This is a genomic window from Buchnera aphidicola (Periphyllus lyropictus) (assembly GCF_024029895.1).
GTDB lineage: Bacteria > Pseudomonadota > Gammaproteobacteria > Enterobacterales > Enterobacteriaceae > Buchnera_J > Buchnera_J aphidicola_BA.
In genome coordinates, this window is sequence record NZ_CP097457.1 from 346,028 (window position 1) to 403,698 (window position 57,671).

Below are 57,671 nucleotides of genomic sequence, written 5' to 3' on the forward strand. Positions count from 1 at the left end.
AAAATTTCTGAAAAAAAAATTTTATCTTCAAAATTATTTTTTTTAAAATATTCTAGATATAAAAAATCTTCTATATCTCTTTCTGAAAGTCTATGTTTTCTTTTTTGATTAGATATATTTTGTATAATATCTTTTTTTAAGATAAATGGTTTAGTATTAAGAATAATAGATTTTAAAAATCTATGATTAATTATATCTCCATATTTTCTGATTGGAGAAGTCCATGTAGCATATTGTTTTAATCCTAAAGCATAATGAGGTTTAGGAATTAAACTAATTTCACTAAAAGATTGAAATTTTCTAATTCTATTTACTAAGTATTTATATTTTTTTTTTTTTAAAATTTTATAAAGATTACAAAAACCTTTTAAAGTTAACAATTTTTTTGAACTAATAATAATATTTTTTTTTTTTAAAAATGAAGATACATAATTTATATTTGATGCATCAAATCCAGCATGATTATTATATAATCCAAAACCCTTTTTTTTAGATAAAATTTTAGCTGCAGTTAAATTAGCTGCTATCATACATTCTTCTATAATTTTATGAGCAATTCTTCTTTTTTCAATAGAAATATTTAATACTTCATTTAATTTAGATAAATGAAATTTATATTCTAATCTTTCTGGAAAAATAAAAGAATTTTTTTCTCTCCAATTAATTCGTAATAAACAAAAATCATATAATAATTTCAATTGATTTTTTATATCTTTATATAAAGGTTTCCAAGAACCTTTTTTTTCTATCCAATTAGAAACATTTCTATATGACAATTTTGCTTTGGATTTAATCCAAGCTAAAAAAAAAGAACTAGAATTTTTAATAGATCCATTTTTTTTAATAATCATTTTACAAGCTAAAACAGGTCTTTTTTTATTTGGTTTTAAAGAACATAAATCTTCAGATAAAAATCTTGGTAACATAGGAACATTTAATCCAGGTAAATAATTTGTAAAACTCCTCTTAGAAGCAATTACATCTAATTTACTATTATATGAAATAAAAGCTGTTGTATCAGATATAGCTACTATTAAAAAAAAACTTCCATCTTTTTTTTTTTTTATAAAAACAGCATCATCTATATCTTTAGTATGATTATTATCTATAGTAATAAAAGAAAAATTAGTTAAATCTTTTCTTGGTATATTTTTATCAAAAACAATATTATTTAAATCTATTTTTGGTTCATTTTTTTTTAAATTATATTTAGATAAAACTATCCACCATGGAGTAAATGGGTCTTTTTTTTTAGAAATAAATTTAATTAATTCAGCATGAAAAACATTTTGATTTAATTTATGTTTAGTTAATTTTGCTAAAAACCAATCTCCAGATTCAAACTTTGAAATATCTTTTTTTAAATAATTGCATGGTATATATTCTTTTAATAATTGATTATCCGGAATAATAAAATATTGTTGATTTATTTTTTGTAAATATCCAATAAATGTATTTAAATAAGGTTCTATTAACTTTTCTGGAATAACAATTTCTCTATTTTTAGAAAATCCTTTTTTTGCAATAATTCTATCTCCATTCATAACTTTTTTAATTTTTTTTGGAGGGATAAAATAACTAACTTTAGAATCTATTTCTAAAAATCCATAACCTTTTTCAGATTTTTTTACTATTCCTTCCACTCTTTCAGTATTTATTTTTAATTTTTTTTTAAGTTGCATTAAAACAATATTATTATAAAACATGATAATTTGACCTAAAATATTATATTAAAATATAATAATTTTTATAAATTTTTAAAAAATTTAAGTTATTAAACTAAAATACTTTAAATTCGAGATATATAAAATTAATATACTATGATTTTAATAAAAGACCAAACTAAATTAAATTTTAAAAAATAATGTTTTTTTTTTAAAATTTTATTTATTAAAAAATAAAAAACTTAATATAATCCTACTATATTAAAACCTCCATCTACATATATAATTTGACCAGTAATTCCAGATGATAAATTACTAGATAAAAAAGAAGCTACATTACCAATTTCAATAATAGAAATATTTCTTTTCATTGGAGAAAATTTTTTATATATATATAAAATTTTTTCTAACCCTTTAATATTATATGAAGAAACAGTTTTAACTGGACCTGGAGAAATAGCATTAATTCGAATTTTTGGACCTAAAGAAGCAGCCATATAACGAACATTGGATTCCAATGAAGCTTTAGCTAATCCCATTAAATTATAATTTGGAATAAATTTTTGAGATCCTAAAAATGATACTGTTATTAAAGAAGAATTTTTATTTAAAATACTTTTAAATTGTTTAGCTAATTTAACAAAACTATATGAACTAATTAGATGTGATGAAATAAAAGATTTTTTTGTAAAAGAATTTATATAATTATTTTTTAAAAATTTTTTTTTAAGAAAAGCTAAAGAATGAACAATACCATCAAAATTACTCCATATTTTTTTTAAATTTAAAAATAAATTTTTAATATCAATTGTATATTTAATATTGCAATATAAAACAATATTAGAGTTAAATTCTTTAGCTATCATTTTAATTCTTTTTTTATATTTTTTTTTTTTATATATAAAAGCTAAATCTGCTCCCTGATAATACATAGATTTAGCTATTCCATAAGCAATAGAATATTTATTATGTAATCCAAAAATTAAAATTTTTTTACCAGATAAAAATCCCATTTATTTTATACCTTTTTTAAAAAAATATTATTTTAATAATTTTAATATTTATATAGTTTAATATTTTCTGAAAGAAAAATAGATTTTCCTATATAGTTAAAAGGAGTTAAATTATATAATTCTTTTTTTTTTATATCTGAAATATTTAAAGTATTAATAAAATTGTTAATTTTTTTTTTATTAATTTTTTTTCCTCGAAATAATAACTTTACTTTTTCATAAGAATTATAAATTCCAATTTTTCTCATAAAAATTTGAATTGGTTCCAATAAAATTTCTAAATTATTATTTAAGTCTTTCTTTAAAACATTTTTATTAATTTTAATTTTTTTTATTCCAATATTTATAAAATGATAACTAATAATAGAATAAGATAATATACTTCCTAAATTTCTTAAAACAGTTGAATCACTTAAATCTCTTTGCCACCTTGAAATAGGTAATTTAAATGAAATATGTTGTATTAAAGCATTAGAAATACCTAAATTTCCTTCAGAATTTTCAAAATCTATTGGATTTATTTTATGAGGCATAGTAGATGAACCAATTTCATTATTTTTGAATTTATATTTAAAATAATTTAAAGAAATATATCCCCAAATATCTCTATTAAAATTTATCAAAATAGTATTAAATCTAAATATACAAGAAAAAAATTCAGATATGTAATCATGAGGTTCAATTTGAGTAGTATATGGATTCCAATTAATATTTAAAGATTTTACAAAATTTTTATTAATATTAATCCAATCTAAATTAGGATATGAAAAAACATGAGCATTATAATTTCCTACAGTTCCATTAAATTTTCCTAATATTTTTATTTTTTTAAATTGATTATATTGTCGTTTTAATCGATAAGAAAAATTTGCAATTTCTTTTCCCATAGTAGATGGAGTAGCTGGTTGCCCATGTGTTCTAGATAAAAGTACAATATTTTTATATTTTAATGAAATATAATCCATTTTTTTAATAATTTTTTTCCAATGTTTTAAAATATGATACCTTCTAGCATCTTTTAACATTAATGCATATGCAATATTATTTATATCTTCAGAAGTACAACCAAAATGAATAAATTCTATTATTTTTTTTGAATTATTTATATTACTTAATTTTTTTTTCAAAAAAAATACAATAGATTTTACATCATGATTAGTAATTTTTTCTATTTTTTTTATTTTGTATGCGTGTTTCAAATTAAAATTATTTATAATTTTATTTAAAATTATATTTGTATTATTATCAAATTTTTTTAATTCTTTAATTTCTTTAATATTAGATAAATATTTTAACCAAAAAATTTCAATCATTAACTTATATTTAATAAATCCATATTCACTAAAAATTTTACTTAATTTTTGTGTTATTTTTTTATAACGACCATCTAAAGGAGAAACAGAACATAAATTTGAAAATTTCATAATTTTTCCTTAATTAATTTAAATTACTTTTATAAAAAAATATTTTATTTATAATAATTACTATTATATAATGAAATATTTTTTATAATTTTTCCCCCTCCTAAACATATATTTTTTGAATAAAAAACTGAAAATTGACCTGGAGTAACTGAAGAAACTGGATTTTTAAAAATAACTTTTATTTTTTTTATATTAATTTTATTTACTATACAAGAATGTTCTATTTCAGAATATCTAGTTTTTACTTTACAAATTAAAGGAAATTTTATTAAATTTATATTAATCCAATGCACATCAATAGCAAAAAAACCTTTAGATAATAAATAAAAATTATTAAATCCTTGAGAAACAAACAAAATATTTTTAGAAATATTTTTTTTTATTACATACCATGGTTTATGAGAATAATTTTTAAGACCTCCTATTTTTAAACCTTTTCTTTGACCGATCGTATAATTAAATAATCCGTCATGAAAACCTATAATTTTTTTTTTAATAGTCATAATAGGACCAGGATTAGAAGAAAAATATCTTTTTAAAAATTTTTTATAAAATTTTGGTTGAATAAAACATATTCCAGTAGAATCTTTTTTTTTATATACTTTTAAATTTAACTTTTTTGCTATTTTTCTTACTTTTTTTTTTTTTAATTTTCCTAATGGAAAAATAATTTTTTTTAACTGATTTTGATTTAATGTATATAAAAAATAACTTTGATCTTTTTTAAGATCTTTTCCTTTTAAAAGAAAAAAATTATTTTTTTTAAAACAGTTTATAGCATAATGACCTGTAGAGATATAATCTGCTTTTAAATTTTCTAAAGAAAATTTTAAAAAAAGTTTAAATTTAATTTCTTTATTACATAATATATCTGGATTTGGAGTTCTTCCTTTTTTATGTTCATTTAAAAAATTTTCAAAAACATATTTCCAATATTCTAAAGAAAAATTTACAGTATGAAGAAAAATATTTAAAGATTTACAAACTTTTTTAGCATCTTTTAAATCTTTTTCAGAATTACAATGTTCAGAATTATCTTCTTCTTCCCAATTTTTCATAAATAAACCTTCTACATAATATTTTTTTTTTAATATCCAAGCAGAAACAGAAGAATCTACACCTCCAGACATAGCTAAAATAACTTTTTTTTTTTTACACATGATAAAAATTTCCTATATTTATAATAAAATATAAAATCATAGTTTTTTTTATAACAATTATTTATGATATAATTATTATAAAAAATTATATAATAAAATATTATAAGTTAATATATATCTTTAATAAAAATTATTAGTAATTTATATTTTAAATATTTATATAAAAAAACTATTTGTAAAAAAAATATTTATTTTATTTAAAATTATTATTAATAATAATTTATCTAAACTTTTTAATATGGTTTTTTTAATTTAATGAAAAAAATAAGAAATTTTTCTATAATTGCACATATAGATCACGGAAAATCAACTCTTGCTGATAGATTAATTCAAATTTGTGGAAATTTAACATCAAGAGAAATATCTAATTGTATGTTAGATACTATGGATATAGAAAAAGAAAGAGGAATTACAATAAAAGCACAAACTGTAACTACAACATATAAGTCTAAAAATAATAAAAAATATTTTTTAAACTTTATTGATACTCCAGGACATGTTAATTTTTCTTATGAAGTAAAAAGATCTTTATCAGCATGTGAAGGTGCTTTATTAGTAATTGATTCTACTCAAGGAATAGAAGCACAAACATTAGAAAATTGTTATACTGCTTTAGAAATGAATATAAAAATTATTCCAGTTATTAACAAAATTGATTTACCTCATTCTAATCCTGAAAGAATTTCTTATGACATTGAAGATATTATTGGAATTTCTTCTAAAAATGCTATATGTTGTTCTGCAAAAACTGGTTTTGGAATTAAATCTTTATTAGAAAAAATTGTTCATAAAATTCCAGCTCCTAAAGGAGATAAAAAAAAACCATTACAAGCTATAATAATAGATTCTTGGTTTGATAATTATTTAGGAGTAGTATCTTTAATTAGAATTAAAAATGGATATGTAAAAAAAAGATCAATGATACAATTTATGAGTTCAAAAAAAATTTATAAAATAGAAAAATTAGGTATATTTACACCTAAACAAATATCATTAAAAATGTTAAAATGTGGAGAGGTAGGATGGATTATATGTGGAATAAAAAATATTTTAGCTGCTCCAGTAGGAGATACATTAACATTAGCTAAAAATCCTTGTAAAAAACCTTTACTAGGATTTAAAAAAATAAAACCACAAATATATGCTGGATTATATACAATAGATTCTAATCAATATAAAAATTTTAGAGACGCTTTAGGTAAATTAAGTTTAAATGATGCATCACTATTTTATGAACCTGAAAATTCTAAAGCTCTTGGATTTGGTTTTAAATGTGGATTTTTAGGAACTTTACATATGGAAATAATTCAAGAAAGATTAGAAAGAGAATATAATCTTAATTTAATTTCTACTCCTCCAACAGTAATTTATGAAATTAAAACAAATAACAAAAAAAAAAAATACATAAATTCTCCTATAAATTTTCCAGTAAAAGGAAAATTTAAAGAAATAAGAGAACCAATAGCAGAATGTATCATTTTTTTACCTCCTAAATACATTGGAAATATAATATCTTTATGTATTCAAAAAAGAGGTATACAAAAAAAAATGATTTATTATTCTCATCAAGTTTCTTTAACTTATTATATACCTATGTCAGAAGTAATTTTAAATTTTTTTGATCAAGTAAAATCTATTACTAGTGGTTATGCATCATTAGAATATAAGTTTAAAAAATTTAAAAAATCTGATTTAATATGTTTAAATATTTTAATTAATTCTGAAAAAATTGATGCTTTATCTGTAATAATACATAAAAATGAATCACAAAGAAAAGGAAGAGAAATTGTTGAAAAAATGAAAAAAATAATACCAAGACAACAATTTAATATTTCTATTCAAGCATCTGTTCAAAATAAAATAATAGCACGTGCTACAATAAAACAATTAAGAAAAAATGTTTTATCAAAATGTTATGGAGGAGATATTTCTAGAAAGAAAAAATTACTAAAAAAACAAAAAATTGGAAAAAAAAGAATGAAAAAAATAGGAAATATTAATTTGCCAAAAGAAGCATTTTTTTCTATTTTAAATATTAAAAACACTTAATAAAAACTAACAAAATTAAAAATTAGGATAAATATGTACAATTTTTTTTATATATTTTTATTATCATTAATAGCAATTAGTGGATTATTTTGGTTAACAGAAAAAATTAAAATTTTTTATTATAAATTAAAATATAGTAAACAACAAGAGAAATACACAAATAACAATCCTAATTCTATTGCAGAATTATTTCCTACATTATTTTTTATATTTATATTTAGATTTTTCATATTTGAACCATTTCAAATACCTTCAAGTTCTATGATGCCTACTCTTCTTTCAGGAGATTTTATATTAGTACAAAAATTTTTTTATAATTTAAAAAATCCACTAAATAATAAAATTCTATTTACGTTATCACATCCTCATAGAGGAGATGTTGTTGTTTTTCAACTTCCAGAAGATAAAAATAAGAATTATGTAAAAAGAGTTATTGGAATAGAAGGAGATGTTATTACTTATGATTCATCTACAAAAACAATATCTTTAATTCATAAATATAGTAATTTTAAAAAATCTATACAATTAATAAAATATAAAGATTTTAAAAATTTAAAGAAAAACTTAAAAAAATATTCTAATAATCAAGGTTATTATTTAGATGAAAGAAATAGTTCAAAAACTTATAAAGTTCTTTTAGTAAAAGGTAAAAAAGATGATAAAAAAAATTATTTTAAACAAAAAAATGAAAAAATAGGAAAATGGGTTGTACCAAAAGGATGCTTTTTTGTAATGGGAGATAATAGAGATAACAGTTTTGATAGTAGATATTGGGGATTTATTCCAGAAAGTAATTTAATAGGAAAAGTTAATATAATTTGGTTTAGTTTTAGAAAAAAAGAAAATAAATGGCCTATAGGTATTAGATTTAATAGAATTGGAAAAATCGTTTATTAAATAAATAAAAAAATAATAATTTTTTATAAAAAATTGGCAAATCATGGATTATACTGAAACAAAAAAAATACAAAAAATATTAGGATACGTATATAATGAAAAAAAACTTTTAAAACTAGCACTAACACATAGAAGCTCTAGTATGAAACATAATGAAAGATTAGAATTTTTAGGAGATTCTATCTTAAATTTTGTAATTGCTACAGCTTTATATAAATTTTTTCCTAAAATCAATGAAGGAGATATGAGTAGAATGAGAGCAACATTAGTAAGAGAACATACTCTAGCAAAAATAGCTCATGAATTTGATTTAGGAGAATATTTAAAATTAGGAAAAGGAGAATTAAAAAGTGGTGGATTTCAAAGAGAATCAATATTAGCAAACGCTATTGAAGCAATAATTGGAAGTATATTTTTAGACAGTAATATAAAAACAGTAGAAAAATTGATTCTAAAATGGTACAAAAAAAGATTAGAAAAAATTAGTCCTGGAGATACTCAAAAAGATTCTAAAACAAGATTACAAGAATATCTTCAATTTAAACATTTACCACTTCCTACATATACTGTAGTAAAAATATATGGAGAAGCACACAGTCAATTATTTACTATTCAATGTAAAATATTAAATATTTCTGAAAATATAATTGGAATTGGTTTAAGTAGAAGAAAAGCAGAACAAAATGCTGCTCAATATGCATTAATAAAATTAGGAATTGAGTGAAAACTAAAAAAGAACATTGTGGAAAAATTGCTATTATTGGAGATCAAAATTCAGGAAAATCAACTTTAATGAATATATTGATCAAAAAAAAAATATCAATTACATCAAAAAAAAAAAATACCACACAACAAAACATAACAGGAATTAAAACAAAAAAAAAATATCAATTTATTTATATTGATACTCCTGGATTTAAAAAAAGAGAAAAAAATAAAAAATATTCTATAAAAAAAATTATTAATTTTCAAAATTATATATTTAAAGATTTAACAATAGTTTTATTAGTTATTGAAAAAACATTTTTTAATAATAATCATATTAATATTATTAATTTATTAAAAAAAAAAAAAATTCCTATAATAATAATTATTAATAAATCTGATAAAATAAAAAAAAAAAATATATTATTACCTTTTATAAAATATTTAAATAAACAATTAAATATTAAAAAAATTATACCATGTTCTGCTAAAACAGGAGAAAATATAAAAATTTTAAAAAAAATTATTAAAAAATATATACCAATAAAAAAACATATTTATAAAAATAATGTAAATGATAATTTATCTTTAAAATTTAAAATTCATGAAATTATAAGAGAAAAAATAATGAGATATTTTGGAGATGAATTACCATATACAATTAATATAAAAATTTTTTCTATTAAAGAAAACATAAAAAAAGAAATGATTATAAAAACTTTTATATATTTAAAACATGAAAGACAAAAAAAAATCTTTATTGGAAAAAATGGAGAAAAAATTAAATTACTTAGTTTATTAACAAAAAAAAGTTTAGAAAAAATACTACTTAAAAAAATTCATTTATATATTTGGATTAAATATAAAAAAAATTATCAAAAATGTTTATAATATAATTTTTTATAATCTATAACAAAAGAAAATAATAAAAAATGAAAATTATAGGAATTGGTATTGATATTTTAAAAATAAAAAGATTAAAAAGAATCATAAAAATATATAAAGATAAATTTATAAAAAAAATTTTATCAAAAAAAGAAATTAAAAAATATAAAAAAAAAAAAAGAAAAATTAATTTTTTAGCTAAAAGTTTTGTAATAAAAGAAGCTACATGTAAAGCTTTAGGAACAGGAATGAAAAAAGGAATATCATTTAAAAGTATTGAAATATACAAAAATAAATTAAATAAACCTAAAATAAATTATTTATCAAAAGCTTTAAAAAAAAAAAGAAAATTAGGAGTTAAAAAATCTCATATCAGTTTTACTGATGAAAAAAAATATGCTCAAGCAATTGTTATTTTAGAATAATTTTATGACCTTTTTTTATAAAAAAATTGTTTTAATAAAATAGAACATTCTTTTTTCAAAACATTTTTTATAATTTTAATTTTTTTATTTTTAAAATTTAAAATATCATTAATATCATAAAATATTTTATTATAATTTTTATAATTTTTTGCTCCTATTACTAATTTATTAATTCTACTATGTAAAATAGCTCCTAAACACATTAAACAAGGCTCTAAAGTTACATATAAAGTAGATTTTAATAATCTATAATTTTTTAAAAATTTTCCTCCTTTACTTAATGCAATAATTTCTGCATGACTTGTTGGATTATTATTATTTATGGAACTATTCCATCCTATTCCAATTATTTTTTTGGAATTTATTAATAATGAACCAACAGGTACCTCTCCTTGATTATATGCAATATTAGCTAAAAGTAAAGAAATTCTCATCCAATTTTCATGTTTTTTTTTACTATTCATAATTTTATATATTTTAATTTAATTATTAAATTTTAAATTTTTTAGAAATTCTAGATAATTCTCTTTTTAAAACTTTATTTTTTTTTTCTTTTCTTTTATCGTATAATTTTTTTCCTATAGCTAAACCTATTTTTAATTTACAAAAAGATTTTTTCCAAAAAATAGAAATAGGAATAACAGTATATCTAAATTTTTTCATTTCACTAGAAATAAAATCAATTTCTTTTCTTAAAAGTAACAATTTTCTATTTCTATTAAAATTATTAATAAAAGAAAATGAAACATTAGTTGTTTTTAAAGGTTGTATTTCACAATTAAATAAAAATAATTCGCAAGAACGTAATAAAACATAACTATTACTAATATTAATTTTTCCTTTTCGAATAGATTTAACTTCCCATCCTTTTAAAGAAATTCCAGCAGTAAAAATTTTTTTAATAAAAAAATTATGTTTAGCTTTTTTATTTACAGAAATAATTTTTTTTTGATAGTATTTTTTTTTTATTAACATACACAAATTTTTTTTAATAAATTATAATTTTTTAAAATTATTTTATAAAAGATTTTAAAATTTTTTAATATTTTTAAAAATAAATAAAAAATTATAAAAAGTTTTATAATTTTTTATATAATTAATTTTTAATTAAATTTTTTGAAACTGAAACCATAGCAGCTCTTAATAAACGATTGTTTAATAAATATCCTTTTTGTAAAACTTCTATAACATTATTTTTTTTTATTTTTTTAGAATTTTTTAAAAAAATAGCTTGATGTATAGTTGGATCAAAAGGAACATTTATTTTGTCAATAATAGAAACATTATTTTCAGTTAAAATATTCAATAAAAAACAATTATTTTTATATAATTTTTTTGAAATTAAATCATTAGAATTTTTAATATTTTTAAAAGCCATTTCTAAACTATCTATAATAGGTAATAAATTAATAAAATATTTTTCTAAAGAAAATTTATAAATAATTTCTAAATCTTTATCTAATCTTAATTTTATTTTATTTATTTTTTCTTTTTCTATATTTTTTAAGATAATATATTTATTTATTAACTTTTCTTCTTTTTTTTTTAATGATTTTAAAATTTTGTTATTTTTTTTTACATCTTTTTTTCTAAATTTAATATTTTTAAAAATATTTTTTTCTTTTAAAGTCATATGTTCTCCTAAAAAATTTTTATATTATTGATCTTTTACTAAAGGATCTCTATAAGAAAAAAACATATCCCAAGGTTGTTCAATCCAAGTATCTTGAGGAATATCTATAATATAATCATCTACATAAGAACAACCTAATGGTTTAGCAAAAATAGTTACAAAAAATGCTTTAGGATACATTTCTCTAACAATTTTTGCAGTTCTTCCTGTATCTACTAAATCATCTATAATTAAAATATCTTTTCCTATACTTTTAACTTTTTTAATAATTTTTAATTTTTTATATAACATATTTTTATAACTTGATATACATATAGTATCAATATATCTTATTCCTAATTCACGAGATAAAATAGAACAAGGAACCAAACCACCTCTACTTACTGCAAATATTCCTTTCCATGATTTTTTATTACATAAACGTGTAGCTAAAATTTTAGTATAAATATGAAGCATATCCCAAGTAACAATATATTTTTTTTTCATAATAATTCTTAAAAAAAAACTAATAAAAAATAAAAAATTTAACAAAAAATATAATTAAATTTTTTAAATAACTAACAAATATAAAAAATAAGATTTTTATTATTTTAAAATTAATTAAATTTAAATATAATGGAATAAAAAAATGATAGGATAAATTTTATCGGTGCGGACGGGACTTGAACCCGTGACCTCCGGCGTGACAGGCCGATATTCTAACCATCTGAACTACCGCACCAAATTATTAAAATATATTTTTTATTAATTATAACTATAATTTCATAAAAAAACAACAATTTGTTAATTTGATTAAGTTAACCAAAGACATTTTCCATTTTTCTTCATTTTTTTTAGATATTTTTTATGTAAATTTATTTCTGAAACATTTGCTTTTTTAAATATAGGAGTATATTTAAATTTATTTTCTTTTGGTCTTTTTAAAATGTTATGATTAGAATTATTATTCATGAAAAAAAAAGATTTTTGAGAAGAAGTCATTAATAAATACACTTGAGCTAACAATTTAGCATCTAAAATAGCACTATGTAATTTTCTATTATAATTGATTTTATAACGTTTACATAAAGCTTCTAAACTATTTTTTTTTCCTGGAAATATTTTTCTTGATAATTTTAAAGTATCTAAGATAGTACAAAAATTTAATATATCTGGAATTTTTTTATTTAACATAGTTAATTCATAATTAATAAAACCTAAATCAAATTTAGCATTATGAATAATTAATTGAGAATTTTTTATATAATTTAAAAATTTTTTATAAATTTCAGAAAAAATAGGTTTATTTATTAAAAAATTATCAGAAATTCCATGAATTTTATATGCTTCTTTTTCTACTAAACGATTAGGTTTAATATAAGTATGAAAAATATTTTTAGTAATTTTTCTATCAATAATCTCAATTGCTCCAATTTCTATAATACGATGATTTAAATATATTGGACCTGAAGAATTAATTCCAGTTGTCTCAGTATCAAGAACTACTTTTCTAGAAAATTTTTTATTCATATTTTTGTTTTAATGAAAATATATTTAAGGAAATAAATAATGAAAAAAATAATTAACATATTTAGTGATGGATCTTGTTTAGGAAATCCAGGACCAGGAGGATATTGTACAATTATTAAATATAAAAAAAAAAAAAAAATATTTAGTTCAGGTTTTTTTTTCACAACAAATAATAGAATGGAATTAATGAGTGTAATTATTGGAATAAAAAAAATTAAAATAGCTTCAAAAATTATTATTAATACTGACAGTAAATATGTAAATTATGGAGTAACAAAATGGATGAAAATTTGGATAAAAAATAATTGGTTAAAAAAAAATAATAAAAAAGTAAAAAATATTGATCTTTGGAAGAAATTAAATAAACTTATTAAAAAACATATAAAAATTAATTGGAATTGGGTAAAAAGTCATTCAGGTCAATTAGAAAACGAATTATGTGATTTACGAGCTAAAAAAGAAGCAAAAAATCCAAAAAAAATAGATAAAGGGTATATTTTAAAAAAATTTAAAAATAAATAAAAAAAGATAAAATTTTTATAATAAATTATTTTATAATTAAAATAAAATTATTTAAAAAAATTAATTTTTAATATTTTTTTATTTTTTTTTTTTTTTTTTTGATTTATTTTATTTTTAAAAGGGATTAAAAAATTTAATTAAAAAATTAATTATAAAAAATTATAATTTATTAAAAAAAAATTTCTGGAGCTAAGCGGGATCGAACCGCTGACCTCCTGCTTGCAAAGCAGGCGCTCTCCCTGCTGAGCTATAGCCCCTAAAAATTAAATTTTATTTTTAAGATAAAGGTGTTAATAGGCCTGAGCGGATTTGAACCACCGACCTCACCCTTATCAGGGGTGCGCTCTAACCAACTGAGCTACAAGCCTTTTTAAAGCTCAAATATCAGAAAATTTGTGTGGGCACTTATATAATTTTTATAAGTGACTTTTAAGGAGGTGATCCAACCGCAGGTTCCCCTACGGTTACCTTGTTACGACTTCACCCCAGTCATGAATCACAAAGTGGTAAGCGCTTTCCTCTTCAGGTTAAGATACTTGCTTCTTTTGCAACCCACTCCCATGGTGTGACGGGCGGTGTGTACAAGGCCCGGGAACGTATTCACCGTGGCATTCTGATCCACGATTACTAGCGATTCCGACTTCATGGAGTCGAGTTGCAGACTCCAATCCGAACTACGACGTACTTTATGAGTTTTGCTTATCTTTGCAGAATTGCTTCTCTTTGTATACGCCATTGTAGCACGTGTGTAGCCCTGGTCGTAAGGGCCATGATGACTTGACGTCGTCCCCACCTTCCTCCGGTTTATAACCGGCGGTCTCCCTGAGTTCCCGGCCGAACCGATGGCAACAAAGGATAGGGGTTGCGCTCGTTGCGGGACTTAACCCAACATTTCACAACACGAGCTGACGACAGCCATGCAGCACCTGTCTCATAATTCCCGAAGGCACTCTTTTATCTCTAAAAAATTTTATGGATGTCAAGACCAGGTAAGGTTTTTCGCGTTGCATCGAATTAAACCACATGCTCCACCGCTTGTGCGGGCCCCCGTCAATTCATTTGAGTTTTAGCCTTGCGGCCGTACTCCCCAGGCGGTCGACTTAATGCGTTAGCTTCAGAAGTCATTTCTCTTGGAAACAACCTCCAAGTCGACATCGTTTACAGCATGGACTACCAGGGTATCTAATCCTGTTTGCTCCCCACGCTTTCGCACCTCAGCGTCAGTATTCGTCCAGGAGGTCGCTTTCGCCACAGGTATTCCTCCAGATATCTACGCATTTCACCGCTACACCTAGAATTCTACCTCCCTCTACGATACTCTAGTTTTATAGTTTCAAATGCAATTCCTGGGTTAAGCCCAGGTATTTCACATCTGACTTATAAAACCGCCTACGTGCTCTTTACGCCCAGTAATTCTGATTAACGCTAGCACCCTCCGTATTACCGCGGCTGCTGGCACGGAGTTAGCCGGTGCTTCTTTTTTAGGTAACGTCAAAAAATATATGTATTATATATATTTATTTCCTCCCTAACGAAAGTACTTTACAACCCTAAGGCCTTCTTCATACACGCGGCATAGCTGCATCAGGCTTTCGCCCATTGTGCAATATTCCCCACTGCTGCCTCCCGTAGGAGTCTGGACCGTGTCTCAGTTCCAGTGTGGCTGATCGTCCTCTCAGACCAGCTAGAGATCGTTGCCATGGTAAGCCTTTACCTCACCATCAAGCTAATCTCGTCTGGGCTCATCCAAAAACATAAGGCTTTTCAATAAATCAAAAGTCCCCTACTTTGGTTTTTCAACATTATGCGGTATTAGCTACCGTTTCCAGTAGTTATCCCCCTTTTTTGGGCAGATTCCCAGATATTACTCACCCGTTTGCCGCTCGCCGACAAGAAAAAAAATAAATCTTTTTCTTTCGCTGCCGCTCGACTTGCATGTGTTAAGCTTGCCGCCAGCGTTCAATCTGAGCCATGATCAAACTCTTCAATTTTTAAAACTTTGTATAAAGCAAATTTAATACATTTTTACTTAATAATTTTTGCACTTAAATTTTTCTGTGCCCACACAAATTTTCTGATATTTTTTAAAAGAGCGTAACTAATTAAAGTTTTTTAATAATATATTATATTTAAATTCTTGTCAAATATATTTTTAAATTTTATTAAAAAAATTAAATAAATAAATATAATATATAAAATTTAATTAAATTATTATTTAGTACAATAAATTATTAATATGAAATTTAAAATAAAAGGTATTTTATGAAAATTAAATCTATATTAAAAAAAAAAATAAAAAAAATGTTTTTTAAAAATAACTATAATAAAAAAATTAAAATAATTATACAAAAAAATAAAAACATAAAAAATGGACACTATCAATTAAATAATTTATTTAATATTTCTAAAATCTACAAAACAACTCCAAAAAAATTAGCAAAAAAAATATTAAAAAAAAATAAATTTGATATAATAAAAAAAATGGAATTTTCTAAACCATGTTTTATAAATATTTTTTTAAATAAAAAATGGATAGAAAAATCTTTAGAAAAAATTTTAAAAAATAAAAAATTTATTTCACCAATAAAAAAAAAAACTGTTGTAATTGATTATTCTTCTCCAAATATGGCAAAATCTATGCATGTAGGACATTTAAGATCAACTATAATAGGTGATTCTGTATCAAGAATAATGGAATATATAGGAAATAAAGTTATACGAGCTAATCATATTGGAGATTGGGGAAACCAATTTGGAATGTTAATTGCATATATAAAAAAAAAAAATTTAAAGATATCAAAAAAAATATCAATATCAAAAATAGAAGAAATATATTGTCAAGCAAAAAAATTATATGATAAAAATAAAAAATTCTTAAAAAAAACAAATAAATATACAAAAAAATTACAAAAAAAAGAAAAATTTTGTTATAAAATATGGAAAAAAATTGTTAAATTAAACATTAAAGAAAATGAAAAAATATATAAATTACTAAATATAAAATTAACTAAAAAAGACATTTTTGGAGAAAGTTTTTACAAAAAAATGTTAAAAAAAATTGTTCAAGATCTATTAAAAAGAAAAATTGCTACCATAAAAAATGGAAATATTATTGTATTTTTAAAAAATTTTAAAAATAGAAAAGGAAAAAAAATGGGAGTAATTCTTAAAAAAAAAGATGGTTCTTTTTTATATTCAATTATTGATATTGCATGTATAAAATATAGATATGAACAACTAAAAGCAGAAATTATATTATATTATGTCGATTCTCGTCAAAAACAACATTTATTACAAATTTATGAAATTTCAAAAATAGCTGGATATATACCTAACAATATTAAAGTAAAGCATCATATTTTTGGAATGATGCTTTCTGAAAATAATCAACCTTTTCAAACAAGATCTGGAAATACAATTAAATTAATAGAATTAATTAAAAAATCTATAAAAAAATCTAAAAAAATTTTAAAAGAAAAAAATAAATTAATATCTAAAAAAAAATTAATATCTCTTTCTAAAATAATAGGAATTGGTGCAATTAAATATGCAGATTTATCAAAAAATAGAAAAACTAATTACATTTTTAATTGGAACCAAATGTTATCTTTTGAAGGAAATACTTCACTTTATATACAATATACTTATACAAGAATTTTATCTATTTTAAGAAAATATAAAAAAAATCTTTTAAATATAAAAAATTCTTTTAAAATTTCAAATAACTATGAAACAATTTTATCCATATCTATTTTACAATTTGAAGAAATAATAATAAAATCTTCTAAAAAAGGGAAACCACATTTATTATGCTCTTATATATATCAATTAGCATCCAAATATTCCAATTTTTATGAAAAATATAATATTTTAAAAGAAAAAAATAAAAAGATACGTGATAGCAGATTAAAAATATCTTTTTTAGTTTCTAAAATATTAAAAAAAGGATTAAATTTACTTGGAATAAAAGTTTCAAAATCTATTTAGAAATAATTTTATAAAATCTCTAATAAACTAATAAAGATTACTCTTTTATTATTAGGGATTTCTAAATTCGATAAAACATTAATATTAAAAAAAATAGGTTTTAATAAATTAAAAAAAAAATATCTTAATTTAATATTTACAACAAAAACTAATGGATTTTTTGAAGAATGATTTTTTTTTATTATATTTTTTACATTATTAACAAGTTTTTTAAATAAGTATGGATTAAGAAAATTTTTATCATTTAAACATTTAAATAAAAAGTTTTCCATTTTTAAAGATAAACCAAAAACATAAATTTTTTTAGAATTAGAAAATAATTTTTGGAAAATATGTTTACCTAAAGAAATTCTAACCATATTTGTCAATTCTTCAATATTTTTTCTTAAAAAAGAATATTCAATTAAAGTTTCTATAATAGTTCTCATATCTTTTATAGAAATATTTTCAAATAAAAGATTTCTTAATACTTTATTTAAAATTGTCAAACTAAATGTTTCTGGAATTAATCCTTCAATTAATTGAGGGTATTCTATATTTACTCGATTTAATAATTTTTGAGTTTCTTGAAGTCCAAATAATTCACTTAAATTATTAGAAATTAAATTATCTAAATGAGTAGCAATAATTGTACTAGAATCTACAACTGTATATCCTTTTTTTTTAGCATAATCTGACATTTCTTTTTTAATCCAAAAAGCTTGTAAACCAAAAACTGGTTCTTTTACTTCTAATTTAGATAACTTTTTTTTAGAAAATTTAGAATTAATTGCCATATATTTATTTATTAAGATTTTTCCTGAACCATTTTCTACTCCTTTAATAAAAATTTTATATTCATTATCTAATAAATTAAAATTATATTTAATTTTTACTTGAGGAGGTATAAACCCAAATTTTTTAACATATTTTTTTCTAACAAAAAAAATTTTTTTTAATAGATTTTTTTTATTTTTTAAATTTAATAAATTTATTAATTTACTTCCTAAATTAATAGACAAATATTCTTCTAAATTAATATTTTTCCAAGAAATCTCTAAATCATTTTTAGGTATACCTTGCTTAACTATTTTATTTTTTAATAATATATTTTTATCTTTTAAAAACCAAGACACAAAAAATAATAAAAAAGAAAATAATAGAAAAATAATATTAGGCATGCCTGGAATTAAACCAAATATTCCTAATATAATACCACTTAAAAAAATTACATGAAAATTAGAAAATAAATCATCAATAATTTGTTCACTAATATTTTTATTACTTTCTACTCGTGTAACAATTACTCCAGCAGCAGTAGAAATAATTAATGCTGGAATTTGAGCTACTAAACCGTCTCCTACTGTTAATAAAGTATATACTTTAGTAGCTTTAGAAATACTCATTTCATGTTGAAATAATCCAATTATTAAACCTCCTAAAATATTAATAATCATAATTAAAATTCCAGCTATAGCATCACCTCTAACAAATTTACTAGCTCCATCCATTGATCCATAAAAATCTGCTTCTCTAGATATATTATATCTTCTTTTATTTGCTTCTTTTTCTTGAATTAATCCTGAATTTAAATCAGAATCTATAGACATTTGCTTTCCAGGCATTCCATCTAATATAAATCTAGCTGAAACTTCTGCAATTCTTCCAGCTCCTTTAGTTATTACAACAAAATTTATTATTACTAAAATTATAAAAATAACTATTCCAATAGTAAGATTATTTCCAACTAAAAAATGACCAAAAGATTTAATAACATTTCCAGCAGAAGATGTTCCCTTATGTCCATATAATAAAATTATTCTAGTAGAAGCAATATTTAAAGCTAATCTCAATAAAGTTGTAAATAAAAGAACTGTTGGAAAAGAAGTAAATTCTAACGTACTTTTAATAAACATTGAAACTAATAGTACTGAAATAGAAAAAAAAATATTAAAAGTAAATAATATATCTAAAAAAATAGGATATAGAGGTAATATCATTGTAGATAAAATTATTATAATTAAAATAGGACCGTAAATTTCTTGTAATTTAACATTTTTAATTTTTTTAAAAAAATTAAATATAGAAAAAAAATTGATCATATATTATTCCTAAAATATTTATATTTAATAAAAAATTATATATAAAATAGTAAAAGACATTTTATTTTTTAATATTTAAATTATTTGCTAAAATTTTAGCTACAACAGGATATAAAAAATTTGGAATATATTCTCCTACCTTTGAATGTTTATATAAAAGTTTTGATAATATATTAGATTTTATAATTAATATATTATTTTTTTTTCCTAATTTATAAATTTTAGAAAAATATCCTTTTTTTTCTTTTAATAATATTTTAGGAGCTGGCATTAAATCCTTATTATATTGTAAAGCTATTGAATATTTTAAAAAACCTGAAACAATAAAATCTACATCATTAATTTTAAAATGTATCTTTTTTTTTAAAAAAGAACGAATTTTTTCACGCATTTTATTTTTTATTTCAGGATTTCCTTCAGTATTTTTAAATTCATCTTTTAATTCTTTAAAACTCATTTTTAATTCACTTATATATAAATAATTTTTCCAAAAAATATCAAATAATATTATAGGAAATAAAAAAATAAGAAAAATTAAATAACAAAAACTAATAGAACAAAATCCATCAAAAAAAGCATAATAAGGAATTTCATATATTAAATTAAAATTTTTTATAATATTTATCCAAAAATAAATTCCAGTACAAAAAAAAAGAATACAAGCTTGTATTAAAATTTTAAAAAACTCCACAACTGTAACATATGATATTATATTTTTTAATCCATTTATAAAATTAAGTTTATTAATATCAAAAGTTATTTTTCTCATAACAAAAGAAAAATTATTAGACAATAAAGGAGCAATAAAAACAGAAAAAGTAAATAATAAAAAAGTAGAAAAAAAAACAGATAAAATAGATTTTAAAGAAAAAAAAAATTATTAATAATTTCTTGAAAATTTTCTTTTAAAATTTGATCATTAAAATTAAAATTAATATAAAAAAGTTCTTTTAAAACTAAAAATATTTTATCTTTTAATATCCAAAAACTTAAAAAAGCTATAAAAAGTGCTATTATTGAATTAAAATCTCTAGAATATGTATTTAATCCATCTTTTTGTGATTTTTTTAATTTTCTTTTAGTTGGATCTTCGGTTTTATCTTCATAATTTGTCATTATTTTTACCTTAAAAAATTAATTAAAAAAAATTTTTATTATTATAAATAAAATAATATTTAAAAAAATATTTATTTATTATAAATATATAATTAAAAAAAAATAACAAAAAAATAATTTTATAAAATTATTTTTTCAAAAAAAATGAGAAATATAAAAAAAAAATGAAAAAAACAAAATATATTCTTTTTACTAAAAAAGAGAATCCAAATTATGCTAAAAAAATTAGCCATAAATTAATGATTAGAGCAGGAATAATATCTAAAATTTCTTCTGGAATATATACATGGTTACCAAATGGAGTAAGAGTTTTAAAAAATATAAAAAAAATTATACATAATGAAATGAAAAAAAATTCTTGCATAGAAATTATATTACCTATTCTTCAACCTTCTTCATTATGGAATAAAAGTAAAAGAATTAAATCTTATGGAAATGAATTATTTAAAATTTTAGATAGAAAAAATAAAACATTAATATTATCCCCTACACATGAAGAAATAATTACTAATTTTATAAAAAACAAAATACACTCTTATAAAGAATTACCAATTATACTATATCAAATTCAAACAAAATTTAGAGATGAAATTAGACCAAAATCTGGAATTTTAAGAACAAGAGAATTTATTATGAAAGATGCATATTCATTTCATGAAAATAAAAAATCTCTTCAAAAAACATATAAAAAAATGTATATAGCTTACATAAAAATTTTTAAAAAAATGAATTTAAAAACTAAAATAATAAAAGTAAATAATGGAGTAATTGGAGGAAGTATATCTCATGAATTTCATGTAAATTATAAAAAAAAAAAAAATAAATTAAATAGTTCATGTACTAAATCAAAAATAAAAAGTATTGAAATAGGTCATATTTTTCAATTAAATAAAACATATTCAAAAATATTTAATGTTTGTATTCAAACAAAAAAAAAAGAAAAAAAGAAATTAGAAATGGGATGTTATGGAATTGGAATTAGTAGATTAATAGGAGCGATTATTGAAAATAATCATGATAAAAAAGGAATAATTTGGCCTATTTCTATAGCTCCTTTTCAAGTTTGCATTATTCCAATCAATATATTAAAAAATAAAAAAATAAAAAAAATATCTAATAAAATATATTCTGAATTAAAAAAAGAAAATATTACAGTTTTATTTTATAATAAACCAGAACAACCAGGTATAATGTTTTCAGAAACAGATTTAATTGGATGTCCATATAAAATTATCATTAGTAATTCAACAATAATTAATAATTGTGTTGAACTTCAAAATAGAAAAACAAAAAAAAAAGAAAATATAAAAATAAATAAAATATCAAAAATATTGCTAAAAAAAATAAAACTTAAATAAAAAATTTTTTTATACTCTCTAAAAATTTAAGAGATTTTAAAAAATAAAATAAATTATCTGATGGATAAACATTCCATTTTTTTATTAAATATTTTTTTTTTTTAAATTTATTATTATAAATAATAATACATAAATTAGTTTTTCCTCCACAATATTTAATCATAAATTTATCTATTTTATTAAAAAAAATTATAGATTTAGAAGTTCTCTTTAAAATAACTTTAATTTTTAATAATTTTTTTTTTCTTAAATTATATATATCATAAATTTTTTTTGCAATAAAACAAAAAGAATTTTTAAAAATATTTTTTTTAGTAAATCCTTTAACAATAATAATATTATTTTCTTTTAATATAGACTGAGATGATAAAATTAAATCCTCAAAAACAAGAACATCAATTTTTTTAGTATTATCATCTAAAGTTAAAATTACCATTTTTTTTTTATTTTTTGTTAATAACCTTTTAATACTAAATATAATTCCAGATATATAAATTTTTTGATTTTTTTTAAAATTAAAAATTTTATTTAAACAAACAGTACAATAATAATTTCTAATTTCTTTTAAATAAAATAAGAACGGATGATTAGATAAGTAAAAACCTAAAATATTTTTTTCATAATCTAATTCTAATTTTTTTGACCAATTAATATTAATAAAAAATTTATTTTTATATTTTTTTTCTAAATTAATTTCTTTTTTATCAAAAAAATCTAATTGTTTTGATAATAAAATATTTCTATATTGTAAAGATGATTGAACTACATCAGAAATAGAAATATATAATAAAAACCTACTTTTATTAAAACAATCACAAGCTCCTGAAAAAATAAGTTTTTCTAATATTTTTTTAGTAATTATTTTAGGTCCAACACGTATACATAAATCACTTAAACTTTTAAAAATTCCGTTTTTTTTTCTTTCTAAAATTATTTTTTTAATAGTATTTTCTCCAATACCTTTTAATGCCCCTAAACCAAAAAATATATTTTTTTTTAAATCAACAAAAAAATTATTTTTACTAAAATTAATATTAGGAATATAAATTTTTAAATTTAATTTAATACATTCATTAACTAAAATCATAATTTTATTTGAATATCTCATATCCATAGTCATAGCAGAAGCCATAAATTCAGAAGAAAAATTAGATTTTAACCATAAAGTTTGATAAGAAATTAAAGCATATGCAACAGAATGAGATTTATTAAAACCATATCCTGCAAATTTTTCTAATAAATCAAAAATTTTATTAGACAAAATTTCTTTTATATTATTTTTTTTTGCTCCTTTAACAAATTTTACACGATGTTTAGACATTTTTTTAAAATTTTTTTTACTAATAGCTCTTCTTAATAAATCCGCTTCTCCTAAAGTATAATTAGAAAAAATTTGAGCAATTTTCATTACCTGTTCTTGATAAAGAATAATTCCATAAGTAGATTTTAAAATAGGTTTTAATAATTTATGTTCCCATTTTTTATCAGGATAATAAATTTTTTCTTTTCGATGTTTTCTATTAATAAAATTTTCTACCATTCCTGATTGTAAAGGACCCGGTCTAAAAAGAGCAACTAAAGCAACAATATCATCAAATGAATCAGGTTTTAATTGAAGTATTAATTCTTTAATTCCAAATGATTCTAATTGAAAAATAGAAGTTGTATAAGCTTTCATCAACATTTTAAAACTTTTTTTATCATTTAATGAAATATCTTCAATATATATTTTATTTTTTCCTTTTTTTTTTAAATTTTTATTAATCATTTTAATAGAAGAAAAAATTATAGTTAAAGTTTTTAAACCCAAAAAATCAAATTTAACTAATCCAATATCTTCAATATCATCTTTATCAAATTGAGTAACTGAGTTTTTTTTTTCTAAATTATCATAATATAAAGGAGAAAAATTAGTAATTTTAGTTGGAGAAATAACTACCCCACCAGCATGTTTTCCAACATTTCTAATTACTCCTTCTAATTTCTTAGTAGAATTAAATAAATCTCGAATTTCACAATCATGATTATATAACATAGATAATTCAGAAGAATTTAAAATAGCTTTTTTTAAAGTTATACCAGGATCTAAAGGAATTAATTTAGAAATTCTATTTAAAAAACCATAAGGATAACCTAACGATCTTCCTACATCACGTATAACTGCTTTAGCAGTCATTGTTCCAAAAGTAATTATTTGAGATACTGAATCTTTTCCATAAACTTTAGAAACATGTTCTATTACTAAATCTCGACGATTCATGCAAAAATCAACATCAAAATCAGGCATAGAAACACGTTCTATATTTAAAAATCTTTCAAATAATAAATCAAATTTAATTGGATCAATTTCAGTAATTTTAAGAGAATAAGAAACTAAAGAACCTGCTCCTGAACCTCTTCCTGGACCAACTGGTATATTCTTTCTTTTAGACCACTGAATAAATTCCATAACAATTAAAAAATAACTAGAAAAACCCATTTTATTAATTATTTTTAATTCATAAATTAATCTATTTTTATAAATTTTATAAATATTTAAATTTTTTTTTTTACTAATATTATTTTTTTTTAATCTACTTAATAAACCTTTTTTAGAAATTTTTACTAAAAAATCCTTAGTATTTTTTTTTCCAGTAAAAAATTTTGGAAGAAAATATTTTTTAAATTTTATAGAAACATTACAACGTTTAGCTATCTCAACAGAATTATATAATGATTCTGGAATATCAAAAAATAATTTTTTCATATCTAATGTAGATTTAAAAAATTGATTTTTTTTATATTTATAAAATAATTTTTTAGCAAGATCAATAGATATACCATTATGAATAGAAATTCTAATAAAATGAGAATAAAAATCATTTTTTTTTAAAAAACGAACATTATTTGTACAAACAATAGGAATTTTTTTAAAAAAAGAAATTTCTAAAATTTTTTTAATATATTTTTCTTCTTCTATTCTTCCTATTCTAGAAATTTCTAAATAATAATTTTGATTAAAATATTTTTTATAAAAACTTAAACTGGAATTTAAAAAATTGGATTTTTTATTAAATATAAATTTACTAATTTCTCCATCTATTCCTCCTGACAATATAATTAATCCATCACGATATTTTATTAGCCATTTTTTTTTTATATATACATCTTTTAAAATTTTATATTTTCTTTTATATGCTTTGGAAATCAATATTTTTAAATTTTCATAACCAAAGTTATTACTAGCTAAAATAGTTAATTCACTCAAAGTATTATCTTCAGACAAAAGATTAAAATCTGCTCCTATAATAGGTTTAATTCCATTTTTATGAGCATATTTATAAAATTTAATTACTCCATACAAATTCGTAAAATCAGTTATTCCAACTGATGGCATATTAAAAAAAATAGCTTTATCAATTATTTTTTTAGGTTTAGATAAACCATCTATAATAGAATAATCACTATGAGTTCGAAGATGTATAAAAGAAATATTAGACATAATATATCAAAAATTCCTATAAAAAAAAATAACATAAAAAAATTTTTAAAATAAAAAAATTTTTTTAATTAATTAAATTTAAATATATTGTAAAAACAACTTCACATACTAAAAAATTTTTTACAAAAGCATATCCTTGAAATTTAAAAAAATTTTTTATACGATTTAAAAAAAATACTTTTATTTTTATTTTACTGTTTGGAAATACTAATCTTTTAAATTTAGCTTTTTTTATATAAGTTAAATATTGTAAATTCTTTTGTAAACAAATTTTTGAAATACTTTTTCCGATTAAAATTCCAGAAGATTGCATAATAGATTCAAGAATTAATACACCAGGAAAAATTGATTTTTTTGGGAAATGACCTAAAAAAAAAAAAAAATCAGAATGAACAAAAAACTCAGAAAATAAATAAGTATTTTTTTTAAATTTTTTTACTTTATCAACAAATAAAAATGGATCACGATGTGGAATAAAATTTAAAAAATAAGGAAATTTTAAAACACTCATATAACACCAATAATTAAAAAAATATTTAAATAAAAATATAAAAATTCATCTTATTTAAATAAAAAAAACAAGATGAATTTTTTAAATATATATAATTTTAAAAAAATAATTAATTTCCAAAATTTACTTGAAATGTTTGTGTACTATCATTCATATGTGATCCTGAAGGACTAGAATATGAAAAAGAAATCATACCAAAAGGAGAATGCCATAATAAAGATACACCTGAAGAACAATAAAATTTTAAATTTTTTAACATTGAAAAATTTTCAATATTTGTACTTAAAAAATTATTTTTCCATACATTTCCAAAATCAAAAAAACTTGAAACTCTAAAATTTTTTAAAAAATTATGTCTTCCATATGGAATTTTTGAAATAAGATCTATATTTGTTACAGAAATCAAATTTCCTTTAGATAAATTATTTTTATTTAAATTTTTTGATTTATTATCATCAACATTTTTTTTATTATCAACAGATGAACTCATAAAATTTAAAAAATTATTTGGAAGTATCTTTGAAACATTTTCTGCATTAAAACCTCTAACAAAACAATTTTTATTAAAATGAAAATTATCAACATTAAGTTCATTTAATTTATTTCCATTTAAAAACATACAACCTAAATAAGAATGAAACATAACTGATAACATAGAATCTATTTTAATTATTGGATAATATTTCTTAACATCAAAAGAAAATTTTAAATAATTTTTTTGTTTAATAGGAAATACAGAATTCATAGAAATATTTACATTTGTACCTTTATTAGGAAAAATATGATTATCTAATTTTTTAAAAGATAAAAAATTATTAATATATAAATTTCTTATTGTTTTTCCAGAAATAATAGAGTTGTTTTTAGTACCAAAATTTTCTATAAAATCAGAAATTCTATTTATAAAATTTTCTTTTTTAGAAATATATTTATCATTTAAAAATCCTAAAGAAGAACTAAAAAAACCATATTTTAAAAAAGGAAATTCACAAGAACCTTCTATTCCATAACGAATACTTTTATTATCACTAAAATACTTATTAAAATTAAAAGCACTATTAAAAATATTATATGTTCTTTCACAAAAATTTTTTAAAAAATTATTTTTAATATTATTTTTAAAATCATTATCATGATTTTTTATATTTAAAAATAATGACTCTTTTAAAAGAGTATTTGAATTAGTAAAAAACGGATTTTTATAAATAATTTTAAAAAAAAATTCATCTAAAGATTTAGAAAAATTAATTGATAAATTATTACCTACTTTTAAAAAATGGTTTTTATTAAAAATTAAATTATATTTAACTTGATTATTATGAGTGAATCCTGCTCCAAAATGAAAAGTATGATCTTTTCTTTCTTTAACATGATAAATCATGTCAAAATAATGAACATTATTTCTTACAGTAGGAACAAATTCAATATTTATATTATTAAAAAAATTTGTTTTTTTTAAAAATTTTAAATCTTTATTAACAAAAAAATTATTTAAAATTTTATTTTCTTTTTGAAGAAATTTATCTATGAAAAAATTTTTTGTAATTTTTTTATTACCTTTAAAAAAAATATTATCTATTACAAATTGATCTTTTTTAGTTATATCAATTAAAAATTTAATAGTTTTTAATTCTTGATCAATAACAGGTTCAAAAATAATTTCAGAGTTAAAATAACCATTTTTTGACAAAATTTTCTGAATTTTATTATTTAATTTTATAAGATGATCAATATTATATACACTATTAAATTTTACATATGATGAAAAATCAAAATCTTTTAATAAAGTAAAATTTTTATCTTTTAAAGATACGTCAGAAATAGTATATTTATTTCCTTCATATATTTTTAAAATAACATCAACATGTTTTTTATGATGAAAATAATTTAAATTAGTATCGATTATATCAAAATTTATATATCCTTGAGTATTATAAAAATGATATAAAGTTTTTAAATCTTCTTGTAAATCTTTAATATCATATTTTTTTTCCATAAAATTATCTAATAAAGATGTTTTTTTATTAAAATTAAATAAAGAAAAAATTTCTTTTGAAGAAAATTTTTTATTACCTACGATATATAAATTATCAATTTTAGTAGATTTATTTTCATGAATAATTATTTCTAATTGTTCTAAATTATTTTTTTTAATATTTTTTTTAAATATAATTTTTACATTATTTTTTAAAACATTTGAATAATATTCAAAAATTTTATCTTTAAATACAGCTATATTTTTTTCATCAAAAAAAGAATTTTCATAAATATTTGAAGCTTGTAAAATTTCTTTAATAGAATTATCATCTATAAATCTATTACCATAAAAACGTAATTTTGATAAAATAGGAAATTCTTCTAGCAAGAAAGTAATTTTATCATCTGATCGAGAAACCTGTACTTTTTTAAATTTCTTATTAGAATAAAAGTTTTTTATACTATCTTGTATATCTTGTTTTGAACAATATTCATTTTCAGAAAAAGTTAAACAACTTAAAGCTTCTTTTTTAGAAACGTTATGCAAACCTTGAATTTCTATATTTTTAAATAAAAAATTATCACAAGCATAAGAAAAATCTGTATTAAAAATTAATAAAAATATAAAAAATAAATTTCTTAATCTTATTTGATTATACATTTTTTTAAAGAAAACCTCGTTAATAATAAATTTAATTTTAAAAAATATAAGATAATTTTTAAAAAATATAAACTTTTTATGAATATAAAAAAAAATTTTTTAAATCTTATACATTATTAAATTTTTTAAAAAAACATAATAATAAATATTGTACAATAAATAGTATTTTTTACAAATTTTAATTTTAAATTTTTAAAAAAAAATTTAAAAATATTTTTATTTTTTATTTTTATATTATCTATTTTTTAATTTTATTAAATAAATATAAATTTAGAAATTTATTTATAATTAAAAAAAAAGAAAATAAAAAAAAAAAAAAATAAAATACATTATCTATTCTAAAAAAATAATGTATTTTATAAAATATTTAATTAAATCTATATTCATAAAAAACATTTTTTTATTGAATTTTTTAAAAATTTAATAATTCTTTTTTTTTTAATTGTAATAAACTATCAATTTTTTTAATATAAGAATTAGTTAATAACTGAATATCATATTTATGTTTTTTTTTTTCATTTTTTCCTATATTTATGTCTTTTGAAATTTTTTTTACTTCATCATTTGCCTTTCTTCTAACTAATCTAATACAAATTTTACTTTTTTCTGAACTTTCATGAACTATTTTAATTAAATTTTTTCTTCTTTCTTCTGTTAATTGAGGTATTGGAACTCTAATTATTTCATCAGAAATAATTGGATTTAATCCTAAATTAGAACTAATAATAGATTTTTCTATATTTTTATTTGAATTTTTATCAAAAGAATGAACTCTTAAAGTTCTAGAATCTTCTATAGTAATATTAGAAATAGTTCCTAAAGAAACTTTTTTATTATAATATTCTACAGGTAAATCTTTTAATAAATCTGGAGAAGCTCTTCCTGTTCTTAAACGATTAATAGATAAAATAAAATTATTTACACATATTTTCATTTTCTTTTTAGTTTTTTCTATAATATTTTTTATCATTTTAAACTCTACTTTTTTTTAGAAAAAATATTAAAATTTTTTAATATAAACTTTTAAAAATTTTCTTAAATAATTAATTCTCTAATTTATAAAAGTATTTTTTAATTAATTAAAGTTCCTTCACTAACTCCAGTAATTATTCTATATAACGCTCCAGGTTTATTTATATTAAAAACACATATTGGTAATTTATAATCTCTTGCTAATGAAAATGCAGATAAATCCATAATTTTTAATTCTTTCTTTAATACTTCTTTATAGCTTAATTTAGAATATAAAATAGCATTATTATTTTTTTTTGGATCGGATGTATAAACACCATCTACTAAAGTTCCCTTTAAAACAATATCAGCATGAACTTCAATCGCTCTTAAACAAGCTGCAGAATCTGTAGTAAAAAATGGATTTCCTATTCCAGCAGAAAAAATTACAACTATTTTTTTTGATAACAAATTAATCGCTCTACTCCAATTATAAATTTCACAAATTCCATTTAATGGAATAGCTGACATCAATTCAGTTTTAATATTCATTTTATTCATAGAATTATTAATCGCTAAACCATTTATAACTGTAGAAAGCATACCAATATGATCTGAAACTACTCGGTTAATTCCCATTTTTTGAAGTTGACTACCTCGAAATAAATTTCCTGCACCTATTACAATACCTAATTCAATATTCAAATCAATAATTCTTTTTATTTCTTTAGATAAAAAATCTAAAGATTTAATATGAATTTTAGAACTTCCATTAATATCAATTAATGATTCTCCACTTAATTTTAATAATACTCTAGTATACTTAATTGAATTCTTAACTTTGTTCATATATAAAAACCTATAATACCAATATTTTATAAATAATAAATATATAAAAAATTATACTTAAAAAAATTTACTTCAAAATTATAAAACATTATAAAAAATTATAAAAATTAATTTAATAATTTATATTATTAATTCACCAACTTCAAAACGAGCAAAATTATTTAATTTAATACTATTTTCTAATAAATATTGTTCAACCGTTTTTTTTGGATCGATTACAAAAGATTGTTTAATAAGAGATATTTCACTAATAAATTTATTCATTCTTCCAATAACGATTTTTTTTGCTATAGAAATTGATTTTCCAGTTTGTAAAGAACGAGATAACTGAATTTTTTTTTCTTTAGATATAATATCTTTAGGGATATTTTCAGGATTTAAATATAAAGGTTTTTTTGCTGCTATATGCATGGAAATATATTTTATTAAATTATTATCATTTGAATTACTTTTTAATAAAACACCAATTTTAGAACGATGTATATATGAATGTATAAATTCTCCAGAAATTATTAAAAATTTAGAAATATTAATATTCTCTCCGAAAATTGAAATTAAATTTAAACGCTTAGATTCAAATAAATCTCTTAAAATATTAATATCTGTAATTTTTTTTAATAAAGATTGTAAAACAATTTCATTTCCAAATTTAATAAAATTTTTATCTTTTTCAACAAAATCTGTTTCACAATTTAATTCTAACATTGCTCCTATATTATTTTTTATTTTAATAAAAATAGATCCCTGCAAAGTTTTTCTAGAAATTTTATTTAATGCTTTAGCTTTTCCTTTTTCTCTTAAATAATCAATAGAATAATTCAAATTATTTTTATTTTTTAATAATGCTTTCTTACAATCTAATATTCCAACTCCAGTTATTGATCTTAACTTTTTTATCAAATCAGTTAAAATTATCATAAAATACCTTTTCATATAAAATAAATTTAAAAGAAAAAGAAAAAAAATTTCTTAAAAATAAAAAATTAAAAAAGAAAATAAAAGTTTTTAAAAAAATTTTTATTTAAGAATAAATTAGAAAAAAATTATAAAAAATAATAATTAAATAATTATAGTTTAAAACTAAAAAAATTTTTTCTTTTCTTTAATAACAGAAACAATTGTATTTAAATAAAAACTTACAGATCTGATAGCGTCATCGTTACCAGGAATAATATAATTAATTCCATCAGGATTAGAATTAGTATCTACAATAGAAAATACAGGAATATTTAAATTATTCGCCTCTTTAATTGCAATGTGTTCATAATCAGCATCAATAACAAATAAACAATCTGGAATACCTCCCATATTTTTTATTCCACCTAAACTATTTTCTAACTTAGATAATTTTCTAGAACGAATTAAACCTTCTTTTTTTGTAAGTTTTTTAAACGTTCCATCCTGAGATTGAATTTCTAAAGCTTTTAAATATTGTATAGATTGTCTTACTGTTTTCCAATTAGTTAACATTCCTCCTAACCAACGATGATTTACATAATATTGATTACAAAGCAAAGCAGATTTTTTTATTAATAAACTTGCTGCTTTTTTTGTTCCTACAAATAATATTTTTCCTCTTTTTGAATGAATTTTTTTTAATTCAAATAAAGCACTTTTAAACATAGGTAAAGTTTTTTCTAAATTTATAATATGAATTTTATTATGTGAACCAAAAATAAACGGTTTCATTTTAGGATTCCAATATCGTGTTTGATGACCAAAATGAACACCTGCTTTTAGCATTTCTTTCATAGAAATATTTATCATTTTAACCCTTAATATTTAAATAAATAAATTTTATAGTTTTTTAAAAAATTTCAAAAAATAATGTCTATAACTTTTTATATATTATATATATTTAATTTATTTAAAATACATTTTTGAAAAATATATTTTTTTAATATTAAATTTCAAATATATATATATTATAATTAACTAAAAAATTTAAAATAAATAAAAAATTTTAAAAAATTTAAAAAAAATAAAATAAAGGAATAAAAAATGATAATTATAAAAAATAAATTTGACATTAAAAAAATGATTGAAGTTGGAAAATTAACAGCAAACGTTTTAGATATGATAAAAAAATATATTGTTCCAGGAATTAATACAAATGAAATTAATGATATATGTCAAGATTATATTGTAAAAAAACAAAAATTAATATCAGCATGTTTAGGATACAAAGGTTATCCAAAATCTACATGTATTTCTGTAAATGACGTTGTATGTCATGGAATTCCAAATAAAAAAACTATATTAAAAAAAGGAGATATTTTAAATATTGATATTTCATTAATAAAAGATGGATATTTTGGAGATTCTTCTAAAATGTTTATAGTTGAAAAATGCTCTAATATAGCTAAAAAACTATGTCAAATAACTTTAAAAAGTTTATACTCAGCCATTAAAATAATTAAACCTGGAATAAGGATAGGAAAAATAGGAAAAGTAATTGAAAAAATAGCAAAAAAAAATAGATTTTCAGTTGTTCGAGAATATTGCGGACATGGAATTGGAAAAAATTTTCATGAAAAACCTTACATTTTACATTATAAAAGTAAAAATAAAGGAATATATTTAAAAGAAGGAATGATATTTACTATTGAACCTATGATTAATGTAGGAAAAAGAAACATATTTTGTGATAAAGATAAATGGACAGTAAGAACAAAAGATAAAAGTTTATCTGCACAATATGAACACACAATATTAGTAACAAAAAATGGATATAAAGTATTAACACTAAGAAAAAATGAAAAAATAAAATAAAATATTAAAAAACATAAAAATATATAAAATAAAAATTATTTTAATAAAGAGAAAAAAAATGAAAGAAATAAAAAAAATTATAAAAATAGCATTTGAAAATAAAAATAAAAAAGAATTTAATAAAAATGATAAAAAAATAATTGATAGCATAAAATTAATTATTAATATGTTAAATGAAGGAAAAATAAGAGTTTCTGAAAAAATTAATAATATTTGGATTACTCATCAATGGATAAAAAAAGCTATATTATTATTTTTATATCTAAAAAAAAATAAAATATTTAATGGAAATTTCAATATGTACTATGACAAAATTCCATTAAAATATAAAAATTATAATGAAAAAAAATTTAAAAAAGAAAAAATTAGAACAGTTCCTAATTCAATTGTTCGATATGGATCATATATTGAAAAAAATACAATTTTAATGCCTTGTTTTATAAACATAGGAGCTTATATTGGAAATAATAGTATGATTGATACATGGTCTACAATAGGATCTTGCGCGCAAATTGGAAAAAACGTTCATATATCTGGAGGGGTAGGAATAGGAGGAGTTTTAGAACCATTACAAAACAATCCAACAATTATTGAAGATAATTGTTTTATAGGAGCTCGATCTGAAATTGTAGAAGGTGTAATAATAGAAAAAGGATCAGTAATATCTATGGGTGTATTTATTGGAAAAAGTACAAAAATTTATGACCGAACAAAAGATAAAATATATTATGGAAGAGTACCAAAAAATTCTGTAGTCGTACCTGGAAATCTTTTTTCAAAAAATAAAAAATATAGTTTATATAGTGCAATAATTGTTAAAAAAGTAGATTCTAAAACTTTAAAAAAAGTAGAAATTAATAACCTACTTAGAAATTCTGATTAAATATTATTTATATTTATAAAAATTTATTATTTTTTACCGCCCAAAAAAAAAAAAAAATAAAAATCAAAAAAATAGAAAATAGAAAAATGGGCGGAAAAATATTTTTTTAACTAAATAGTAAAAAAATATATTTTATTTTTTCTCATTACCTCTAATACAACATAATTTTTGTTAAGAGATAAAGATTTTTTAAAATCATAAATATTAGCAACTTTATGAAAATTTACTCCAATAATAATATCATTAACTCTTAATCCTAACATATGAGAATAACTATTAGGTAAAAAACTATTTACTATTATTCCTTTAACTTTTGGACAAAATAATTTTTCCTTTTTCTTATTATTTAATTTATTTTTTAATTTTTTTCTATCATAAATTGAAAATATTGAATTACTTAATTTATAATGTAAATGCCCACCATAATAAAAAATTTTTTTCTTACCACCTAATCTTACTTTTATATTTAAAAATTTAAAATTTCTATATAATTGAAAAGACATCACATCATTTTTAAAATGTGTACTTAATTCTACTTTTAAAAAAGTAGAATTTAAAATAGGAATATTAGATAAAGAAACTAAAATATCTCCTGGTTTTAAACCAAATTTTTCTGCAGAAGAACCTTTTTCTACGGAATTAATTAATACTCCTTTATCATAAGGAATTTTAAAAGATTTAAAATTTTCTGATTCAAAATCAGAAAATTTTATACCTAATTTACCTAAATTTAAATTACCAAATTTTAATATTTGAGAAGAAAAACGATAAACCGAATTACTTGGAATAGAAAAACCAATTCCAATATTTCCGCTATAATCATTATCACCAGATAAAATAGATGCATTAATTCCTATTAATTCACCATTTAAATTAACTAAAGGACCCCCTGAATTTCCATGATTAATAGCAGCATCAGTTTGAATATAATTATCGAAATAATTATCTTCATGAATTATTCTATGTAATGCTGAAACTATACCTATAGAAACAGAATTTTTTAAATTATAAGGACTTCCAATGGCAACACAATAATCTCCTACATTAACATCGTTAGAATTAGCTATTTTTATAGAAGATAAATTTTTAGAATTAATTAAACGTAACATAGCTAAATCCATTTTTTTACTTTCTCCAACAATTTTAGCTAAATACTCTCTTCCGTCTGTTAAAATTACTATTATTCTGTCTGCATTACTAATAACATGATAATTAGTTATTACATAAGCATTATCAGAATCAACAATTACTCCAGATCCTAATTTTTTCATTTTATTAGAACTTATAGAATAATTTTTATTAATTTTATCAATACCTTTAACATCAATAAAGTTATTAAATTCAGAAACATTTTTATTATTTAAAATATCTGTATTATTAATATTAAATAAATAATTATAATAATATCCATGATATTCAAGATGATATTCAGTTAATACTCGAACTACAGAGGGCATAATTTTTTTTAGCATAGGAGATAAATTTAAATTATCAGATTTAAAACTTTTTTCTAAATCAAAAAAACCTTTACACTCAGCTACTTTAGAAGAAATTATACTTATAAAGAATAAAATAGCTATAACCCAAAATTTTAAAGAATATTTTTTTTTCATATATTTCTCAAAAAATTAAACTATATTTATATTTCATATATTTTTATTAAAAAATTTTAATAAAAATATAAATTTTTGTATAAAAATTGTTGAATAAAAAATTAAAAAGATTTATTAAAAAAAAATTCTTATAATATAATTTAAAAATACTTTCTTAATTTTTTTTAAAATTTTTAATTTAATTATTAATTTTATTTGAAAAAAATTATCCAATCAAATTATTAAAAAATAAATTAAATACATAATTTAATAAAAAATAAAAAATTTTATATTTAAAAAATTAATTTTATTTATTTATTATATATTATATATAATAAATTTTAATTTATATTTCAAAATAATTCTAATGAAAATAAATAAAAGATTAATTTTAAATAAAATAAAAAAATTTAATTTATTAAATATTTAAATAATAAGTTATTATATAAAAAAATAAAATTTTATAAAATTAAAATTAAAAAAAAATATCTTTAAAATTAATTTAAAAAAAACTATAAAATATTAGAGAATAAAGTATGAAAATGTTTTCTGGAGCTGAAATGGTTGTAAAATCATTAATTGATCAAGGAGTAAAACATATTTTTGGATATCCTGGAGGATCAGTATTAGAAATATATGATGTTCTAAATAAAATGAAAAAAAAAATTCAACATATTTTAGTTAGACATGAACAAGCAGCTACACATATGGCAGATGGATACTCAAGATCAACAGGAAAAGTAGGTGTAGTATTAGTGACTTCAGGACCAGGAGCAACAAACGCAATTACTGGTATTGCAACAGCTCATATGGATTCTATTCCTATGATTATTCTTTCAGGACAAGTAGATTCAAAATTAATTGGATATGATTCGTTTCAAGAATGCGACATGATAGGAATTTCTAGATCTATTGTAAAACATAGTTTCTTAATAAAAAAGACTCAAGACATACCTTTAATAATAAAAAAAGCTTTTTGGATAACTTCTACAGGAAGACCAGGACCAGTTGTAATAGATTTACCAAAAAATATTTTAACTCCAAATAAAAAAAAACCTTATATCTGGCCTAAATATATTCATATTCCTTCTTATAAGCCTTATAAAAAAGTTAAAAAAAATTTAATTAAAAAAGCTTTCAAAAAAATATATAAATCAAAAAAACCAATAATATATATTGGAGGAGGTATAATTAATTCTAATAGTCATAAAGAAATAAAATTTTTTGCTGAAAAATTAAATATTCCTGTTACAACTTCTTTAATGGGATTAGGAGGATTTCCAGGAACACATAAACAAAATTTAGGAATGTTAGGAATGCATGGAACATATACAGCAAATATGAGCATTCATAATTCTGATTTAATTCTTGCTTTAGGTGTAAGATTTGATGATAGAACTACAAATAATGTAAAAAAATATTGTCCAAATTCTAAAATTATACATGTAGATATAGATCCAACTTCTATTTCTAAAACTATTTTAGCAAATTTATCAATTATTGGTGATTTAAAAATAATTTTAAAAAAAATGAATAAAATTTTAATAAAAAAAAAAATTACTTATTCAAATAAAAAATTAAAAAATTGGTGGAAAAAAATTTTAAAATGGAAAAATAAAAATATACTAAAAAATGAAAAAAAAACAAAAAAAATAAAATCTAAAAATGTAATTCAAATAATTAAAAAATTAACTAAAGGAAAATTTTATATTACATCTGATGTAGGTCAACACCAAATGTTTACTGCATTATATTATTTATTTGATAAACCTAGAAGATGGATTAATTCAGGAGGATTAGGAACTATGGGATTTGGATTTCCTGCAGCTTTAGGAGTAAAAATTGCATTACCAAAAAAAAATATAATTTGTATTACTGGTGATGGAAGTATTCAAATGAATATTCAAGAATTATCTACAGCTATGCAATATAAATTACCTATAATAATAATAAATTTAAACAATAGTGCTTTAGGAATGGTTAAACAATGGCAAGATATAATATATTCAGGAAGACATTCAAATTCATATATGAAATCTCTTCCTAACTTTATTAAATTAGTTGAATCTTATGGACATATAGGAATAAAAATAAAAAAAAAAGAAGAACTAAAAAAAAAAATAAAAAAAGCTTTATTTTATTTATCAAAAAAAAAACTTGTATTTGTGGATATTATAATTGATCAATCTGAACATGTTTATCCTATGCAAATAAAAGGAGGAGGAATGAATGATATGCAATTTAAAAAAAAATAAAAAAAAAAATATTCTATCTATTTTATTAGAAAATGAATATGATTCTTTATTTAAAGTAATAGGAGTATTTTCCCAAAGAGGATATAATATAAAAAGTATGACTATGAATCCAACAAAAAAAAAAAATTTATTATGTATTATAATAAAAACTATAGGAACAAAAAAATATATAAAAAAAATTATTCAACAATTGAAAAAATTAATTAATGTATATAAAATTAAAAAAATTTAAAAAAATATATTATTATAGAAATATTTCTAATAAATATTTTAAATAAAAAAATTTAAAAATTTTAAAAAAAAAAAAAAAAATGGAAAAAAATATATTAAATTATAAAAAAAAAATATATTATAAAACTTTAAAAAACAAAAATAAAATTAATAAATTTGTAAAAAAAAATAAAAACTAAGAAAGATAATAGAAATTTAGAGATTAAAAAAAATTAAAATATCTAAAAAATAAAAATTCTTATAAATCATTATTAAAAAATTATAAATATAAAAATGCATATTCCAGTACTACTTAAAAAATCAATTAAATCTTTAAAAATAAAAAAAAATGGAATTTATATAGATACAACATTTGGATTTGGGGGACATAGTAAAGAAATTTTAAAAAAAATAAATAATTATGGAAAATTATATTCAATTGACAGAGATCCATTTTCTATAAAAATAGCAAAAAAAATAAAAGATAAAAGATTTAAAATTATACATGGATTATTTTCAAATATTAAAAAATATTGTAAAAAATATAATATTTTAAAAAAAGTTAATGGGATAATTATGGATTTAGGAATGTCTTCTATGCAATTAAATAATAAAAATAGAGGTTTTTCTTATAAAAAAAACGGTCCACTAGATATGAGAATGAATCAAAAAAATGGAATTTCAGCATCAGAATGGTTAATTAAAACAAAAGAAAAAAAATTATCTTATATATTAAAAAAATATGGAGAAGAAAGATATCATAAAAAAATTGCTTTTAATATCATTAAAAATATGAAAAAAAAACCTATCAAAAAAACATGTCAACTTTCTAAAATAATATTAAATTCTACTCCATATTATAAAATAAGTTCTGCAAAAAAAACTTTTCAAGCTATTAGAATTAAAATTAATAACGAATTAAAAGAACTAAAAAAATTTTTAAAAAAAGTATTAAATGTTTTAGCTCCAAAAGGTAGATTATCCATTATTAGTTTTCATTCTTTAGAAGATAGAATAGTAAAAAAATTTATGTTTAATTATAGTAGAAAATTTCCAAATTTGCCAAGTTCTATTCCATTAACAGAAAAAGAACTAAAAAAAATTAATCAAAAAAAAAAGAAAATAAAAATTTTTAAAAAAATTATACCCGATAAAAAAGAAATTTTAAAAAATTACCGATCTAGAAGTGCAATATTAAGAACTTTAAAATTAAAATAAAAATTTTTAAATGTATTTAAAAAAAATTCATATATTTAAATTTAAAAAAAACATAATTAATAAAATTAGTGATATACAAAATAAAATAAAAAGTTCTTATTATTATAATGAAAATTTGAGTTAACAATGAGCTAAAATAATGATAAATTGTACAAACAAAAAACTTATAGTTGGTTTAGAAATTGGAACCACAAAAGTTGCTTCTTTAGTAGGAGAAGTTTTTCCAAATGGAGAAATTAATGTACTTGGATTAGGAAATTGTCCTTCTAAGGGAATAAATAAAGGTGATATTAATGATTTAGAATCAATTATTAAATGCATAAAAAAATCTATTAAACAAGCTGAAGATATGTCTAATCATAAAATATATGCAATTAATTTAGCCTTTTCTAATCAATATATTAATTATAAAAACGAAATTGGAATGGTTTCAATTAATAAAGAAGAAATTACAAAAAAAGATATAAAAAAAGTAATAAAAACAGCAAAATCTGTTAGAATTAATGATAAATTTCATATTTTACATATTGTTCCACAAGAATATATTATTGATGAAAAAAAAGGAATTGAAAATCCATTAGGATTATCAGGAATAAGAATGCAAGCAAAAGTGCATTTAATAACTTCTAATTATAATATAGAAAAAAATATCATTAAAGCAGTAAAAAGATGTAAGTTAAGAGTAGATAAAATAGTATTTTCAGGATTAGCATCAGGAAAAGCTGTTTTAACAGAAGAAGAAAAAAAACTAGGTGTATGTATGATTGATATAGGAGGAGGAACAATTGATGTTTTAATATATATTGAAGGATCCCTTCAACATAGCCAGGTTATACCTTATGCAGGAGATATTATTACTAACGATATATCATATGCTTTCTCTACTCCTACATCTGATGCTGAATATTTAAAAGTAAAATATGGATGTGCTTCAAGTTTTTTACAAGATAATTTAAATCATATTAAAATTACAAAATCAACTAATAATGAATCAAAAATATTAAATCAAGAAAAATTAACAGAAGTAATTGAATTAAGATGTTTAGAACTTTTAGAAATAGTAAATAATCAAATTTTAAACTTACAAAAAAAACTTAAAAAAAAAGGTCGTAAATATCGTTTAAATAGCGGAATAGTCTTAACTGGAGGAGTATCAAAAACAAAATTCTTTACTGATTGCGCTGAAAGAATATTTCAAATGCAAGTTCGAATTGGATGTGCTAGAAATATCACTGGATTAATTAATCATGTAAAAACTCCTGAATATTCTACTGTAATCGGATTATTACATTTTAAAAATAAAAATACATCAAAAAAAAATGAGATTTTTTGTAAAAAAAAGAACTGGTTATATTCAATTAACCGTTGGTTTAATATATATAAAATATTAAAATTAAAATAAATATTTAAATTATAAGAAAAAATTTTTATAAATCATCAATCGGAGAATATTTACATGTTTGAACCAGTAGAAGTAAGTAGCGATGCAGTTATTAAAGTTATAGGAATTGGTGGAGGAGGTGGTAATGCTGTTGAACATATGGTAAAAGAAAAAATTGAAGGAGTAGAATTTTTTGCAATAAATACTGATGCTCAAGCATTAAAAAAAATAGAAGTTAACCAAATTATTCAAATTGGAACAAACGTTACAAAAGGATTAGGAGCAGGAGCAAATCCTGAAATTGGAAAAACTTCAGCTGAAGAAGATAAAGAACTTCTTAAAACAGCTTTAGAAGGTTCAGATATGATTTTTATCGCTGCAGGAATGGGTGGAGGAACAGGTACTGGAGCAGCTCCTGTAGTAGCTGAAGTTGCAAAATCGTTAGGAATATTAACAGTAGCTGTAGTCACTAAACCTTTTCATTTTGAAGGTAAAAAAAGAATGTTATGTGCTGATCAAGGAATTTTAGAATTATCAAAATATGTAGATTCTTTAATAATCATTCCAAATGATAAATTATTAAAAGTACTAAACAGAGGAATTTCTTTACTTGATGCTTTTAGTGCAGCTAATAATGTATTAAAAGGAGCAGTACAAGGTATTGCAGAATTAATTACTCGTCCAGGATTGATGAATGTAGATTTTGCTGATGTTAGAACAGTAATGTCAGAAATGGGATATTCAATGATGGGAACAGGAATTTCTTCTGGAGAAAATAGATCAGAAGAAGCTGCAGAAATAGCTATTTCCAGCCCTTTATTAGAAGATGTGGATTTATCAGGAGCAAAAGGAGTATTAGTAAATATTACAGCCGGAATGAACTTAAGATTAGATGAATTTGAAATAGTTGGAAACACAATTAGAGAATTTTCTTCTGATAATGCTACTGTAGTAATTGGAACATCTTTAGATCCAGATATGAATGATGAATTAAGAGTTACAGTAGTTGCTACAGGAATAGGATTAGAAAAACAAATAGAAATAAATTCAAATAATAAAAATAAACCAATAAAAAATATACTGAATGATTATCGATATAAAAGAAATCATTCATTAAGTTTTTCAAAAAAAAAAGTAAATAAAACATATCAAAATAAAGAAAAAAATAAATTTAAAAAAGAAAAATCATATTTAGATATTCCAACATTTTTAAGAAAAAAATAGTATTTTATAATATAAATTATTTAATAAAATAATATATTTATAAATTTAAATAATAATTTTCTTAATACTTTTAAAAAATAAAATTTTTTAAAATATATTATTTGATTTAATAAATTTTATAAAAAATTCAAAAAAAAATCAAATATTTATATAATTAAAAATTTTTAAAGGTTTAAAAAAATGGAAAATAATTTTAAATATAAATTTAAATTAACTAAATCCGCTATTAATAAAATAAAAAAATTAATAAATAAAAAAAAAAACAAAAAAAAAAAATTTAGAATATACGTTACAGGAGGAGGATGTAGCGGATTTCAATATGGATTTAAATTTGAAAAAAAAAATAAATTACATGACGTAATTATAAAAAATAAAAAAATAAAAATTATAATCGATCCGATTAGTATTCAATATTTAAAAGGAGGAAAAGTAGATTATATAGAAAATCTAAACGGATCTAAATTTATTATTAAAAATCCTAATGCAAAATCAACATGTAGTTGTGGAGCATCATTTAATACATAAAAATTAAATATAAAAAATTAACATATAAAAAATAAAAAAAAAGTGAAAAAAAATTATAAATTTATAAAAAATAAAATTTTTTTAAATATTTAAATTAAAAAATAAAAAATTTAAAAAATATTATTTTTTAATAAAAATTAAATATAAATAATTTAGAAAAAAATTTTTATTTAATTTAGAAAATTATATTTATATTAATAATCTTTGATGTTATGTATAATTTATTAATTCATAACATCAAAAAATAAAAAATTATTATTTAAAAATTTAATAAATCAGTAATTGTTCTATCAACAATTTTCGATGCAGAATTAATAGATTCATATAAAGTTGGATGTGCATGCATAGTTAAAGAAATATCAGTAACATCACATCCCATTTCTATAGCTAAAGAAATTTCTCCTAATAATTCTCCAGCGCTTCTTCCAACTACTGATCCTCCAATAATTTTTTTTGTAGTTTTATTATATATTAATTTTGTCATACCTACAGAAGAATTAGAAACAGCAGCTCGACCTAAAGCGCTCCAAGGAAAAACTGATACTAAATATTCAATATTTTTTAATTTTGCTTCTTTTTCAGTTATTCCAACCCAAGCAACTTCAGGATCTGTATAACAAATATTTGGTATTATTGTTGTATCAAAATAATGATTTTTTCCAGATATTACTTCTGCAGCAAGATGTCCTTCATAAATTCCTTTATGAGCTAACATAGGATTACCTGAAACATCTCCAATAGAAAATATATTTTTTATATTTGTTCGACATTGATTATCTGTTAAAATAAAATTTTTTCTATCTAAATTAAGATCTATATTATGTAAATTTAAAGAACTAACGTTAGGAGAACGCCCTATAGAAATTAAAATTACATCATATTTAAATTTTTTTAACTGATCTTTAATTTTTATTTGAACACAAAGATTTTTTTTTGAAAAATCTATATTTTCTACACAAGCATTTAAAATTAAATTAAATTTGTTTTTAATAGAATTTATAAAAAATGAACTAACATCTATATCTAATGTTGGAAAAATAGAACTAGAATTTTCTATAACATCTACATTAGAACCTAAAGCACTATAAACAGTAGCCATTTCTAAACCTATTACACCTCCTCCAATTATTAACATTTTATTAGGAATAAAAGGAATATTTAATGCATCTGTAGAATACCAAATTCTTTTATCATTTGATTTAATACAAGGAAATTTAATAGGACTAGAACCTGATGCAATTACAGCATTTTCAAAATTTATTTCAAAAGAATCATTATTTGAAGATAACATTTTTATTTTTTTTTTATTAATAAAAGATGCTTTTCCATGTAAAACTTTTACTTTTCTTTTTTTTGCTAAAATATTTAAACCAGAATTCATTTTTAAAATTATATCTTTTTTCCAAGAATGAATTTTATTTATATTAAATTTTGGTTTATTAGTAAAAATATCTAATTTAAAAAATTCTTTATATTCTTCTAATACTTTTGAAAAATGCAATAAAGCTTTTGAAGGAATACACCCAACATTTAAACAAACACCACCTAAAACTAAATTTTTTTCAATTAAAACAGTTTTTATTCCTAAATCTGAAGCTCTAAAAGCAGCTGAATAACCAGCTGGACCTCCACCTATTACAACTAAACTCGTACTAATAAATTTATTCATATTAATATCCAAAATTTAAAATTATAAATCAGTACTTGTTAAAAAATTTAAAAAATATTATTTATATAATTATTTTATAAAAATTTGATAAATTCTCATTTAAATTTTTTATAAAAATTGCTCCATCAACTCCATTAATTACTCTATGATCATAAGATAAAGATAAAGGTAGTAATAATCTTGGAACAAAACGATCTTTTTTCCAAATTGGTTCTATTTTTGATCTAGAAACTCCTAATATTGAAACTTCAGGACAATTTATTATAGGAGTAAATTCATTTCCTCCAAAACCTCCAAGGTTAGATATAGTAAAACTTCCTTGAGTCATTTCGTTTAACTTTAATTTATTTTTTTGAGATTTTTTTGATAAATAAATAATTTCATTAGAAATTTCTGAAATAGATTTTTTATTTGCATTTTTTATTACAGGAACTATAATACCATTCTTAGTATTTACTGCTATTCCTATATTTATTTCTTTATTAACAATAATTCTATCTTTTTTAGGATGTAGATAGCTATTAAATTTAGAAAATTTTAACAAATTTTTTGAAACAGCTTTAATAATAAATGTTAATAAAGTTAATTTAATACCTAAATCAACACAATTCTTATTTATTTTTTGTCTAAAATTTTCTAATTTTGTAATATCTACTTTTTCAAATTGAGTAATATGAGGAACTTCATTCCAATTTCTAATAAAACTTTTATTGGAAAATTGTTGAATTTTACTTAAAAAAATTACTTCTGATTTTTTATCAATAAAATTTTTATTTAATTCTGTTTTATCTTTGATTAAAAAATCTTTTTTTTTAATATTATTTTTAATATTTTTATTTAATTTTTCTAAATAATTTTTTACGTCTTCTTTTAAAATTCTATTTTTTCTTCCAGTACCTTTAATTTTTTCAATAGAAATATTAAATTTTCTACATAATCTTTTAACTGAAGGTGATGAATGAAAAAAAGAAGATATATTATTAAATTTTTCTTTCTCTTTAGAAAATTTTATTTTTTCTTTATTTTTTTTAATATCAAATGAATCTATTAAATCATTTTTATTATTTTTCTCATTTAAATTAATATCAGTTTTTAAAGTTAAAATAGAAGAATTATACTTAACTATATCTCCTTTTTTAACATGAATGCTATTAACTATACCTTTTTCTGGAGATGGAATTTCTATAGAAGCTTTTTCTCCTTCAACAACAATTAATCCTTGTTCTATTGAAATTTTATCATTTATTTTTACTAAAACTTCTATCACCTCTGCTTGATCTATACCAATATCAGGAACTTTTATACTAATATTCATTTTATGCTCCTATACTAAACGAGGATTTATTTTATTTATATCAATATTAAATTCTTTTATAGCATCTAGAACTAATTTCACATCTATTTTTCCACATTTAGCTAAATTTCCTAATGCTGATATTACAATATAATATTCATTAATTTCAAAATAGCCACGAAGATTTTCTCTACTATCTGAACGTCCATATCCATCTGTTCCTAAAACACTATAAAATTCAGAAGGAATATATTTTCTTAATTGTTCAGCGTATAACTTCATATAATCTGTAGAAGCAACAACAGGATCAGAATTCATAATAGAAGAAACATATGGAATTTTAGGATTTTTTGAAGGATTTAACATATTCCAACGATCACAATCTTGACCTTCTCGTGCTAATTCAGTAAATGAAGTAACACTATATACATTAGAACCAATTTTATATTTTTCAAACAAAATATTTGCTGCTTTCCTTACAATTTTTAATATAGCTCCAGAACCTAATAATTGAACATTTGCTATTTTTCCAGGAAAATTTTCTAATTTATATATACCTTTACAAATTCCTTCTTCTGAATTTTTTACTAATTTTGGCATATAATAATTTTCATTAGTAACAGTAATATAATAATAAATATTTTCTTGTTTTTTTCCATACATTCTTTTTAATCCATTTTGGATAATAACAGCTAATTCATAAGAATATGCAGGATCATAAGAAACACAATTTGGAATTGTAGAAGAAAAAATATGACTATGTCCATCTTCATGTTGTAATCCTTCTCCATTTAAAGTAGTTCTTCCAGATGTTCCACCAATCAAAAATCCTCTAGCTTGTTGATCTCCAGCTGCCCATAATAAATCTCCAATTCTTTGAAAACCAAAAATAGAATAATAAATATAAAAAGGTATCATTGGAAAATCATTTGTACTATAAGATGTAGCAGCAGCTAACCAAGATGAAGCGGCTCCTAACTCATTAATTCCTTCTTGTAATATCTGTCCATTTTTTTCTTCTTTATAATAAGATAATAAATCTTTATCTTGAGGTATATAATTTTGTCCATATGTATTATATATTCCAACTTTTCTAAACAATCCTTCCATTCCAAAAGTTCTAGCTTCATCTGCAATAATTGGAACAATTCTTTTATTTAAATTTTTATTATTTAATAATATATATAAAATTCTTACAAAAGCAATTGTAGTAGAAATATTTTTTTTTTGTTCTATTAAAAGAGAACTAAAATCTTTTAATTCAGGAATAGATAAATTTTCTGAAAAATTTTTTCTTCTTTCTGGAACATATCCTCCTAATTTTTTTCTTTGATTATGTATATAATTATATTCAGGAGAATTTTTTAAAAAATATACATAAGGTAAATTATTTAAATCTTTATTAGAAATAGAAATTTTTAATTTATCTTTAATATATTTAATATCTTCCATACTAATATTTTTAACTTGATGAGCAATATTTTTTCCTACAACATTTTTTCCCATTCCATAACCTTTAATAGTATGAAAAAATATTACAACTGGTTTATTTTTTATAGTATGAGCTCTTCTAAAAGCAGAATAAATTTTATTAAAATCATGACCTCCTTTATTTAAATTAAATATTTCATCATCTGTCATATTTTTTACTAACTTTAAAGTTTCTGGATATTTTCCAAAAAAATTTTTTCTAATATATGCTCCATCTTTAGATGTAAAAGTTTGATAATCTCCATCTAAAGTTTCATTCATTAATTTAATTAATTTTCCACTAAAATCTTCTTTTAACAATTTATCCCATTTATTTCCCCAAATAACTTTAATCGTTTCCCATCCAGAACCACGAAAAAAACTTTCTAATTCATTAATAATTTTTCCATTTCCCATAACAGGACCATCTAATCTTTGCAAATTACAATTAATTACAAAAATTAAATTATCTAATTTTTCACGAGCAGCAATATTAACTGCCCCTTTAGATTCAGGTTCATCCATCTCTCCATCACCTAAAAAAACATATATTTTTCTATGATTAGTATTTTTTAACTCTCTATTATGTAAATATTTTAAAAATTTAGCTTGATAAATAGAACAAATTGAACTCAGACCCATAGAAACAGTAGGAAATTGCCAAAAATTAGGCATTAATTTAGGATGAGGATAAGATGGTAATCCTTTTTCATAAATTTCTTGTCTAAAATTATTTATTTGTTGTTCAGATAATCTTCCTTCTAAAAAAGCTCTTGAATAAATTCCTGGAGAAATATGTCCTTGAAAATAAATAATATCTCCCAAAATTGAAGAATTATTAGCTTTAAAAAAATGATTAAAACAAATTTCATAAATTAATGAAGAAGATTGAAAAGATGATAAATGACCACCTAAATCTAATTTTTTTTTAGAAGCTCTTAAAACCATCATTATTGCATTCCAACGTACCGCTGAAGCAATTTTCTTTTCTAATTTTATATTTCCTGGATAAAAATATTCTTCTTTTTTAGGAATTGTATTAATATAATTAGTAATTAATTTTTTATTAAAAAATAAAGAACCAATTTTTTTATATTTTTTTAATATTTTATTAATTAAAAATATTCCTCTTTTATTTCCATCTTGTTGTATTACAGATTCTATAGAATCTAACCAATCTTTTGTTTCTATAGGATCTATATCAACATCCGTATAATTATTTTTAGACATAGGATACTCCATTTTATTTAATGATAAAAATTTATTATATCTGACAAAAATTTTTATTTTTTTTTAAAAATTTATTTAATTTTTATTAAAAAATAAATTTAAATATATTATTATTCAAATTATAAATTAAAAAGTATAAAAATTTTATATAAAAAATTTTAAAAAAAATTAATAATCTAATTTTTTATGACAATTTTTATATTTTTTTCCAGAAAAACAATAACATTTATCATTATCTAAAATTTGCTTCGGTTTATTAAATTCTTTAGAATAATTATATTTAATCTCTGGATTTTTTAAAATAGATTTTTTAAATTTTTTAAAAAATTTTCCATGAATAGAAAATTTATAATTAGAATCTTGACTTCCATATGGATTAAACTGTGATAAATTAATTCTACTTAATTCTAATATTACTTCATATTTTAAAGACTCTAACATATCTGAAAAAATAATAAAAGATTCACGATTATATTCTAATTTTGGATCTTTTTGAGCATATCCTCTTAGATGTATTCCTTGTCTTAAATATTCCATATCAGATAAATGTTCTTTCCAAAAAAAATCTAATTTTTTTAACATAATTGCTTTCTCTATATTTCTCATATTTGTAGAGCCAATTAATTTCTCTTTAATAAAATAATTCATTCTAAATTTTTTTAATACTAAATCTAAAATATCTAAATCTTTATATTTTTTAATATCTTTAAATACATTTTTAAAACTAATTTTAATTTTAAATTTTTTTAAAAGTTCTTTTTGTAAATTAAATAAACTTTTTTTATTTATAAAATAATTTTTCTTTTTAGAAAATTTTCTAATAACAAATAAAAAAACATCTTTAGATATAGTAGTAATAGTATTATGAATATCATTTTTGTTAATTAATATATTTCTTTGTTTATAAATAACTTTTCTTTGTTTATTAATAACATCATCATATTCTAATAATTGTTTTCTAATATCGAAATTTCTATTTTCTACTTTTTTTTGAGCATTAAATATAGCTTTATTTACCCATGAACTTTCAATAGATTGTCCTTTTTTCATTCCAAAAGCTCGCATAATATTAATAATTTTTTCTGAAGCGAAAATTCTCATTAAATCATCTTCCATTGATAAATAAAATCTAGATGAACCACAATCACCTTGTCTTCCAGATCTACCTCTTAACTGATTATCAATTCTTCTAGATTCATGTCTTTCTGTTCCAATAACATGTAAACCTCCTGCTTTTAATACCATTTTATTATTTTTTTTCCATTTTTTTTTCTTTAAATTATATTTTTTAAGCATTTTTTTCTTTATTTTTTTTTCTAAATGATTAAAATTTTTATTTTCAAAATATCCTCCTAATATAATATCAGTTCCTCGACCAGCCATATTAGTAGCAATTGTAACAGCTCCTAATTTACCTGCCTGAGAAATTATTTTAGCTTCTTTTTTATGAAATTTAGCATTTAAAACATTATGTTTAATTCCTAAATTCTTTAAATAACTTGAAATAATCTCTGATTTTTCTATAGAAATAGTTCCTACTAAAACTGGTTTTTTAGAAACATAACAATCTTTAATATCTTTAATAATAGAAGAAATTTTTTCTTTTTCTGTTAAATAAACTAAATCTGAAAAATCTTCACGTATCATTAAACGATTAGTAGGTATTACAACAGTATCTAAATTATATATTGTTCTAAATTCATATGATTCAGTTTCTGCAGTTCCAGTCATTCCTGATAATTTTTTATATAATCGAAAATAATTTTGAAAAGTAATTGAAGCTAATGTTTTATTTTCATTTTTAATTAAAACTTTTTCTTTTGCTTCAATTGCTTGATGTAAACCATCTGACCATCTTCTACCCAAAGTTATTCTTCCAGTATGTTCATCTACAATAACTATTTCTTTATTTTTTACTAAATAATCAACATCTCTAATAAATAATTTATGTGCTCTTAAAGAAGAAATAACATGATGCAATAATTTTATATTTTTTGAAGAATATAAAGATTCTTTTTTTTTTAAAATATTGTTTTTAACTAAAATATTTTCTATTTTTATAAGTCCTTTTTCTGTTAAATATACTTGTTTAATTTTTTCGTCTAAAAAAAAATCTCCATTTCCTGAAAAATCTTCTGTATCTTCTTTTTCTTGTTGTTTTAATAAAGGAACAATTTTATTAATTTTAAAGTATAAATTAGAACAATCTTTCTCTTCTCCTGAAATAACTAAAGGAGTTCTCGATTCATCAATTAAAATAGAATCTACTTCATCGATTAATGCATAATTTAATCCTCTTTGAACTTGATCATTTTTTGATAAAACCATATTGTCTCTTAAATAATCAAATCCAAATTCATAATTTGTACCATAAGTAATATCTGCTAAATAAGCTTTTTTTTTTAAAGAATGAGATAATTCAGACAAATTTAAACCAACTGTTAATCCTAAAAATTCAAATAATAATTTATTTTTTTCTGAATCTCGTTTAGCTAAATAATCATTCATAGTAATAATATGAACACCTTTACCTTGTAAAGAATTTAAATATACAGGAAGTGTAGAAGTTAATGTTTTTCCTTCACCAGTTTTCATTTCTGCTATACATCGATTATTTAAAACAATTCCTCCTAATATCTGAACATCAAAATGACGCATTCCAAAAACTCTTTTACTAGCTTCTCTTACTGTAGCATAAGCTTCTACTAACAAATTTTTTAAAGTTTCTTTATTTTTCAAACGTCTGATAAAAATTTGTGTATTTTCTTTAAGTTTTTGATCAGAAAAATTTTTATATTTACTTTCTAATATATTAATTTTATCTACAGTAACATTTAATTTATTTAATATTTTATCATTTCTACTTCCAAATATTTTTTTCAAAAAATTAAAAAACATATATCCTTCTCTTTTATAAAAGTTTTATATTATATACAAAAAATCATTAAATTAACTAAAAATATTAAATAAAATATAAATAATAATATTTTATTTAAAAAAATAAACTTATAAAAAATATTTCTTAAATACTAATTTTAATAAAAATAAATATTTTTTAAATAAAAAAATTATTTTTTAACAAAAATATTTATATAAAAAATATATTTTTAATATATAAAATATTATATTTTTAATAAAATTTTTTTAAAAATTAAAAACTTTAAAAAAATATAATAATTTATTAAATATTAAAATGCTTAGGATATTTTATAGAAAACAAATATAAACCATTAGCTAAAACAGTAGGACCTGCAAAATTTCTATTTTTTAAATTTAAAACATTTAATAACCATGATTTTTTTTTCTTATTCTTTCCTATTTCAATTAAACAACCAACAATATTTCTAACCATTTTATATAAAAAAGAATTAGCTGTAATTTCAACTATAACAAAATATTTTTTTTTTCTATATACATTTAAATTTATTATATTTCTCCAAGCAGTAAAAGATTGACAACCAGAAGCTCTAAAAGAAGAAAAATCATGTTCTCCTAATAAAATTTGTCCAGAATTATGCATTTTTTTTTCATTTAAATTAAAAAAAACATTATTTACTCTATTATTTAATAATGCAGATCGAATAAAATTATTATATATAATATAACGATAACTTCTAGAAATAGCTGAATAACGAGCATGAAAATCATGTGAAATATATTTTATCCAAATTATAGAAATATCTTTTGGTAATAAACTATTTATACCTATTATCCAAGATCTTCTTTTTCTAAAAGAATAAGTTGTAAAATGTATTACTTGATTATAAGCATGAACTCCAGAATCTGTTCTTCCTGCACAAAAAATATAAACTTTGTGATTAGCTATTTTAGATATTGCCTCCTCTAACTTATTTTTAATTGAAAAATTTTTTATTTGACTTTCCCATCCATAATATCTACTTCCATTATATTCAATTCCACATACTATTTTAAACATATATAAATCCTTTTTAAAAAAATATTTAAAATTTTTTCTAATACATAAATTTAATTAAAAAACATTTATATATTATATAATTAAATTTTAAATATAAAAAATAAAAAAGATTTTAAATAAAATAAAATAAAAAAAAACAATAAAAAAAATTTATAGAAAATTATTTAATTTCATATTATAAATAATCTAATGTATATTATAAAATTTACAAACTAACTGCTATTTTTTTTAATTTAATCTATTTTTTAAAATATATTAAGGAAAATATTTCATGAAAAAAAAAAATATCAAAAAATCTTCTTTAAGTATACTTTCAATTGCAGGAGTAAATTCATATAAAAAAAAAAAAAATGAAAAATATATGAATTCTAAACAAATAAATCATTTTACTATAATATTAGAAACATGGAAAAAACAATTAAATAAAAATAAAATTAATATATATGATATATCAAAAAAATCTTCTAACTTTCCTGATCCAATCGATCGAGCAGTTCAAGAAGAAGAATTTAATTTAGAATTAAGAAATCGAGAAAGAGAAAATACATTAATTAAAAAAATAAATATTACTTTAAAAAAAATTCAAGAAAAAGAATTTGGATATTGTTCATTTTGTGGAGTGGAAATAGGAATAAAAAGATTAGAAGCCAGACCTACTGCTGATCTTTGTATTGATTGTAAAACACTAGAAGAAATAAGAGAAAAACAAATACTTATATAAAAAATAAAATAATTAAAAATAGAAAAATTTTTTTCTCTGATATTTTATTATATAAAATAAATTTCTTTATAAAAAATAAAAAATCAATACAAAAAATATATTTTTATACATAAAATACTTCACTATAAATAAATAAATATGATAATAATTCCTAAAAAAAAACATAATATATCTAGAAAAAAAATTAGCAAAAATGCTATTAAAATATTATTTAGATTAAATAAATCAGGTTATCAAGCATATCTTGTAGGAGGAAGTGTAAGAGATTTAATTATAGGAAATCAACCAAAAGATTTTGATTTAGTAACAAATGCAACTCCATTAGAAATACAAAAACTATTTAAAAATTGCAGATTAATTGGAAAAAGATTTCAAATTGCACATATTATATTTAAAAAAGAAACTATAGAAGTATCTACTTTTAGAGGTCACCATTTTAATAAAAAAAATATATGTAAAAAATATAAAAAAAAAAAATTTGGAATATTATTAAGAGATAATATATTTGGAGAAATAGAAGAAGATGCAGAGAGAAGAGATCTTACTATAAATACTCTATATTTAAATATAATAGATTTAAGTATAAGAGATTATGTAGGTGGAGTTAAAGATATAAAAAAAAAAATTATAAGATTAATTGGAAATCCCGAACAAAGATATAGAGAAGATCCAGTAAGAATGTTAAGAGTAATTCGTTTTTCTGTTCAATTAAAAATGAATATAGAAAAAAAAACAGCTTTAGCTATTCCAAAATTAGCAAAATTAATTTCTCATATTCCATCAGCTAGATTATACAATGAATTAAATAAGTTATTACAATCAGGATTTGGATATAAAACATATAAAAAATTAAAAAAATTTTATTTATTAAAAAGAATTTTTCCTTTTCCATTTTTATATCATAATAAAAAAATAAATATTTTAATACATACATTAATGATAAATGTATTAAAAGAAAATGATAAAAGATTTAAAAAAAAAAAACCCATAAATTTATCATTTTTATGGTCTTCAATATTATTATATCCTTATATATTTAATACTTTAAAAATCAAAAAGGAAAAAAAAATAAATCATAAAGAAGCTTCACATTTATCACTAAAAATAATTTTAAAAAAAGCATCATTTATATTATCTATACCTAAACAAATTATGTATTCAGTTAAAGAAATTTTAAAAATAATAAATATATTAATATATAATAAAAAAAAAATTGTTAAAAAACAAAAAAAAAATAAACAATTTTTAGAAGCATATAATTTATATATAATTAAAAAAAATAGAAAAAATAAAAAAAAAAAAAAATAAAAAATAATAAAATTTTACTTAATTATAAAAAAACTTTTTATATTTAAAAAAAATAATAATTTAAAAAATTTCAAAAATAAATAAATATAATTTAAAAATAAATTAAAATTTTTAAGTAAAAAATAAAAAATTTTTATTATTTTTAAATAATTATTTTTTAATAGGTATAACTTTTCCAATATAAGGTAAATTACGATAACATTGAGCATAATCAATTCCATATCCAACAACAAATTCATTAGATATAGAAAAACCTATATAATCTACCGTTATATTAACTTCTCTACATTCTGATTTATCTAATAATGTACAAATAGAAATAGATTTTGGATTTCTTAATTTTAAAATATCTAAAACTTTACTTAAAGTATGACCAGAATCAATAATATCTTCTATAATTAAAACATTTTTATTATTAATATCTTCATCTAAATCCTTTAAAATTTTTACATCAAAATTAGAAAACATACTATTTCTATAACTAGAAGTAGTCATAAAATCTACTTCATGATCAATTTTAATTTCTCTACATAAATCAGCAATAAAAATAAAAGAACCTCTTAATAAACCTACTAAAATCATTTTATTAGAATCGTTTTTATAATTTTTAGTAATTTGTATACCTAATTCTTTAACTCTATTACGTAATTCAATAGAAGAAAAAATCATTTTTACAGTATATTTAATCATTATTTTTTATTAAATTTAATAGTAAGAAAATGTCTACCTTTTAATATATACAATCTTATTTTAAAATTGTAAAAAATACTATTAAAAACTTTAATTTAAAATATTTAAAAACATACAAAATAAATTCTATATATTAAAATATACAATTTTAATTAAAATATTTATTAAAATTAAAAAAATTTTATCTGACTAAAAAAATTATTTAAAAAAATATAAAAAATTAATTTATATATATAAAATTTATATAAAATATATAATATTTTGATTAGTTTTTAAAAACATTTATTATAATAAAATATTAAAATTTTAAAAATATAGATTTAGGAGAACCTTAAAAAATGATAAACGTTTTAAAATTTGGCGGAACTTCATTAAAAAATTCAAAAACAATTTTTTCTGTTTCTAAAATAATTCAAGAAAAATGTAAAAAAAATAAAATTGCAGTAGTTTTATCTGCGCCAGCTAAAATTACAAATTATTTAGAAAAATTAATAAAAATAGCGATAAATAAAAAAAGATATGAAAAAAAAATTTTATACATAAAAAAAAAATTTTATAAAATAATTAAAAAAATATATAAAAAAAATAAAAAATTTAATTTTTTTAAAACAAAAAAAAAAATTGATAAAGAAATAAATTTTATTCAAAAAAATTTAAAAAGTATATATATTTTAAATCAATGTCCTGATAATACATTTGCAAAAATTATTTCTCGAGGAGAAATATTATCTACTTATATTATGAAAAATATTTTAATCTCAAAAAAATATAATGTAGACATAATTAATCCAGTTAAAAATATTATTACTTTTGGAAAAATTCTTGATTCATATGTAAATATTCCACTTTCAAATAAAAATTTAAAAAAAATAAAAATAAAAAAAAATTCTATTATTTTAATGCCAGGTTTTATTGCAGGAGATAAAAAAAAAAAAACAGTATTATTAGGAAGAAACGGATCAGATTATTCAGCAGCAATATTATCTGCTTGTTTTAAAGCTAAAGTTTGTGAAATATGGACAGATGTAGATGGAATTCTTACTTGTGACCCAAAAATTGTTTCTAATCCAAAAATAATAAAAAAAATTTCATATCAAAATATAACTGAATTATCTAATTTAGGAGCTAAAGTATTACATCATAAAACAATTAAACCACTACAAAAATTTAATATCCCATGTCATATTAAAAATACATTTAATAAAAATAAAAAAGGAACAGAAATATTAGATCTAAATAAAAAATCAAAAAAAAAATATCATGCTAGTGTAACTTATATAAAAAACATATGTATGTTTTTAATAAAAATTAAAAAAAAAGAAAATATCAAAAAAATTCAAAAAATATTAATTAAATCAATAAAATTTCAAAATATTTTTATTTTTTCATTAATTCATTTTATAAATCAAAATTCCATAAAATTTTATTGTAAAAAAAAATATAAAAAAATAATAAAAAAAATAATACAAAAAAAAATTTTCAAATCAAAAAATGAATTTAAAAAATATATTATAATAAAAAAAAAATTATCTATAATATCTGTTATTAAATATAAAATCACAAAACAAAAAAAATTAATAAATAAAATAAAAAAATCATTATATAACTCTAATATTAAAACATTTTTATTTAATAATAATATATCAAAAAATTCTATTTCAATAATTTTAAAATCTAAACATATAAAAATTGGAATCAAATTAATACATAAAATTATTATAAATAAAAAAAAAATAATTGAAATTTTTTTATTAGGAATTGGTGGAATAGGAAAAACTTTATTAAATCAAATATCATTAGAAAAATCCAATTTAAAAAAATTAAATATAACAATAAATATTTGTTTAATATCAAATTCTAATAAAATACTTTTTAATGAAAATAAAATTTCAATAAAAAATTGGAAAAAAGATTTCCAAAAAATTAAAAAAAAATATGAAGAAAAAGATTTAATAAAAACCATAAACAAAATAACAGAAAAAAACTATTATATAAATCCAGTAATTATTGATTGTACATCTAGTAAAAAAATTTCTCATCAATATTATAACTATATAAAAAATGGATTTCATATAGTAACTCCTAATAAAAAATTTAATACAAGAAACACTAATCATTATAAAAAAATTAGAAAAATAGCTAAAAATAAAGAAAAGAATTTTTTTTATGAAACAAACGTTGGAGGAGGTCTTCCAATAATACAAACTATAAAAAACTTAAAAAATACAGGAGATAAATTAATTTCTTTTAAAGGAATACTTTCAGGATCATTATCATATATTTTTGGAAAATTAGAACAAGGAATTTCTTTTTCAGAAGCTATAAAAAAAGCTAAAAATAAAGGATTAACAGAACCTGATCCAAGAGATGATTTATCTGGATTAGATGTAGCAAGAAAATTATTAATAATTGCTCGTGAATTTGGATACCAATT

Annotated in this window: 44 protein-coding genes, 3 tRNA genes, 1 rRNA gene and 1 pseudogene (2 of these 49 running past the window's edge); 19 read left to right on the top strand and 30 right to left on the bottom strand. The window is 19.5% G+C overall.

Annotated elements, in window-relative coordinates; all coding sequences use genetic code 11:
• From M5J13_RS01790 to mnmA, 4 genes are all read right to left on the bottom strand, one after another.
• Positions 1–1,706 carry the 5' portion of an exoribonuclease II gene (locus M5J13_RS01790; protein ID WP_252837204.1) on the bottom strand. The gene continues 226 nt to the left of window position 1, outside the view, so 1,706 of the gene's 1,932 nt are visible here — the first part of the coding sequence; its start codon is at positions 1,704–1,706; the stop codon falls past the left edge of the window.
• Between the two features lie 200 nt (positions 1,707–1,906).
• Positions 1,907–2,677 (bottom strand): enoyl-ACP reductase FabI, encoded by a 771-nt coding sequence (locus tag M5J13_RS01795; RefSeq protein WP_252837205.1) that lies wholly within the window; start codon positions 2,675–2,677, stop codon positions 1,907–1,909.
• Between the two features lie 41 nt (positions 2,678–2,718).
• On the bottom strand, positions 2,719–4,101 hold the full coding sequence (purB, locus tag M5J13_RS01800) for an adenylosuccinate lyase (protein ID WP_252837206.1): 1,383 nt from the start codon (positions 4,099–4,101) through the stop codon (positions 2,719–2,721).
• Between the two features lie 44 nt (positions 4,102–4,145).
• Positions 4,146–5,261 (bottom strand): tRNA 2-thiouridine(34) synthase MnmA, encoded by a 1,116-nt coding sequence (gene mnmA, locus M5J13_RS01805; RefSeq protein WP_252837207.1) that lies wholly within the window; start codon positions 5,259–5,261, stop codon positions 4,146–4,148.
• 255 nt (positions 5,262–5,516) lie between these two features.
• Here mnmA and lepA point away from each other — a divergent pair, with 255 nt between their 5' ends.
• The 5 genes and pseudogenes from lepA to acpS all read left to right on the top strand — a co-directional run bounded on the left by lepA (position 5,517) and on the right by acpS (position 10,222).
• Complete coding sequence (lepA, locus tag M5J13_RS01810) at positions 5,517–7,310, top strand: translation elongation factor 4 (RefSeq protein ID WP_252837209.1); 1,794 nt, start codon at positions 5,517–5,519, stop codon at positions 7,308–7,310.
• A gap of 192 nt (positions 7,311–7,502) precedes the next feature.
• Positions 7,503–8,207, top strand: a pseudogene (lepB, locus tag M5J13_RS01815) (signal peptidase I); the annotation flags it as partial.
• Positions 8,208–8,250: 43 nt separating this feature from the next.
• Positions 8,251–8,931 carry a ribonuclease III gene (gene rnc, locus M5J13_RS01820; protein ID WP_252837211.1) on the top strand — a complete coding sequence of 227 codons (681 nt, stop codon included), beginning with the start codon at positions 8,251–8,253 and terminating at the stop codon, positions 8,929–8,931.
• Positions 8,928–9,803, top strand: coding sequence for a GTPase Era (gene era, locus M5J13_RS01825; RefSeq protein ID WP_252837212.1), 876 nt, complete (start codon positions 8,928–8,930; stop codon positions 9,801–9,803). The genes rnc and era overlap by 4 nt, the downstream gene beginning before the upstream one ends.
• Positions 9,804–9,844: 41 nt before the next feature.
• Positions 9,845–10,222: a holo-ACP synthase gene (acpS, locus tag M5J13_RS01830; protein ID WP_252837213.1), complete on the top strand. Its 378-nt coding sequence runs from the start codon at positions 9,845–9,847 to the stop codon at positions 10,220–10,222.
• Between the two features lie 2 nt (positions 10,223–10,224).
• Here acpS and tadA read toward each other — a convergent pair whose 3' ends face one another.
• From tadA to dnaQ, 6 genes are all read right to left on the bottom strand, one after another.
• Positions 10,225–10,686, bottom strand: a complete 462-nt coding sequence (gene tadA / locus M5J13_RS01835; RefSeq protein ID WP_252837214.1) for a tRNA adenosine(34) deaminase TadA — start codon at positions 10,684–10,686, stop codon at positions 10,225–10,227.
• 25 nt (positions 10,687–10,711) lie between these two features.
• Positions 10,712–11,197 carry an SsrA-binding protein SmpB gene (gene smpB, locus M5J13_RS01840; RefSeq protein ID WP_252837215.1) on the bottom strand — a complete coding sequence of 162 codons (486 nt, stop codon included), beginning with the start codon at positions 11,195–11,197 and terminating at the stop codon, positions 10,712–10,714.
• Positions 11,198–11,318: 121 nt separating this feature from the next.
• Complete coding sequence (locus M5J13_RS01845) at positions 11,319–11,855, bottom strand: nucleotide exchange factor GrpE (protein WP_252837216.1); 537 nt, start codon at positions 11,853–11,855, stop codon at positions 11,319–11,321.
• 24 nt (positions 11,856–11,879) lie between these two features.
• Positions 11,880–12,341, bottom strand: coding sequence for a xanthine phosphoribosyltransferase (gene gpt / locus M5J13_RS01850; RefSeq protein WP_252837217.1), 462 nt, complete (start codon positions 12,339–12,341; stop codon positions 11,880–11,882).
• Positions 12,342–12,502: 161 nt separating this feature from the next.
• A tRNA-Asp gene (locus M5J13_RS01855) sits at positions 12,503–12,576 on the bottom strand.
• A 71-nt stretch (positions 12,577–12,647) separates the two neighbouring features.
• The gene (dnaQ, locus tag M5J13_RS01860; protein WP_252837218.1) at positions 12,648–13,364 is read right to left on the bottom strand and encodes a DNA polymerase III subunit epsilon; all 717 of its coding nucleotides are present in this window, start codon (positions 13,362–13,364) and stop codon (positions 12,648–12,650) included.
• Positions 13,365–13,403: 39 nt separating this feature from the next.
• Between dnaQ and rnhA the strand changes: the two genes are divergently transcribed.
• Positions 13,404–13,886, top strand: a complete 483-nt coding sequence (gene rnhA / locus M5J13_RS01865) for a ribonuclease HI (RefSeq protein WP_252837219.1) — start codon at positions 13,404–13,406, stop codon at positions 13,884–13,886.
• A gap of 184 nt (positions 13,887–14,070) precedes the next feature.
• Here the strand turns inward: rnhA and M5J13_RS01870 are convergent.
• From M5J13_RS01870 to M5J13_RS01880, 3 genes are all read right to left on the bottom strand, one after another.
• Positions 14,071–14,143, bottom strand: a tRNA-Ala gene (locus M5J13_RS01870).
• A 37-nt stretch (positions 14,144–14,180) separates the two neighbouring features.
• Positions 14,181–14,254, bottom strand: a tRNA-Ile gene (locus tag M5J13_RS01875).
• A gap of 62 nt (positions 14,255–14,316) precedes the next feature.
• Positions 14,317–15,877, bottom strand: a 16S ribosomal RNA gene (locus M5J13_RS01880).
• Positions 15,878–16,148: 271 nt separating this feature from the next.
• On the opposite strand from M5J13_RS01880, the gene argS reads away from it, so the two are divergent.
• The gene (gene argS / locus M5J13_RS01885; RefSeq protein WP_252837220.1) at positions 16,149–17,873 is read left to right on the top strand and encodes an arginine--tRNA ligase; all 1,725 of its coding nucleotides are present in this window, start codon (positions 16,149–16,151) and stop codon (positions 17,871–17,873) included.
• A gap of 8 nt (positions 17,874–17,881) precedes the next feature.
• Here the strand turns inward: argS and flhA are convergent, their stop codons facing one another.
• The 3 genes from flhA to M5J13_RS01900 form a co-directional block, all read right to left on the bottom strand.
• Positions 17,882–19,954 (bottom strand): flagellar biosynthesis protein FlhA, encoded by a 2,073-nt coding sequence (gene flhA, locus M5J13_RS01890; RefSeq protein WP_252837221.1) that lies wholly within the window; start codon positions 19,952–19,954, stop codon positions 17,882–17,884.
• A 61-nt stretch (positions 19,955–20,015) separates the two neighbouring features.
• On the bottom strand, positions 20,016–20,810 hold the full coding sequence (locus tag M5J13_RS01895) for an EscU/YscU/HrcU family type III secretion system export apparatus switch protein (protein WP_354667645.1): 795 nt from the start codon (positions 20,808–20,810) through the stop codon (positions 20,016–20,018).
• A 5-nt stretch (positions 20,811–20,815) separates the two neighbouring features.
• A complete protein-coding gene (locus M5J13_RS01900) occupies positions 20,816–21,070 on the bottom strand; it encodes an EscU/YscU/HrcU family type III secretion system export apparatus switch protein (RefSeq protein ID WP_252837222.1) in 255 nt (84 codons plus the stop codon).
• A gap of 164 nt (positions 21,071–21,234) precedes the next feature.
• On the opposite strand from M5J13_RS01900, the gene proS reads away from it, so the two are divergent.
• Positions 21,235–22,428 (top strand): proline--tRNA ligase, encoded by a 1,194-nt coding sequence (gene proS, locus M5J13_RS01905; RefSeq protein ID WP_252837223.1) that lies wholly within the window; start codon positions 21,235–21,237, stop codon positions 22,426–22,428.
• Here proS and dnaE read toward each other — a convergent pair.
• The 7 genes from dnaE to rpsB form a co-directional block, all read right to left on the bottom strand.
• Positions 22,421–25,909 carry a DNA polymerase III subunit alpha gene (gene dnaE / locus M5J13_RS01910; RefSeq protein WP_252837224.1) on the bottom strand — a complete coding sequence of 1,163 codons (3,489 nt, stop codon included), beginning with the start codon at positions 25,907–25,909 and terminating at the stop codon, positions 22,421–22,423. The genes proS and dnaE overlap by 8 nt on opposite strands.
• A 64-nt stretch (positions 25,910–25,973) precedes the next feature.
• Positions 25,974–26,420, bottom strand: coding sequence for a 3-hydroxyacyl-[acyl-carrier-protein] dehydratase FabZ (locus tag M5J13_RS01915; RefSeq protein ID WP_252837225.1), 447 nt, complete (start codon positions 26,418–26,420; stop codon positions 25,974–25,976).
• 109 nt (positions 26,421–26,529) lie between these two features.
• Entirely contained in the window at positions 26,530–29,058 is a 2,529-nt protein-coding gene (bamA, locus tag M5J13_RS01920; RefSeq protein ID WP_252837226.1) for an outer membrane protein assembly factor BamA, read from the bottom strand.
• Between the two features lie 412 nt (positions 29,059–29,470).
• Complete coding sequence (frr, locus tag M5J13_RS01925) at positions 29,471–30,028, bottom strand: ribosome recycling factor (protein ID WP_252837227.1); 558 nt, start codon at positions 30,026–30,028, stop codon at positions 29,471–29,473.
• Between the two features lie 101 nt (positions 30,029–30,129).
• Positions 30,130–30,858, bottom strand: coding sequence for a UMP kinase (gene pyrH, locus M5J13_RS01930; RefSeq protein WP_252837228.1), 729 nt, complete (start codon positions 30,856–30,858; stop codon positions 30,130–30,132).
• A 120-nt stretch (positions 30,859–30,978) separates the two neighbouring features.
• Positions 30,979–31,776, bottom strand: a complete 798-nt coding sequence (gene tsf, locus M5J13_RS01935; RefSeq protein ID WP_252837229.1) for a translation elongation factor Ts — start codon at positions 31,774–31,776, stop codon at positions 30,979–30,981.
• A 162-nt stretch (positions 31,777–31,938) separates the two neighbouring features.
• Entirely contained in the window at positions 31,939–32,625 is a 687-nt protein-coding gene (gene rpsB / locus M5J13_RS01940; RefSeq protein ID WP_252837230.1) for a 30S ribosomal protein S2, read from the bottom strand.
• Positions 32,626–32,859: 234 nt separating this feature from the next.
• Here rpsB and map point away from each other — a divergent pair, with 234 nt between their 5' ends.
• Both map and dapD read left to right on the top strand, forming a co-directional pair.
• Positions 32,860–33,630, top strand: coding sequence for a type I methionyl aminopeptidase (gene map / locus M5J13_RS01945; protein ID WP_252837231.1), 771 nt, complete (start codon positions 32,860–32,862; stop codon positions 33,628–33,630).
• A 58-nt stretch (positions 33,631–33,688) separates the two neighbouring features.
• Positions 33,689–34,513: a 2,3,4,5-tetrahydropyridine-2,6-dicarboxylate N-succinyltransferase gene (dapD, locus tag M5J13_RS01950; RefSeq protein ID WP_252837232.1), complete on the top strand. Its 825-nt coding sequence runs from the start codon at positions 33,689–33,691 to the stop codon at positions 34,511–34,513.
• A gap of 110 nt (positions 34,514–34,623) precedes the next feature.
• On the opposite strand, the gene M5J13_RS01955 is transcribed toward dapD, so the two are convergent.
• A complete protein-coding gene (locus M5J13_RS01955) occupies positions 34,624–36,126 on the bottom strand; it encodes a trypsin-like peptidase domain-containing protein (RefSeq protein ID WP_252837233.1) in 1,503 nt (500 codons plus the stop codon).
• A 515-nt stretch (positions 36,127–36,641) separates the two neighbouring features.
• Between M5J13_RS01955 and ilvB the strand changes: the two genes are divergently transcribed.
• The 6 genes from ilvB to erpA all read left to right on the top strand — a co-directional run bounded on the left by ilvB (position 36,642) and on the right by erpA (position 42,918).
• The gene (ilvB, locus tag M5J13_RS01960; RefSeq protein WP_252837234.1) at positions 36,642–38,360 is read left to right on the top strand and encodes a biosynthetic-type acetolactate synthase large subunit; all 1,719 of its coding nucleotides are present in this window, start codon (positions 36,642–36,644) and stop codon (positions 38,358–38,360) included.
• Positions 38,335–38,592, top strand: coding sequence for an acetolactate synthase small subunit (ilvN, locus tag M5J13_RS01965; RefSeq protein ID WP_252837235.1), 258 nt, complete (start codon positions 38,335–38,337; stop codon positions 38,590–38,592). The genes ilvB and ilvN overlap by 26 nt, the downstream gene beginning before the upstream one ends.
• A 272-nt stretch (positions 38,593–38,864) precedes the next feature.
• Positions 38,865–39,788, top strand: a complete 924-nt coding sequence (rsmH, locus tag M5J13_RS01970) for a 16S rRNA (cytosine(1402)-N(4))-methyltransferase RsmH (RefSeq protein WP_252837236.1) — start codon at positions 38,865–38,867, stop codon at positions 39,786–39,788.
• Between the two features lie 139 nt (positions 39,789–39,927).
• The gene (gene ftsA / locus M5J13_RS01975; RefSeq protein WP_252837237.1) at positions 39,928–41,190 is read left to right on the top strand and encodes a cell division protein FtsA; all 1,263 of its coding nucleotides are present in this window, start codon (positions 39,928–39,930) and stop codon (positions 41,188–41,190) included.
• A 54-nt stretch (positions 41,191–41,244) separates the two neighbouring features.
• Entirely contained in the window at positions 41,245–42,393 is a 1,149-nt protein-coding gene (gene ftsZ / locus M5J13_RS01980; protein ID WP_252837238.1) for a cell division protein FtsZ, read from the top strand.
• A gap of 180 nt (positions 42,394–42,573) precedes the next feature.
• The gene (gene erpA, locus M5J13_RS01985; RefSeq protein WP_252837239.1) at positions 42,574–42,918 is read left to right on the top strand and encodes an iron-sulfur cluster insertion protein ErpA; all 345 of its coding nucleotides are present in this window, start codon (positions 42,574–42,576) and stop codon (positions 42,916–42,918) included.
• A 259-nt stretch (positions 42,919–43,177) separates the two neighbouring features.
• Here the strand turns inward: erpA and lpdA are convergent, their stop codons facing one another.
• The 5 genes from lpdA to truA form a co-directional block, all read right to left on the bottom strand.
• The gene (gene lpdA, locus M5J13_RS01990; RefSeq protein WP_252837240.1) at positions 43,178–44,587 is read right to left on the bottom strand and encodes a dihydrolipoyl dehydrogenase; all 1,410 of its coding nucleotides are present in this window, start codon (positions 44,585–44,587) and stop codon (positions 43,178–43,180) included.
• Between the two features lie 61 nt (positions 44,588–44,648).
• Positions 44,649–45,902, bottom strand: coding sequence for a 2-oxo acid dehydrogenase subunit E2 (locus M5J13_RS01995; protein WP_252837241.1), 1,254 nt, complete (start codon positions 45,900–45,902; stop codon positions 44,649–44,651).
• A 9-nt stretch (positions 45,903–45,911) separates the two neighbouring features.
• A complete protein-coding gene (aceE, locus tag M5J13_RS02000) occupies positions 45,912–48,581 on the bottom strand; it encodes a pyruvate dehydrogenase (acetyl-transferring), homodimeric type (RefSeq protein ID WP_252837242.1) in 2,670 nt (889 codons plus the stop codon).
• Between the two features lie 168 nt (positions 48,582–48,749).
• Positions 48,750–51,479, bottom strand: a complete 2,730-nt coding sequence (gene secA, locus M5J13_RS02005; protein ID WP_252837243.1) for a preprotein translocase subunit SecA — start codon at positions 51,477–51,479, stop codon at positions 48,750–48,752.
• Between the two features lie 283 nt (positions 51,480–51,762).
• Positions 51,763–52,518 carry a tRNA pseudouridine(38-40) synthase TruA gene (truA, locus tag M5J13_RS02010; protein WP_252837244.1) on the bottom strand — a complete coding sequence of 252 codons (756 nt, stop codon included), beginning with the start codon at positions 52,516–52,518 and terminating at the stop codon, positions 51,763–51,765.
• Positions 52,519–52,789: 271 nt separating this feature from the next.
• Here truA and dksA point away from each other — a divergent pair, with 271 nt between their 5' ends.
• Both dksA and pcnB read left to right on the top strand, forming a co-directional pair.
• Positions 52,790–53,239, top strand: coding sequence for an RNA polymerase-binding protein DksA (gene dksA / locus M5J13_RS02015; protein ID WP_252837245.1), 450 nt, complete (start codon positions 52,790–52,792; stop codon positions 53,237–53,239).
• A gap of 138 nt (positions 53,240–53,377) precedes the next feature.
• Positions 53,378–54,547: a polynucleotide adenylyltransferase PcnB gene (pcnB, locus tag M5J13_RS02020; protein WP_252837246.1), complete on the top strand. Its 1,170-nt coding sequence runs from the start codon at positions 53,378–53,380 to the stop codon at positions 54,545–54,547.
• A gap of 150 nt (positions 54,548–54,697) precedes the next feature.
• Here pcnB and hpt read toward each other — a convergent pair whose 3' ends face one another.
• On the bottom strand, positions 54,698–55,237 hold the full coding sequence (gene hpt, locus M5J13_RS02025; protein ID WP_436835302.1) for a hypoxanthine phosphoribosyltransferase: 540 nt from the start codon (positions 55,235–55,237) through the stop codon (positions 54,698–54,700).
• A 338-nt stretch (positions 55,238–55,575) separates the two neighbouring features.
• On the opposite strand from hpt, the gene thrA reads away from it, so the two are divergent.
• Positions 55,576–57,671, top strand: the 5' portion of a protein-coding gene (gene thrA, locus M5J13_RS02030; RefSeq protein ID WP_252837247.1) for a bifunctional aspartate kinase/homoserine dehydrogenase I. The gene runs 367 nt beyond the window's last position; 2,096 of the gene's 2,463 nt are visible here — the first part of the coding sequence; its start codon is at positions 55,576–55,578; its stop codon lies off the right edge, out of view.

Coding starts and splice junctions, on each gene's coding strand:
- bamA (WP_252837226.1), bottom strand. CDS start 29,058: ATGTATAATCAAATAAGATTAAGAAATTTATTTTTTATATTTTTATTA.
- smpB (WP_252837215.1), bottom strand. CDS start 11,197: ATGTTAATAAAAAAAAAATACTATCAAAAAAAAATTATTTCTGTAAAT.
- erpA (WP_252837239.1), top strand. CDS start 42,574: ATGGAAAATAATTTTAAATATAAATTTAAATTAACTAAATCCGCTATT.
- rsmH (WP_252837236.1), top strand. CDS start 38,865: ATGCATATTCCAGTACTACTTAAAAAATCAATTAAATCTTTAAAAATA.
- truA (WP_252837244.1), bottom strand. CDS start 52,518: ATGTTTAAAATAGTATGTGGAATTGAATATAATGGAAGTAGATATTAT.
- M5J13_RS01915 (WP_252837225.1), bottom strand. CDS start 26,420: ATGAGTGTTTTAAAATTTCCTTATTTTTTAAATTTTATTCCACATCGT.
- ftsA (WP_252837237.1), top strand. CDS start 39,928: ATGATAAATTGTACAAACAAAAAACTTATAGTTGGTTTAGAAATTGGA.
- hpt (WP_436835302.1), bottom strand. CDS start 55,237: ATGATTAAATATACTGTAAAAATGATTTTTTCTTCTATTGAATTACGT.
- M5J13_RS01900 (WP_252837222.1), bottom strand. CDS start 21,070: ATGACAAATTATGAAGATAAAACCGAAGATCCAACTAAAAGAAAATTA.
- M5J13_RS01995 (WP_252837241.1), bottom strand. CDS start 45,902: ATGAATATTAGTATAAAAGTTCCTGATATTGGTATAGATCAAGCAGAG.
- acpS (WP_252837213.1), top strand. CDS start 9,845: ATGAAAATTATAGGAATTGGTATTGATATTTTAAAAATAAAAAGATTA.
- secA (WP_252837243.1), bottom strand. CDS start 51,479: ATGTTTTTTAATTTTTTGAAAAAAATATTTGGAAGTAGAAATGATAAA.
- dksA (WP_252837245.1), top strand. CDS start 52,790: ATGAAAAAAAAAAATATCAAAAAATCTTCTTTAAGTATACTTTCAATT.
- aceE (WP_252837242.1), bottom strand. CDS start 48,581: ATGTCTAAAAATAATTATACGGATGTTGATATAGATCCTATAGAAACA.
- dapD (WP_252837232.1), top strand. CDS start 33,689: ATGAAAGAAATAAAAAAAATTATAAAAATAGCATTTGAAAATAAAAAT.
- rnc (WP_252837211.1), top strand. CDS start 8,251: ATGGATTATACTGAAACAAAAAAAATACAAAAAATATTAGGATACGTA.
- ilvB (WP_252837234.1), top strand. CDS start 36,642: ATGAAAATGTTTTCTGGAGCTGAAATGGTTGTAAAATCATTAATTGAT.
- dnaQ (WP_252837218.1), bottom strand. CDS start 13,364: ATGAATAAAAAATTTTCTAGAAAAGTAGTTCTTGATACTGAGACAACT.
- dnaE (WP_252837224.1), bottom strand. CDS start 25,909: ATGTCTAATATTTCTTTTATACATCTTCGAACTCATAGTGATTATTCT.
- M5J13_RS01795 (WP_252837205.1), bottom strand. CDS start 2,677: ATGGGATTTTTATCTGGTAAAAAAATTTTAATTTTTGGATTACATAAT.
- mnmA (WP_252837207.1), bottom strand. CDS start 5,261: ATGTGTAAAAAAAAAAAAGTTATTTTAGCTATGTCTGGAGGTGTAGAT.
- tadA (WP_252837214.1), bottom strand. CDS start 10,686: ATGAATAGTAAAAAAAAACATGAAAATTGGATGAGAATTTCTTTACTT.
- frr (WP_252837227.1), bottom strand. CDS start 30,028: ATGATAAAAAATATTATAGAAAAAACTAAAAAGAAAATGAAAATATGT.
- ftsZ (WP_252837238.1), top strand. CDS start 41,245: ATGTTTGAACCAGTAGAAGTAAGTAGCGATGCAGTTATTAAAGTTATA.
- flhA (WP_252837221.1), bottom strand. CDS start 19,954: ATGATCAATTTTTTTTCTATATTTAATTTTTTTAAAAAAATTAAAAAT.
- gpt (WP_252837217.1), bottom strand. CDS start 12,341: ATGAAAAAAAAATATATTGTTACTTGGGATATGCTTCATATTTATACT.
- lpdA (WP_252837240.1), bottom strand. CDS start 44,587: ATGAATAAATTTATTAGTACGAGTTTAGTTGTAATAGGTGGAGGTCCA.
- ilvN (WP_252837235.1), top strand. CDS start 38,335: ATGATATGCAATTTAAAAAAAAATAAAAAAAAAAATATTCTATCTATT.
- tsf (WP_252837229.1), bottom strand. CDS start 31,776: ATGATAATTTTAACTGATTTGATAAAAAAGTTAAGATCAATAACTGGA.
- argS (WP_252837220.1), top strand. CDS start 16,149: ATGAAAATTAAATCTATATTAAAAAAAAAAATAAAAAAAATGTTTTTT.
- lepA (WP_252837209.1), top strand. CDS start 5,517: ATGAAAAAAATAAGAAATTTTTCTATAATTGCACATATAGATCACGGA.
- map (WP_252837231.1), top strand. CDS start 32,860: ATGATAATTATAAAAAATAAATTTGACATTAAAAAAATGATTGAAGTT.
- pcnB (WP_252837246.1), top strand. CDS start 53,378: ATGATAATAATTCCTAAAAAAAAACATAATATATCTAGAAAAAAAATT.
- rnhA (WP_252837219.1), top strand. CDS start 13,404: ATGAAAAAAATAATTAACATATTTAGTGATGGATCTTGTTTAGGAAAT.
- pyrH (WP_252837228.1), bottom strand. CDS start 30,858: ATGAACAAAGTTAAGAATTCAATTAAGTATACTAGAGTATTATTAAAA.
- proS (WP_252837223.1), top strand. CDS start 21,235: ATGAAAAAAACAAAATATATTCTTTTTACTAAAAAAGAGAATCCAAAT.
- M5J13_RS01955 (WP_252837233.1), bottom strand. CDS start 36,126: ATGAAAAAAAAATATTCTTTAAAATTTTGGGTTATAGCTATTTTATTC.
- purB (WP_252837206.1), bottom strand. CDS start 4,101: ATGAAATTTTCAAATTTATGTTCTGTTTCTCCTTTAGATGGTCGTTAT.
- M5J13_RS01845 (WP_252837216.1), bottom strand. CDS start 11,855: ATGACTTTAAAAGAAAAAAATATTTTTAAAAATATTAAATTTAGAAAA.
- rpsB (WP_252837230.1), bottom strand. CDS start 32,625: ATGATAAATATTTCTATGAAAGAAATGCTAAAAGCAGGTGTTCATTTT.